Annotated in this window: 51 protein-coding genes and 1 pseudogene (1 of these 52 cut by a window edge); 22 read left to right on the top strand and 30 right to left on the bottom strand. The window is 60.0% G+C overall.

All coding sequences use genetic code 11. The features are described from left to right. From ACLH0I_RS00260 to tagQ, 4 genes are all read left to right on the top strand, one after another. On the top strand, window positions 1–683 hold the 3' portion of the coding sequence (locus tag ACLH0I_RS00260; protein WP_411387569.1) for an ABC transporter ATP-binding protein. It extends 34 nt beyond the left edge of the window; only the last 683 of its 717 coding nucleotides appear in the window; the start codon falls outside the window, past its left edge; it ends in the stop codon at window positions 681–683. Then, on the top strand, window positions 683–1,879 hold the full coding sequence (locus ACLH0I_RS00255; RefSeq protein WP_411385961.1) for an ABC transporter permease: 1,197 nt from the start codon (window positions 683–685) through the stop codon (window positions 1,877–1,879). The genes ACLH0I_RS00260 and ACLH0I_RS00255 overlap by 1 nt, the downstream gene beginning before the upstream one ends. After that, on the top strand, window positions 1,872–3,599 hold the full coding sequence (locus tag ACLH0I_RS00250; RefSeq protein ID WP_411385960.1) for a formylglycine-generating enzyme family protein: 1,728 nt from the start codon (window positions 1,872–1,874) through the stop codon (window positions 3,597–3,599). The genes ACLH0I_RS00255 and ACLH0I_RS00250 overlap by 8 nt, the downstream gene beginning before the upstream one ends. An 85-nt stretch (window positions 3,600–3,684) precedes the next feature. Further along, entirely contained in the window at window positions 3,685–4,626 is a 942-nt protein-coding gene (gene tagQ, locus ACLH0I_RS00245) for a type VI secretion system-associated lipoprotein TagQ (protein WP_250962955.1), read from the top strand. Between the two features lie 376 nt (window positions 4,627–5,002). On the opposite strand, the gene ACLH0I_RS00240 is transcribed toward tagQ, so the two are convergent. Further along, window positions 5,003–5,386: a DUF6124 family protein gene (locus ACLH0I_RS00240; RefSeq protein WP_411385959.1), complete on the bottom strand. Its 384-nt coding sequence runs from the start codon at window positions 5,384–5,386 to the stop codon at window positions 5,003–5,005. A 534-nt stretch (window positions 5,387–5,920) separates the two neighbouring features. Between ACLH0I_RS00240 and ACLH0I_RS00235 the strand changes: the two genes are divergently transcribed. After that, a complete protein-coding gene (locus ACLH0I_RS00235; RefSeq protein ID WP_250964568.1) occupies window positions 5,921–6,301 on the top strand; it encodes a helicase in 381 nt (126 codons plus the stop codon). A gap of 166 nt (window positions 6,302–6,467) precedes the next feature. On the opposite strand, the gene ACLH0I_RS00230 is transcribed toward ACLH0I_RS00235, so the two are convergent. From ACLH0I_RS00230 to exbB, 6 genes are all read right to left on the bottom strand, one after another. After that, window positions 6,468–7,865, bottom strand: a complete 1,398-nt coding sequence (locus tag ACLH0I_RS00230) for an aminoacyl-tRNA deacylase and HDOD domain-containing protein (protein WP_186706905.1) — start codon at window positions 7,863–7,865, stop codon at window positions 6,468–6,470. A 79-nt stretch (window positions 7,866–7,944) separates the two neighbouring features. Beyond that, window positions 7,945–10,020: an ATP-dependent DNA helicase RecG gene (recG, locus tag ACLH0I_RS00225; RefSeq protein ID WP_411385958.1), complete on the bottom strand. Its 2,076-nt coding sequence runs from the start codon at window positions 10,018–10,020 to the stop codon at window positions 7,945–7,947. Between the two features lie 9 nt (window positions 10,021–10,029). Beyond that, window positions 10,030–10,950, bottom strand: a complete 921-nt coding sequence (locus tag ACLH0I_RS00220) for a hydrogen peroxide-inducible genes activator (RefSeq protein WP_186706903.1) — start codon at window positions 10,948–10,950, stop codon at window positions 10,030–10,032. A 325-nt stretch (window positions 10,951–11,275) separates the two neighbouring features. Continuing rightward, window positions 11,276–12,031, bottom strand: coding sequence for an energy transducer TonB (locus ACLH0I_RS00215; protein WP_186730335.1), 756 nt, complete (start codon window positions 12,029–12,031; stop codon window positions 11,276–11,278). Next, on the bottom strand, window positions 12,028–12,456 hold the full coding sequence (gene exbD / locus ACLH0I_RS00210; protein WP_053126573.1) for a TonB system transport protein ExbD: 429 nt from the start codon (window positions 12,454–12,456) through the stop codon (window positions 12,028–12,030). Before exbD ends, ACLH0I_RS00215 begins: the two co-directional genes overlap by 4 nt. A 6-nt stretch (window positions 12,457–12,462) precedes the next feature. Beyond that, window positions 12,463–13,446 carry a tonB-system energizer ExbB gene (gene exbB / locus ACLH0I_RS00205; RefSeq protein WP_411385957.1) on the bottom strand — a complete coding sequence of 328 codons (984 nt, stop codon included), beginning with the start codon at window positions 13,444–13,446 and terminating at the stop codon, window positions 12,463–12,465. A 187-nt stretch (window positions 13,447–13,633) separates the two neighbouring features. Between exbB and ACLH0I_RS00200 the strand changes: the two genes are divergently transcribed. Next, window positions 13,634–14,491: an SDR family oxidoreductase gene (locus ACLH0I_RS00200; protein ID WP_250964564.1), complete on the top strand. Its 858-nt coding sequence runs from the start codon at window positions 13,634–13,636 to the stop codon at window positions 14,489–14,491. 142 nt (window positions 14,492–14,633) lie between these two features. On the opposite strand, the gene ACLH0I_RS00195 is transcribed toward ACLH0I_RS00200, so the two are convergent. The 6 genes from ACLH0I_RS00195 to ACLH0I_RS00170 form a co-directional block, all read right to left on the bottom strand. After that, window positions 14,634–15,374 (bottom strand): hypothetical protein, encoded by a 741-nt coding sequence (locus ACLH0I_RS00195; protein ID WP_411385956.1) that lies wholly within the window; start codon window positions 15,372–15,374, stop codon window positions 14,634–14,636. A gap of 55 nt (window positions 15,375–15,429) precedes the next feature. Continuing rightward, window positions 15,430–15,810, bottom strand: a complete 381-nt coding sequence (locus ACLH0I_RS00190; RefSeq protein WP_186706898.1) for a RidA family protein — start codon at window positions 15,808–15,810, stop codon at window positions 15,430–15,432. Window positions 15,811–15,845: 35 nt separating this feature from the next. Continuing rightward, the gene (spoT, locus tag ACLH0I_RS00185; protein WP_053126562.1) at window positions 15,846–17,951 is read right to left on the bottom strand and encodes a bifunctional GTP diphosphokinase/guanosine-3',5'-bis pyrophosphate 3'-pyrophosphohydrolase; all 2,106 of its coding nucleotides are present in this window, start codon (window positions 17,949–17,951) and stop codon (window positions 15,846–15,848) included. 60 nt (window positions 17,952–18,011) lie between these two features. Further along, window positions 18,012–18,275: a DNA-directed RNA polymerase subunit omega gene (gene rpoZ, locus ACLH0I_RS00180; protein WP_003177259.1), complete on the bottom strand. Its 264-nt coding sequence runs from the start codon at window positions 18,273–18,275 to the stop codon at window positions 18,012–18,014. A 167-nt stretch (window positions 18,276–18,442) separates the two neighbouring features. Further along, complete coding sequence (gmk, locus tag ACLH0I_RS00175) at window positions 18,443–19,063, bottom strand: guanylate kinase (RefSeq protein ID WP_053126561.1); 621 nt, start codon at window positions 19,061–19,063, stop codon at window positions 18,443–18,445. Window positions 19,064–19,075: 12 nt separating this feature from the next. Then, window positions 19,076–19,939 (bottom strand): YicC/YloC family endoribonuclease, encoded by an 864-nt coding sequence (locus ACLH0I_RS00170; protein WP_411385955.1) that lies wholly within the window; start codon window positions 19,937–19,939, stop codon window positions 19,076–19,078. Between the two features lie 265 nt (window positions 19,940–20,204). Between ACLH0I_RS00170 and rph the strand changes: the two genes are divergently transcribed. Beyond that, the gene (gene rph, locus ACLH0I_RS00165) at window positions 20,205–20,927 is read left to right on the top strand and encodes a ribonuclease PH (RefSeq protein WP_003177262.1); all 723 of its coding nucleotides are present in this window, start codon (window positions 20,205–20,207) and stop codon (window positions 20,925–20,927) included. Window positions 20,928–20,957: 30 nt separating this feature from the next. Then, a complete protein-coding gene (locus ACLH0I_RS00160; protein WP_186706896.1) occupies window positions 20,958–21,326 on the top strand; it encodes a DUF4870 domain-containing protein in 369 nt (122 codons plus the stop codon). 177 nt (window positions 21,327–21,503) lie between these two features. Here ACLH0I_RS00160 and ACLH0I_RS00155 read toward each other — a convergent pair whose 3' ends face one another. Next, window positions 21,504–22,283 carry an exodeoxyribonuclease III gene (locus tag ACLH0I_RS00155; protein ID WP_013694557.1) on the bottom strand — a complete coding sequence of 260 codons (780 nt, stop codon included), beginning with the start codon at window positions 22,281–22,283 and terminating at the stop codon, window positions 21,504–21,506. Window positions 22,284–22,365: 82 nt separating this feature from the next. Here ACLH0I_RS00155 and pyrE point away from each other — a divergent pair, with 82 nt between their 5' ends. Then, on the top strand, window positions 22,366–23,010 hold the full coding sequence (gene pyrE / locus ACLH0I_RS00150) for an orotate phosphoribosyltransferase (protein WP_411385954.1): 645 nt from the start codon (window positions 22,366–22,368) through the stop codon (window positions 23,008–23,010). Window positions 23,011–23,184: 174 nt separating this feature from the next. On the opposite strand, the gene argB is transcribed toward pyrE, so the two are convergent. From argB to coaBC, 4 genes and pseudogenes are all read right to left on the bottom strand, one after another. Continuing rightward, window positions 23,185–24,090, bottom strand: a complete 906-nt coding sequence (gene argB / locus ACLH0I_RS00145) for an acetylglutamate kinase (RefSeq protein WP_003206871.1) — start codon at window positions 24,088–24,090, stop codon at window positions 23,185–23,187. A gap of 27 nt (window positions 24,091–24,117) precedes the next feature. After that, a pseudogene (locus ACLH0I_RS00140) lies at window positions 24,118–25,521 on the bottom strand (phosphomannomutase/phosphoglucomutase); the annotation flags it as partial. A gap of 252 nt (window positions 25,522–25,773) precedes the next feature. After that, the gene (gene dut, locus ACLH0I_RS00135; protein ID WP_186706889.1) at window positions 25,774–26,229 is read right to left on the bottom strand and encodes a dUTP diphosphatase; all 456 of its coding nucleotides are present in this window, start codon (window positions 26,227–26,229) and stop codon (window positions 25,774–25,776) included. Between the two features lie 4 nt (window positions 26,230–26,233). After that, window positions 26,234–27,442, bottom strand: a complete 1,209-nt coding sequence (gene coaBC / locus ACLH0I_RS00130; protein WP_411385953.1) for a bifunctional phosphopantothenoylcysteine decarboxylase/phosphopantothenate--cysteine ligase CoaBC — start codon at window positions 27,440–27,442, stop codon at window positions 26,234–26,236. Window positions 27,443–27,587: 145 nt separating this feature from the next. On the opposite strand from coaBC, the gene radC reads away from it, so the two are divergent. Beyond that, window positions 27,588–28,262 carry a RadC family protein gene (gene radC / locus ACLH0I_RS00125; protein WP_250964558.1) on the top strand — a complete coding sequence of 225 codons (675 nt, stop codon included), beginning with the start codon at window positions 27,588–27,590 and terminating at the stop codon, window positions 28,260–28,262. A 151-nt stretch (window positions 28,263–28,413) separates the two neighbouring features. Here the strand turns inward: radC and ACLH0I_RS00120 are convergent, their stop codons facing one another. Then, window positions 28,414–30,000 (bottom strand): ABC transporter substrate-binding protein, encoded by a 1,587-nt coding sequence (locus ACLH0I_RS00120; RefSeq protein WP_411385952.1) that lies wholly within the window; start codon window positions 29,998–30,000, stop codon window positions 28,414–28,416. A 436-nt stretch (window positions 30,001–30,436) separates the two neighbouring features. Here ACLH0I_RS00120 and rpmB point away from each other — a divergent pair, with 436 nt between their 5' ends. Both rpmB and rpmG read left to right on the top strand, forming a co-directional pair. Then, on the top strand, window positions 30,437–30,670 hold the full coding sequence (rpmB, locus tag ACLH0I_RS00115; protein ID WP_003177273.1) for a 50S ribosomal protein L28: 234 nt from the start codon (window positions 30,437–30,439) through the stop codon (window positions 30,668–30,670). An 11-nt stretch (window positions 30,671–30,681) separates the two neighbouring features. Continuing rightward, on the top strand, window positions 30,682–30,837 hold the full coding sequence (rpmG, locus tag ACLH0I_RS00110) for a 50S ribosomal protein L33 (protein ID WP_003177274.1): 156 nt from the start codon (window positions 30,682–30,684) through the stop codon (window positions 30,835–30,837). A 174-nt stretch (window positions 30,838–31,011) separates the two neighbouring features. Here rpmG and ACLH0I_RS00105 read toward each other — a convergent pair whose 3' ends face one another. Then, on the bottom strand, window positions 31,012–31,374 hold the full coding sequence (locus ACLH0I_RS00105) for a cupin domain-containing protein (RefSeq protein WP_250964555.1): 363 nt from the start codon (window positions 31,372–31,374) through the stop codon (window positions 31,012–31,014). Between the two features lie 245 nt (window positions 31,375–31,619). Between ACLH0I_RS00105 and ACLH0I_RS00100 the strand changes: the two genes are divergently transcribed. Together ACLH0I_RS00100 and ACLH0I_RS00095 are read left to right on the top strand one after the other, a co-directional pair. After that, window positions 31,620–33,113: an aldehyde dehydrogenase gene (locus ACLH0I_RS00100; RefSeq protein WP_003206859.1), complete on the top strand. Its 1,494-nt coding sequence runs from the start codon at window positions 31,620–31,622 to the stop codon at window positions 33,111–33,113. Between the two features lie 325 nt (window positions 33,114–33,438). Beyond that, window positions 33,439–34,581 (top strand): MFS transporter, encoded by a 1,143-nt coding sequence (locus ACLH0I_RS00095; RefSeq protein WP_411385951.1) that lies wholly within the window; start codon window positions 33,439–33,441, stop codon window positions 34,579–34,581. Between the two features lie 141 nt (window positions 34,582–34,722). Here the strand turns inward: ACLH0I_RS00095 and ACLH0I_RS00090 are convergent, their stop codons facing one another. Beyond that, window positions 34,723–36,288 (bottom strand): phospholipase D family protein, encoded by a 1,566-nt coding sequence (locus tag ACLH0I_RS00090; RefSeq protein WP_250964552.1) that lies wholly within the window; start codon window positions 36,286–36,288, stop codon window positions 34,723–34,725. A 61-nt stretch (window positions 36,289–36,349) separates the two neighbouring features. Next, a complete protein-coding gene (locus ACLH0I_RS00085; RefSeq protein WP_411385950.1) occupies window positions 36,350–37,783 on the bottom strand; it encodes a PLP-dependent aminotransferase family protein in 1,434 nt (477 codons plus the stop codon). Window positions 37,784–37,962: 179 nt separating this feature from the next. On the opposite strand from ACLH0I_RS00085, the gene ACLH0I_RS00080 reads away from it, so the two are divergent. Continuing rightward, window positions 37,963–38,208, top strand: coding sequence for a DUF1127 domain-containing protein (locus ACLH0I_RS00080; protein ID WP_411385949.1), 246 nt, complete (start codon window positions 37,963–37,965; stop codon window positions 38,206–38,208). A 116-nt stretch (window positions 38,209–38,324) separates the two neighbouring features. On the opposite strand, the gene ACLH0I_RS00075 is transcribed toward ACLH0I_RS00080, so the two are convergent. After that, window positions 38,325–39,638, bottom strand: a complete 1,314-nt coding sequence (locus ACLH0I_RS00075; protein ID WP_411385948.1) for an NAD(P)/FAD-dependent oxidoreductase — start codon at window positions 39,636–39,638, stop codon at window positions 38,325–38,327. Between the two features lie 145 nt (window positions 39,639–39,783). Between ACLH0I_RS00075 and ACLH0I_RS00070 the strand changes: the two genes are divergently transcribed. Then, on the top strand, window positions 39,784–40,137 hold the full coding sequence (locus ACLH0I_RS00070; RefSeq protein ID WP_003206850.1) for a YkgJ family cysteine cluster protein: 354 nt from the start codon (window positions 39,784–39,786) through the stop codon (window positions 40,135–40,137). A 152-nt stretch (window positions 40,138–40,289) separates the two neighbouring features. Here ACLH0I_RS00070 and ACLH0I_RS00065 read toward each other — a convergent pair whose 3' ends face one another. Next, window positions 40,290–40,778 (bottom strand): Lrp/AsnC ligand binding domain-containing protein, encoded by a 489-nt coding sequence (locus ACLH0I_RS00065; RefSeq protein WP_003206849.1) that lies wholly within the window; start codon window positions 40,776–40,778, stop codon window positions 40,290–40,292. Between the two features lie 155 nt (window positions 40,779–40,933). On the opposite strand from ACLH0I_RS00065, the gene dadA reads away from it, so the two are divergent. The 5 genes from dadA to ACLH0I_RS00040 all read left to right on the top strand — a co-directional run bounded on the left by dadA (window position 40,934) and on the right by ACLH0I_RS00040 (window position 45,005). Continuing rightward, window positions 40,934–42,238 carry a D-amino acid dehydrogenase gene (gene dadA, locus ACLH0I_RS00060; RefSeq protein ID WP_411385947.1) on the top strand — a complete coding sequence of 435 codons (1,305 nt, stop codon included), beginning with the start codon at window positions 40,934–40,936 and terminating at the stop codon, window positions 42,236–42,238. After that, window positions 42,210–42,563 carry a RidA family protein gene (locus ACLH0I_RS00055; protein ID WP_250964547.1) on the top strand — a complete coding sequence of 118 codons (354 nt, stop codon included), beginning with the start codon at window positions 42,210–42,212 and terminating at the stop codon, window positions 42,561–42,563. The genes dadA and ACLH0I_RS00055 overlap by 29 nt, the downstream gene beginning before the upstream one ends. A gap of 97 nt (window positions 42,564–42,660) precedes the next feature. Beyond that, window positions 42,661–43,734, top strand: coding sequence for an alanine racemase (gene alr, locus ACLH0I_RS00050; protein ID WP_411385946.1), 1,074 nt, complete (start codon window positions 42,661–42,663; stop codon window positions 43,732–43,734). A 128-nt stretch (window positions 43,735–43,862) separates the two neighbouring features. Then, the gene (locus ACLH0I_RS00045; protein WP_003206841.1) at window positions 43,863–44,411 is read left to right on the top strand and encodes a cupin domain-containing protein; all 549 of its coding nucleotides are present in this window, start codon (window positions 43,863–43,865) and stop codon (window positions 44,409–44,411) included. Window positions 44,412–44,594: 183 nt separating this feature from the next. Next, window positions 44,595–45,005 carry a c-type cytochrome gene (locus ACLH0I_RS00040; protein WP_186706911.1) on the top strand — a complete coding sequence of 137 codons (411 nt, stop codon included), beginning with the start codon at window positions 44,595–44,597 and terminating at the stop codon, window positions 45,003–45,005. A 71-nt stretch (window positions 45,006–45,076) separates the two neighbouring features. Here the strand turns inward: ACLH0I_RS00040 and ACLH0I_RS00035 are convergent, their stop codons facing one another. Genes ACLH0I_RS00035 through lanM form a run of 4 tightly spaced genes read right to left on the bottom strand, consistent with a single transcriptional unit; the run spans window position 45,077 to window position 50,486 of the window. Beyond that, entirely contained in the window at window positions 45,077–45,811 is a 735-nt protein-coding gene (locus ACLH0I_RS00035) for an AAA family ATPase (RefSeq protein ID WP_250964544.1), read from the bottom strand. Beyond that, window positions 45,804–46,682 carry a hypothetical protein gene (locus tag ACLH0I_RS00030; protein WP_411385945.1) on the bottom strand — a complete coding sequence of 293 codons (879 nt, stop codon included), beginning with the start codon at window positions 46,680–46,682 and terminating at the stop codon, window positions 45,804–45,806. Before ACLH0I_RS00030 ends, ACLH0I_RS00035 begins: the two co-directional genes overlap by 8 nt. Next, window positions 46,675–47,556 carry a hypothetical protein gene (locus ACLH0I_RS00025; protein WP_411385944.1) on the bottom strand — a complete coding sequence of 294 codons (882 nt, stop codon included), beginning with the start codon at window positions 47,554–47,556 and terminating at the stop codon, window positions 46,675–46,677. The genes ACLH0I_RS00030 and ACLH0I_RS00025 overlap by 8 nt, the downstream gene beginning before the upstream one ends. Continuing rightward, window positions 47,553–50,486 carry a type 2 lanthipeptide synthetase LanM gene (gene lanM / locus ACLH0I_RS00020; protein ID WP_411385943.1) on the bottom strand — a complete coding sequence of 978 codons (2,934 nt, stop codon included), beginning with the start codon at window positions 50,484–50,486 and terminating at the stop codon, window positions 47,553–47,555. Before lanM ends, ACLH0I_RS00025 begins: the two co-directional genes overlap by 4 nt. A gap of 706 nt (window positions 50,487–51,192) precedes the next feature. On the opposite strand from lanM, the gene ACLH0I_RS00015 reads away from it, so the two are divergent. Continuing rightward, window positions 51,193–53,127, top strand: coding sequence for an acetyl-CoA hydrolase/transferase C-terminal domain-containing protein (locus ACLH0I_RS00015; RefSeq protein WP_411385942.1), 1,935 nt, complete (start codon window positions 51,193–51,195; stop codon window positions 53,125–53,127). 132 nt (window positions 53,128–53,259) lie between these two features. Here the strand turns inward: ACLH0I_RS00015 and ACLH0I_RS00010 are convergent, their stop codons facing one another. Together ACLH0I_RS00010 and rep are read right to left on the bottom strand one after the other, a co-directional pair. Next, on the bottom strand, window positions 53,260–53,832 hold the full coding sequence (locus ACLH0I_RS00010; RefSeq protein ID WP_411385941.1) for a xanthine phosphoribosyltransferase: 573 nt from the start codon (window positions 53,830–53,832) through the stop codon (window positions 53,260–53,262). A 55-nt stretch (window positions 53,833–53,887) separates the two neighbouring features. Next, window positions 53,888–55,897: a DNA helicase Rep gene (rep, locus tag ACLH0I_RS00005; RefSeq protein ID WP_186706875.1), complete on the bottom strand. Its 2,010-nt coding sequence runs from the start codon at window positions 55,895–55,897 to the stop codon at window positions 53,888–53,890.

Here is a 55,897-nt window from a genome sequence, read left to right as displayed (position 1 = left end):
GCGCCGGCAGCCAGCGCTACAGCCTGGTGATTCCACGGCTGTATTTGCGCGGCGGTGAACAACTGGCGGTGGTCGGCCCCAGCGGCTGTGGCAAGAGCACCTTGTTGGATATGTTGGCGCTGGTGTTGGCGCCGGATCAGGCCGGGCAGTTCGATTTCACGCCCGCCGACTCGCCGCTGGACATCGCCAAATTGTGGCGTGCGTCGCAACAGGGCACCTTGGCCGAGCTGCGCAGCCGTTACCTGGGTTATGTTCTGCAAACCGGCGGCCTGCTGGGTTTTCTGGATGTGCGTGGCAACATCGCGTTGTCGCGCAAATTGCTGGGCTTGAAGGATGACGCTAGCGTGACGCGCCTGGCTGGGCAGTTGGACATTGCCGATCAACTGGACAAGAAACCGGCGGACTTATCCGTGGGCCAACGCCAGCGGGTCAGTTGTGCCCGGGCGTTGGCCCACGGCCCACGCCTGTTGCTGGCCGATGAGCCGACCGCCGCCCTCGACCCGCTGAACGCCGAGCGCGTCATGCAGTTGCTGGTGGCCCAGGCCCGCGAACACGGCGTCTGCTGCGTAGTTGCCACCCACGACGAAGCGCTGGCCCGGGCCAGCGGTTTGCAGGTACGGCGCATCAGTTGCCGTCGCGATGCCGACGGCGGTGTCACCGCCACGCTCGGGGAGGCTTGCTGATGCGCGGCGCGCTGGTGGCTTCCCTGGCCTGGCAGGATTACCGCAACGATGCCTGGCTGTCGGCCTGCTCGGTGCTGGCTTTGGTGGCCGTGGTGGCGCCGTTGCTGGTGCTGTTCGGCCTGAAGTTCGGCCTGGTCAGCAGCCTGACCGAGCGCTTGCAGAACGACCCGGCCACCCGGGAAATCATCCCCTTGGGCGGCGGTCGCTTCAGTGCCGAATTCGTCGAGCAATTGAGCCAGCGCGGTGATGTGGCCTTTGCCTTGCCGCGCACCCGGCAGATCGCCGCCACGGCGGATTTGAGCAGCGAGGCGTCGGCTGTCACGGTCGAGATGATTCCCACCGCGGCCAACGATCCGTTGTTCGATCACTTGCCGGTGCCCCAAGGCTTGGATCAAGTGGTGCTCAGCCAGACCGCCGCTGAAAAACTCGGGGCCAAGGCGGGGGATTGGCTGCAGGCCAGTTTCGGCCGGCAGGTGGCCGGTCGCAGCGAGGCCCAGCGCACCCGCGTGCAGGTGCTGCAGGTGCTGCCACTGGAAGCCTTCGCCCGGGACGGCCTGTTCGCGCCGCTGGCGTTGCTGGAGGCGGCGGAGGATTACCGCGACGGCCGCGCCGTGCCTGCGTTCGGCTGGCCGGGCGATGCGGTGGGCGAGGCCGGGCAGCGCGTGTATCCGGCGTTTCGCTTGTATGCTCGCAGCCTCGGCGATGTCGAGCCGCTGCGGCAGTATTTCGCCGGGCAGAACCTGTTGGTATCGACCCAGGCCCAGACCATCGCACAAGTGCAATCGTTGAGCCGCAACCTGTCGATCGTGTTCTGGATCATCGCCGGGTTGGCCTTGGCCGGCGCGTTCGCGGCGATCTTTGCCGGTGCCTTGGCGGCGGTCGAGCGTAAGCGTCGGGAATTGTCGGTGTTGCGCCTGTTGGGGGTTTCCACCGCGGCGCTGTTGCTGTTCGTGGTGTTGCAGGCGCTCTACAGCGCCACGTTTGCGGCCCTGCTGAGTGCCGGCCTGTATGGCCTGGCGCAGTCGGGCCTGAATTATTTATTTGCACAGATGCCCGGCGAATACGCCAGTCATCTGTTGGTGCGTCACTACACCTTGGCCCTGGTGGCCGTGCTCGGCGTCAGCGCCGTCGCGGCGGCTTGCGGCGGCTGGCGAGTGGCGCGCATCCAGGCGTGTGAAGGAATTCGCGATGTATAAGTTATTAGGCGCCGCCGTGGCGCTGAGCCTCGCCAGCCTGACATGGGCTGATGAGGCCACGGACAAGCTGAACAACCCCAAGCCATTGCCCGACGACGTCAGCCTGCCGCTGCCGTGCGAAGGCCAGATGGTGTTCCGCTACGTCTACATCCTCGCCCAGGGCACCCTGGACGACCGCGAGATCAGCCTCGGCTACCCGTTCAGCGAAGGCGAGGCGGGCTATCAGCAGTCGTTCATTTCCGGCTACCGGCGCGACTTCATCAACGGTCAGTTCACCCTCAAGGATCTGCCCAAGGACTGGAACACGACCATCACGCCGTTGATGCCCAAGACCGACGCCAAGACGCCGCTCAAGCCGATGCTGTACTTCATTGGCAAGTACGAGGTCACGGCCCGGCAATACGCCCAGGTCATGGCCCAGGCCCAATCGCTTGCCAGCGGCGAAGCGGCGCCAGCCTGCGAAACCTTGCAAGCCGAGTTGCCCCAAGGCGTGGCCGGGCGTTTGCCCAAGGTGAAACTGTCGAAATTCGAGGCCGAGCGCTTCTCGGCGGTGTACAGCGCCTGGCTGATGAAATACCACAAGGACCTGCTGCCGGTCAGCGGTCGCGGCACCTCCGCCGAAGACGGCGGGCTGGGTTTCGTGCGCTTGCCAACGGAAGTCGAGTGGGAATTCGCTGCCCGTGGCGGCCAGGCTGTGAGTCGTCAGGACCTGGAGGGGCGTCTGTTCCCTCGGCGCCTGGAAGGCAGTGAAAGCGACGGCCCCCTGGCCGATTGGGCGGTGTTCAACCAGGTCGCCGGCGGCACTGGCCAGGCGGCCCGGCTGATGCCCATCGGCACCAAGCTGCCGAACCCCATCGGCTTGTTCGATGTGGTGGGCAACGCGGCCGAGATGGTCCAGGAATCCTTCCAGTTGGTGCATGCCGGTCGCCGCCAGGGCGCCTATGGCGGCTTCGTGGTCAAGGGCGGCAACTACCTGGAAGGCGAGGGCACGCTGTTCACCGGCATGCGCCGCGAGTACCCGTTATTCACGGCCGATGGCACCGAGCAAAGCAACGAGACCACCGGTTTTCGCGTGGCCGTCGGCGCGTTGTCGGCGCCGCGTTCGCGCTACAAGGAATTGTTCGCCCAATGGCAGAAAGAGGGGCGGCTCGCGTCGCTGACCGACGCCATCGACGATGCCGACGACCCGACCAAGCGCCTGGACAGCATCATCGCCGCCAGCGTCGATCCGCGCCTGCAAGCCGAACTGGGCCTGGTCAACGAAGAGCTCAAGCGCAACGTCTCGCTCATCGCCCAGCAGCGCGAGGAAGCGGCGGGCAACCTGATCCAGTCCTCGGCCCTGGTGGCCGAGACCGTCAACAACTACAACATTCGCCTGACCAATCTGCAGAACAGTCGCCAAGCCGCCTTGGACGCCAAGGACGAGGCCAGCGCCACGCTGTTCGCCACGGCCATCGACAACGGCCGCAGCGCGCTGGATGGCGCGGTGGCGATCTACATCGACAACCTGGCCACCGGCACGCGCTACACCGATGCCGTGATCCAGGCGCAGTTTCAGCGCATCAAGGAAGAATTGGAGCGCAAACCGGTGCTGGGCAAGAGCCTGGTGGCGCGTGCAACGTTATTCGTTCGTCATGTCGGGGATTATCGTCAGCAAAAACGAGCCGACCCGGCGGCGATATTGAAGGAATTGCTCGCATCGAACGCTCAGCGGTCTTGAGTGTTCGTTGTCAGCGAGCTTGGAAGGGACTCAGGCGGCGATAGCGCCGTGCTGAGCTGGTCAACACTTAAAAGAGAACACAACTATGCTTTTCTCCCGTAAACCTTTGGCTTCGGTTTCCAAGCGTCACTTGCTGATGGTCGCTGTCGGCTTCAGCACCGTACTGACCGGCTGCGCCACGTCGCCGACGTCCAAGGTCGCGTCGAGCACCAAGGTCGAGTACTACCCGAACTGCTACGAGCCGGTGCAGCACTTGCGCGCCACCGAAGGCAACATGACCAAGTCGGTTGTCACCGGTGCGGCCGTTGGCGCGGTCGGCGGGGCGCTGCTGGGCGCCCTGACCGCTGACAAGGAAGATCGTGGTCGCAACGCCGCCATCGGTGCCGCGGGCGGCGCCTTGGCCGGTGGTGCCGCCGGTTATTACACCGAGCGCCAGAAGCAGATCGCCGATGACAACATGCGCATCGCCTCTTACGCTGCCGACGTTAGCAAAAGCGCTTCGGACATCGACCGCAGCACCGCCTACGCCAAGACCTCGCAGCAGTGCTACCAGAACGCGTTCAGCAAACTGGTTGCCGACCGCAAGGCCAAGACCATCAACGATACCGAAGGCCGCAAGCGCCTGGCAGAAATCGTCGCGGGCCTGAAAGAGTCGAACGACCTGATCGTCGCGGTCAACGGCAAAGCCTCCGAAGACCTGAACAACTACACCCAGGCCTACGAGAAAGACCTGCAGCAAGTGGGTGTGCAGCGTACTGACGTGGTGACCGTGGCCACTGCCGATACCACGCAGGTTGTGGCGGCTCAGACCAGCACCAAGACCAAGAAGAAAGTGACGCCGGCGAAGAAGAAAGAGCTGCCAGTCGTGCCGAAAGAAGCGGTCGCCACTGAGAAGACCTTGCAGGACGCCAAGGCCAAGCAAGATCAAAGCAAGCAGGTTGCCAGCGCGGGTACTACTCAGGTGAACAGCATGTGCAAAAACCCGGACCTGGGCGACTGGGCACCGGTTCCTTGCCCGAATGTTTGATTGAGTGAGGGTGGCTGATCATCCCCTTGGGGAGTGATCACTGTGTGAAACCTGTGGGAGCGGGCTTGCTCGCGAAGGCGTCGGTTCAGTTGGCATCAATGTCGACTGACCCACCGCCATCGCGAGCAAGCTCGCTCCCACAGTTGTTTTTGGGGTGATCGAAATGTCCGCAACACCCCCAATCCCCTGTGGGAGCGGGCTTGCTCGCGAAGGCGTCTGTTCAGTCGGTATCAATGTCGCCTGATACTCCGCTTTCGCGAGCAAGCCCGCTCCCATAATGGGTTGGTGTTGAACTTGAGATTCGGTTCGACACGGAACCCTGTGGGAGCGAGCTTGCTCGCGATGGCGCCGGCCCAGCTTGCATCAAAGCAAGGCGCTACCCCTTGGCACCAGGCGCCGCCATCTCCTTGGTTTCCAAATGATCCAACGCCCGCTCGACCAACAACTGCACCCCATCGGCCATACGACTGATCGCCAGGGCGACGCAGCGGCGGGAGTCATCCACATCGTCAGCCAGGTCGGCGGCGATTGTGCTGATGGAGAGCAGGTCTTCGGAGGCGTTGGCCAGCAGGGTTTCGGTGTCGATGTGGGGGGATACGACGAAGAGTTGGTTTTTGTCGGGTTTGGGCGGTGAGGCGGGCTTGGGGTTGAGGTAGTAGTCGAGGGCGCGGGTGGCGGCGTCTTCGAGCTTTTTTTCTTCCTGCGCTTCGACTCGGGATTTGTGGCCGCTTTGTGGCGGATTGGGAGTGACCTTGAACATAAATGTATTTCCGATATGTATTGAATGAAGGCTGGCACCTTTCGTTGCACCGAAAGGGGTGGCAGCTGTGCGCGGGTGTGCAAGACCGGGCATATCGGACCCCGGCAGACCTCGAGAGTCTCCCGCGCGCAGCCGCCATAAACACACCAATACGAGCGTGAGCCGTTTGGCGTAGCAGTTGCGCGCCGATATGTACCGGACTTGCACGTCCGTGTCACCGTTTTTTGCGATGACGAACCCAGGTTAGCCGCGCAAAACCAGGGTGCCTAGTTCATGAACAGCCCGCCGTGTTGAAGGAAATGTCCCAGGGTTTGGCAGGGGAAAAGGATCAAAGGATCGCAGCCTTCGGCAGCTCCTACGGAAATCGATGTAGGAGCTGCCGAAGGCTGCGATCTTTTGATTTTTGGATTCGTGACTTAGCAGTCATCTTTCGCGAAAACCAGCTGATCTTCCGCTAAAGCGATCCGATGATGGCGTTGCGCCGAAGAATCGCTAAACTGCCAGCCATTGATCTTTTCTCACGAGGCTGTGCCCATGAAATTTCGTTTTCTGTTGTGGATGCTGGGGTTGTTGATGGGCAAGGCCAGCCGGACCAACCCGGCGTTCCAACAGCAGTTGGGCGACAAGGAATTGGTGTTCCAGCTGCAAACCCTGGATGGCAAGGTCGCCCGGCATTTCACCGTGAAGAACCAGCGCATCACCAGCCAGTCCGGGGTTTACCCGACCCCGGCCTTCGCCATCGCCTTCAAGGACGCCGCCTATGGCTTCGCGACGATGCAGGCCAAGAACAAGCAGTTGGCATTCATGACGGGGATTCAGGACAAGTCGATCCAGATCAAGGGCAACCCGGCGCTGGTGATCTGGTTCCAGGGGCTGACCAAGTATTTGAAGCCGAGGAAGGCCAAGAAGGTCTAGTCGGGAAGCCTGTGGCGAGGGAGCTTGCTCCCGCTGGGCTGCGAAGCGGCCCCAAATGGATTGACGCGGTCCTCCAGGCGGATCGCGTCGGCAGGTTTTGCGTCTGCTGCGCAGCCGAGCGGGAGCAAGCTCCCTCGCCACAAAAGCTCAGTTGCCTGCAATGCGGTCAGTGACCGAACTGCGAAGCCAATTCCCGCAGCAGCACTTCGGCTTCAAGCACTTTGCTGACCACATCGTTGGCCTTTTCCCGGGTCAGGCCCACACGTTCGAGCAACGCATCCGGGATGTCTTCATCCGGGCCGGAGCCAATGCTGCGCGAGCGCAGCAGGCGCACGGCCAGGCACACCAAGTTCGGGTAGGCGGCGTATTCGCCGTCGTAGTGCGGGTCGTGCTGGAAGCGCAGGGCGGTGGCCAGTTCGTCGGGCATGTCCCAGTAGCGCATCAGCCAGGCGCCGATCTGCTCGCGGCTGATGCCCAGCAAGTGTTGCTCCACGTAGCTGTGGCACAGGTGCGGGTTGACCTCCAGGTGTCGGCAGATCAGCGAGAAGTGCGGCGGGAACACATGGGCCAGCAGCAGATAACCAAAGTTGTGCAGCAGGCCGGACAGGTAGGTCAGGCCGCCTTCGGGGCGCTGGGCCCGCGGCATGGCGCGGGTCAGGCCTTCGATGACGGCGGCGGTGTAGATCGACTGGTGCCAGTACGGCGTGGTGTGTTGCGGGTGGTCCTTGGGCAGGCTCAGGGTCTTGCCCAGGGCCAGACCCAGTGCGAGGTTGATCACCAGGTCGAAGCCCAGCACCCGGACGATGGCGTCTTCCACCGAGCGAATCTTGCCGGGCGAGGCGTAGTAGGGCGAGGCGGCCCAGCTCACCACTTGCGCGGCCAGGGCCGGATCGGTTTCCACCACGCCGGTGATGTCGTCGATGGTGGCGTCGGGGTCGACCCGCAGCTTGATGATTTTTTGCGCGGTTTCAGCCAGCGGCGGGATTTCGATGGTTTCTTCCAGCCGTTGTTGGATACGCCGGGCGGTAAACGCTTGCACAGCCTGGGTGATTTCCGCGCGGTCGTCGTGCGGGCGGTCCAGGTTGGGGGTGATATTGCTCACGGCTTCGCCAAATGTCGCGGCGCTGGCCTTGGTGAGCATGGTCTTGAACGCTTCGCTGGTCACTTCCAGCAGCAGCCCCGGCTCGCCGGAGTTGATCAGCAATTTGGGTTCGCGCAGCAGGCTTTCTTCGTACAGGCACGGTGAGCTGGTTAGCGCGGGCAGGCCGGGCAGCAGGCTCAGGCTGTGTTTGCCGAGCATGCGCTCCAGGCGTTCGGTCGGCACCGCCGTGAGCTTGCGACCGGTGAGTTCGGCCAGGCGATTGAGGTCCAGCAGCTGGCTTTGTGGAAACAGCACCATGAGCGCGCCAACGGCATCGTGCAGCAACACAGCCTGCACCTTGCGGGCTGGGTTCAGGCCGGGTCGTTCGAGTACTTCGTCATAGCCGATGCCCAATTTCTCGAGCAACAGCCGAATAACAGACGGAGCGTGCGGGGCTTCGGGGACGAGGGCAGCTTCTGTCATGGTCTGTATCCGTTTTCCTACAAGTTGGTCAGTATAACCAGCTTGTCCGGCACGCGGGTCTTGAAAACTGAGCGCGTGCTCACACTTGGCCGTATTGCTGCCCATGACGCAGCCAGCGATCCAGCAGCGGGCTGACGTGGTCGGGCCAGCGTTCCAACAGGGCCTGGGCGGCGTCGCGCACGGCAGGGAGCAGATCGGCGTCGCGCATCAAGTCGGCTACCTTGAATTGAAGCAGACCGGTCTGGCGCGTGCCGAGCATTTCACCGGGGCCGCGCAATTCGAGGTCTTTTTCGGCGATGACGAAACCGTCGTTGGTTTCGCGCATGATCCCCAGCCGCTGGCGCCCGATCTGCGACAGTGGCGGGTGATAGAGCAAGACGCAATGGCTGGCGGCGCTGCCCCGGCCCACCCGGCCGCGCAGCTGGTGCAACTGCGCCAGGCCCAGGCGCTCGGGGTTTTCGATGATCATCAGGCTGGCGTTTGGCACGTCGACGCCGACCTCGATCACCGTTGTGGCGACCAGCAGTTGCAGGGCGCCGGCCTTGAATTCAGCCATGACCGCGGCTTTTTCGACGGGTTTCATGCGGCCGTGGATCAGCCCGACCTTCAACTCTCCGAGGGCGGCGGTGAGGTCCTCGAAGGTGGTTTCGGCCGCCTGGCAGGTCAGCTCTTCCGACTCTTCGATCAATGTGCACACCCAATAGGCCTGCCGCCCTTCGGCACAGGCGCTGCGCACGCGCTCGATCACTTCCACTCGTCGGGTATCGGTGACCAGCACGGTGTTGACCGGTGTGCGGCCGGGGGGCAGTTCGTCGAGGATCGAGGTGTCGAGGTCGGCGTAGGCGCTCATCGCCAGGGTCCGTGGGATCGGCGTGGCGGTCATGATCAGTTGATGAGGGCACATCCGGCCACCCACGCCTTTCTGCCGCAAAGCCAGGCGTTGTTGCACGCCGAAGCGGTGCTGTTCGTCGATGATCACCAGCGCCAGGTTCTTGAACTGCACTTCATCCTGGAACAGCGCATGGGTGCCGACCACCATCGGCGCGCCCTCGGCGATCTGCGCCAGGGCGGCGGCGCGGTTCTTGCCCTTGAGCTTGCCGGCCAGCCAGGCGACTTCAATGCCCAGTGGTTCGAGCCAGCGCTGGAAGGTGATGAAATGTTGCTCGGCCAGGATCTCGGTGGGCGCCATCAACGCCACTTGATAACCGGCCTCCAAGGCCTGCAGCGCGGCGAGGGCGGCAACCACGGTCTTGCCGGCGCCGACATCGCCCTGGATCAGCCGCAGCATCGGCTCGGGCTGGCTCAGGTCGTAGGCGATTTCGTTGCCCACCCGTTGCTGGGCGCCCGTTGGGGTGAAGCCGAGGTTGGCCAGGTAGCGGGCCGGCAGGTCCTTGGCCTTGGGCATGGCCGGGGCGCGCAGGGAACGCAGGCTTTCGCGCAGGCGTTGCTGGGACAGTTGATGGGTCAGCAGTTCTTCGAACGCGAGGCGATGCTGGGCCCAGTGATGGCCGAGGGCGAGTTCGTCGACGTCGGCATCGGCGGGCGGATGGTGCAGGTAGCGGATCGCATCGGCCAGCGGCGCCAACTGGTAATCCCGCGCCAGTTCCGTGGGCAGCCAGTCGGGCAGGCTGCTGGGGCCCAGTAGCGTCAGGGTTTGCTGGCAGAGCTGGCGCAAACGTTGTTGGGTCAGGCCTTCGGTGAGCGGATAGACCGGGGTCAGGGTTTCATCCACGGGCGGCGGTTCGTCACCGGTAATGCTGCGGTATTCCGGGTGATAGATCTCCAGCCCCGACGCCCCGGGCCGTGCTTCGCCGTAGCAACGCACGCGGGTGCCGCGCTTGAGACCTTCCTTTTGCGCATTGCTGAAGTGATAGAAGCGCAGGCTGAGCCCACCGGTGCCATCCTGCAGGCGCACCACCAGGCTGCGACGACGGCCCATGACTACATCGGCGCCGCTGACGGTGCCTTCAATCACCGCGTCCTGCCCCGGGCGCAGATGGCCGATGGGCACCACGCGGGTGCGGTCCTGATAGCGCAACGGCAGGTGAAACAGCAGGTCCTGGAGGTTTTCCAGGCCGACCTTGGCCAGTTTCTCGGCCATGGCTTCACCGACACCCTTGAGTGTCGTGACCGGCACTTTCGACAGCTCAGTCATGGCAGCGGCTTACTTGGCAGCGGGCGGCTTGGCCACGGAGCACAGGCGGATCGAGTCGGCGAGGATTTCGATGGCCTTGGGCCGCGGGAAGCTGGCGCGCCAGGCGATGGCAACGGTGCGGAACGGCACGGGTGGCGTCAGCGGGCGGACTTCGATCACGCCAGGGGAGTAATGATGGCTGTCCACCGCCGACAGCGGCAGGATCGAGATACCCAGGCCGGAAGCGACCATGTGGCGAATGGTTTCCAGGGAGCTGGATTCCACCGTGGTGTGCTTGGCGCCTTCGCTGCCCTTGGTCAGGGTCGGGCAGGCTTCGAGCACCTGGTCGCGGAAGCAGTGGCCCTCGCCGAGCAGCAGCAGGCTCTTGTCGTTGAGCAGGGCGGCGTCGATGGTTTTTTTCTGGGTCCAGGGGTGCTCTGCCGGCATCAGGACGTAGAACGGTTCGTCATAGAGCGGCAGGGTCAGGACGTCGGCTTCGTTGAACGGCAGGGCGATGATGATCGCGTCCAGCTCGCCGTTGCGCAGCTTGTCGCGCAGCACGTGGGTGAAATTTTCTTCGATGTACAACGGCATCTGCGGGGCGACCCGGTGCAGTTGCGGAATCAGGTGCGGAAACAGGTACGGGCCGACGGTGTAGATCGCGCCGACTTTCAGCGGGGCGGTCAGTTGGTTCTTGCCGGCCTGGGCCAGTTCGCGAATGCCTTGGGCCTGTTCAAGGACCTTCTGTGCCTGGGCGACGATGCCTTCGCCCACCGGGGTCAGGCGCACGGCGCTTTTGCTGCGCTCGAAAATCAGCACACCGAGTTCGTCTTCAAGTTTTTTCACACCCACCGACAGCGTCGGCTGGCTGACGTGGCAGCGCTCGGCCGCATGGCCGAAATGCTGCTCTTGGGCGAGGGTCACGATGTAGCGTAATTCTGTGAGGGTCATGGCGAGCGTCCGTGAAGTTGCGAGCCAAGCATACCGGCTGCAATCGATAGACGCACGTTATCAGACTGGGGGTGCGGTGGGACACTGGCGAATGTCTGTGGGGCGTTGCTGGATATGAAAAAGGCATCTTTCGATGCCTTTAGGTCGGTTGTGCTCATTGTGGCGAGGGAGCTTGCTCCCGCTGGCCTGCGCAGCAGGCCTCTGGTGCGGCGAACGCGGTCTGCCTGATGCAGCACATTCGCTGGTTTTGGGGCCGCTTCGCGGCCCAGCGGGAGCAAGCTCCCTCGCCACAGGATTCAACCTGCAATCGGGTTGCCAGATTGGGTCAACGCCGGCGCTTGTCGATGGAGTACACAAACGGTGCCGTCAGTTCGATAGTGCCGTTGGTCAGCAACTCCGCCGGTGGCTTGGGCAACGGCTGGGCGCGGCGGATCATTTCCAGGGTGGCCCGGTCCAGCAACTCGGTGCCGGAACTGCCCACCAGTTCGAATGACAACACGTTGCCGTCGGCATCCACCACGAAACGCAGGCGGTTGGTGCCTTCCTTGTTCATTTGCTGGGCCCTGGGCGGGTACTTCTTGTACTTGCCCAGGTGCGCCAGCAGCGTGCCCTGCCAGTTGGCCTTGGCGGCTGATTGCGCGGGCGACGGGCCAGGCGCCGGTTGCGCGGACTTCTCGGCCACTGACTGGGTTGGCGGCGTGTCGCTGGGTTTCTGCTCCGACGGCTGTTCCTTCGGCGGCTCGGGTTTTTTCTCCACCGGTTTGGGCTTGGGCGGTTGAGGCTTGGGCTTGGGCTTGACCGGCTTGGGCACGGCGATTTCAGGCTTCGGTGCTTCGGCGAGTTTAGGCAGCGGCAGCTCTTCCACCGGCTCGGGCGGTTGCGGCGGTGTGACGACTTTTGGCGGTGCCGGTGGCGGCGGGGCTGGGACCGGCGCCAGCTCGACCATCATCGCCTGGGGCGGCAACTCGATGGGCGCTCGCGTGGTCCAGTTCAGCGCCAGGGCGATGGCGAGCGCATGCACGCCCAGCACCACTGCCAGGCTACCGCTGTAACGCGTCAGCTTTTGGCGCGTCGTGATCATTTTTTAGGCGCCGTCTCGAGTCCGACCAGGCCGACCTTCAGGTAGCCGGCGCTTCGCAGTGCGTCCATCACGCTCATCAGGTCGCCGTAGTCCACGCCTTTATCGGCCTGGAAGAAGATCGTCGTGTCTTTCTTGCCCTGGGTCTTGGCGTCGAGGGTCGCGCCGAGGGTGTCGGCCTTGACCTCTTCCTCACCGAGGAACAGGCGCTGATCGGCCTTGACGCTGAGGAACACCGGTTTCTCTGGCCGCGGCGAAGGCTTGGCCGTCGACGCCGGCAGGTCGACCTTGATGTCCACGGTGGCCAGCGGGGCCGCCACCATGAAGATGATCAACAGCACCAGCATCACGTCGATGAACGGCGTGACGTTGATTTCGTGGTTCTCGGCCAGATCGTCGTCTGCGCCTTCTTTCAAATGCAGGCCCATGGCCGATTACCCCACTTTCACCATGTGCGGTTGCGAGCCACGCTCGGGCGGCAAGTGGTCGAGGTCACGGCTGACCAGCAGCAGGACTTCAGCCGAAGCGTCGGAAACCTGGGCCTTGTAGCCGGCAATGGAGCGGGCGAAGACGTTGTAGATCACCACCGCCGGGATTGCCGCGACCAGGCCCAGTGCCGTTGCCAGCAGGGCTTCGGCAATACCCGGAGCGACGACGGCGAGGTTGGTGGTCTGGGTCTTGGCGATGCCGATGAAGCTGTTCATGATGCCCCACACGGTGCCGAACAGGCCGACGAACGGCGCGGTGGAACCAATGGTGGCGAGCACACCGGTGCCGCTGCTCATGTTGCGACCGCAGGCGGCGACCAGGCGCTCGAGGCGGAAGCTCACGCGCTCCTTGATGCCTTCCTTCTCGCGGCTGTTGGCCGACAGGCGCATCTCTTCGAGGGCGTCATGCACCAGCAGGTTGGCGAGGGTGCCTTCCTTCGCCGCGGTGGCGCTGGCTTCCTTGAGGGTGGCGGCTTTTTTCAGGGCGGCGATTTCACCGCGCAAGCGACGCTTGGCACCCAGCAGCTCGAAGCCTTTGGCGATCCAGATGGTCCAGGTGATGATCGAGGCGATGGCCAGACCGATCATCACGATCTTCACGATGATGTCGGCGTTCTGGTACATGCCCCATGGCGACAGGTCGTGGGCCATGCCCAGGGTATTGTCGGCTTCGAGCACTTCAGGTGCCGGGGCCTCGACGGCTTGGGCCGGGTCGGTGGCGACCGGCGTCGCAACAGGAGCGGCCGGATCGGCAGGCGCCTGGGCGGCAGCAGGTGCGGCGGCCGGAGTCGTCGCTGGGGTCGTGGCGGGCGCCTGTGCATCGGCGAAGGCCGCGGCAGGTGCCAGCAACAGGCTGAACAACAAGGCGGCTACCGTGCTCCAGGCACGAGGTCGATTGGTTGGCGAAGCGGGGGATAGAGAGCGTTTCATGCTGGCCGGACCTGAGAAAAAAAGAAGATGGATGTTCTTCCAGGCCTCGTGGGCCGAGAACAAAAGTGGCGAGCATTATTGCAAGTAATTCTTGTTAACAAAAGTAATACAGTAACTTTTTTTCTCACATGGCTAGCCGCTCATCCCCCGCGGAGGCTAGTCTGCGGCTTTGCCAGAGGAGTTCTTGATGTCCGCGCCTTCTGTTTTGATCGCCGGCTGCGGTGATATCGGCGGCCGCCTGGCCAGCCGGTTAGTGGCCGAACATTGGCAAGTCCATGGCCTGCGGCGCACGGTTTCGAACTTGCCCGCGGGCGTCATCGGGGTGGCAGGGGATTTGTTCAGCGAGCAATGCCCCGCCGACTGGCCCACCGGGTCGCTGGATTACCTGGTGTACAGCGCGGCGGCCACCGACCATGACGAGGCGGGCTATCGCACCGCTTACGTCGAAGGGTTGCAGCATGTGCTGGGCTGGCTGAAGCAGCATGGCCAACGGCCCAAGCGCCTGTTGTTTGTGTCCAGCAGCAGTGTGTATGGGCAGCAGCAGGGCGAATGGGTGGATGAAACTTCGCCCACCGTGGCCGGCGGGTATTCCGGTCGACTGATGCTCGAAGCCGAGCAAGTCGCCCTGGACAGCGGCATTCCGGCCAGTCGCGTGCGCCTGACCGGCATTTATGGTCCAGGTCGGGAGTGGTTGCTGAGCCAGGTGCGCCAGGGTTATCGCGTGGTGATCGACCCGCCGCTGTACGCCAATCGTATCCACGCTGACGACGCGGCCGGCTTGCTGGCGTTTCTGCTGGAGGCTGATCGCCAAGGCAAGGTTCTGGACGACTGCTACATCGGCGTCGACGATGCCCCTGCGCCGTTGGCCGAAGTCGTGGGCTGGCTGCGGGAATTCATGGGTGTTACCGAGTGGGCCGAAGATGCCAGCGTGCGGCGCGCCGGCAGCAAGCGCTGCAGCAATGCCCGGGCGAAGGCCTTGGGCTGGACGCCGCGTTATCCGAGTTTTCGCGAGGGGTATGCGGCGATTCTGGAAGGGCGCTGCTGATTCCCCTGGCAGCCCAAAAACAAACTGTGGGAGCGAACTTGCTCGCGATGAGGCCCTGACAGTCAATATCGAAGTTGACTGTTACACCGCTATCGCGAGCAAGTTCGCTCCCACAGGGAGTTTTGTTGTCACCTGAATCGCGTTACTGCTTTTCAAGCACCCACTGCCGGTTGCCCGGCGTGAACGACGGCATTTCGTCCGCCAATGCCGCATTCACGGTCTGGAAAATTTCCAATTTCTTGCCGTCGCGGGCAAAGATCCATGTATTGCCCTGGCCGTTCTGCTGCAGCCAGATGTTGTCGTTGCCGCCGCTCATGGAGGCGCAATCGCCGGCCAGGCACAAGGCGTAGCGATCGGCACCCGGCAGGCCGCTGACCTGGCCGTCGGGCTGGAATTGCACGGTGGCGCCCTGGCCGGGGCCGCTGGTGATGTTCCAAGTGCCACCGAGGTAAGCGGCATACAGCGCGCGCTCGAAACTGGCACCGATGGGTGCGCCTTCCGGTACCTGGACTTGCGCGCGGTCGAACACCTGTTGCGGTTCGTTTTCGGTGGCGGCCTGGCTCAACTGGTCGCCGTCGCGCTTGAGTTCGCTGGCGGAGCTGCCGTAGAAGTCGACTTTCCAGGCGCCGTCTTCTTCGCCCAGCAACTTGCCTTCGACGTTTTCAAAACCGTTGGTGTAGCGCGCCTGGCCGGCCCGGGTGTTGACGTCCCATTCCAGGTTCGGGCCATAGCCTTGCAGCGCTTCGCGCAGCGGGCCGCCCTTGGCGGCAGCGTCGATGGCCGCCTGGTTGATCCAGGTGCCGCTGATGTCACGGTCGGCAGGGTCGCTGGCGCAGCCGCCCAGAAGCAGGGCTGCCAGCGAGAGAGCAAGCGCTTTGCGCATGGTGGAATCCTTTCAAGACGAAAACGGCGCAGCGGGGGAAGCTGCGCCGACCTTATTACTCGAGGACCAGGATGGCATCCATCTCGACCTGCGAACCCTTCGGCAGGGCCGCTACGCCGATGGCGGCGCGGGCAGGGTAGGGCTGGTCGAAGTATTTGCCCATGATCTCGTTGACCTTGGCAAAGTGGCTCAGGTCGGTGAGGAAGATATTCAGCTTGACGATGTCCTTGAACGAACCACCGGCAGCCTCGGCCACGGCCTTGAGGTTTTCGAACACCTGCACGGTCTGGGCTTCGAAGCCTTCCACCAGTTCCATGGTTTTCGGGTCCAGTGGGATCTGGCCCGACATGTACACCGTGTTGCCGGCCTTGATCGCCTGGGAATAGGTGCCGATGGCGGCTGGGGCCTTGTCGCTGGTGATTACGGTCTTGGTCATCGATGACTCCTTGTAAGGAATAGGCTATTGAGGCGTTATGCGCGCATCCGGGTGATGCGGATAACGCCGGTCAGGGCGCGCAGCTTCTTGATCACGCGGGCCAGGTGCACACGGTCGTGCACGCTGACCACCAATTGGACGACACTGATGCGACCATCGCGCTCGTCCATGCTGATTTTTTCGATATTGCCGTCGGCGGCGTTGACGCTGCTGGCCAGCAGGGCGATCAGGCCGCGCTGGTGTTCCAGCTCGACTCGCAGCTCGACATTGAATTCGCCGGTGACATCCTTGGCCCAGGAGAGCTGGATGCATTTTTCCGGGTTGTGGCGGATTTCGCTGATGTTGCGGCAGTTGTCCAGGTGCACCACCATTCCCTTGCCGGCGGACAGGTGGCCGACAATCGGATCGCCCGGGATCGGCGTGCAACACTTGGCATAGCTGAGCACCAGGCCTTCGGTGCCGCGAATCGCCAGCGGGCCTTCGGGGCTTGGCAGCTGTTCGCCTTCGCCGAGCAGGCGACGGGCGACGACATAGGCCATGCGATTGCCCAGGCCGATGTCTTCGAGCAGGTCTTCGATCAATTCGAGACGGTATTCGTGGAGCATCACCTGCACCCGCTCACCCGGGATCTTGTCCAGGGAGCTGTCGAAGCCGTTCAGGACCTTGTTCAGCAGGCGTTCGCCGAGGCTGATGGATTCGGAGCGACGTTGCAGCTTCAGCGCGTGACGGATGTGCGTGCGGGCCTTGCCGGTGACCACGAAGTTGAGCCATGCCGGGTTGGGGCGCGCGCCGGGGGCGCTGACGATCTCCACCGTGGAGCCACTTTGCAGCGGTTCGGACAACGGTGCCAGGCGGCGGTTGATGCGACAGGCAATGCAGCTGTTGCCGACGTCGGTGTGCACCGCATAGGCAAAGTCCACGGCCGTGGAGCCCTTGGGCAGCTCCATGATCCGGCCCTTGGGCGTGAAGACGTAGACCTCGTCCGGGAACAGGTCGATCTTCACGCTCTCGATGAATTCCAGGGAGTTGCCGGCGCGCTGCTGCATTTCCAGCACGCCCTTGACCCACTGCCGGGCGCGGGCGTGGGTGCTCTTGGGCTGTTCGTCACCGCTGGATTTGTAGAGCCAGTGGGCGGCGATGCCGTTGTTGGCCATCTCTTCCATTTCACGGGTGCGGATCTGGATTTCGATCGGCACGCCGTGCATGCCGAAGAGCGTGGTGTGCAGCGACTGGTAGCCGTTGGCCTTGGGGATCGCGATGTAGTCCTTGAAGCGCCCCGGCAACGGTTTGTACAAATTATGCACAGCACCCAGCACGCGGTAGCAGGTGTCGACCTTGTCGACGATGATCCGGAACGCGTAGACGTCCATGATCTCGTTGAAGGCCCGGCGCTTGCCGCGCATTTTCTTGTAGATGCCGTAGAGATGTTTCTGGCGCCCGCTGACTTCGCCTTCGATGCCGTCGATGGCCAGGCAGTGGCTCAGGGACTCTTCGATCTTGTTGACGATTTCCTTGCGGTTGCCCCGGGCGCGCTTGACGGCCTGGTTGATCCGCGCCGAACGCATCGGGTGCATCGCCTTGAAGCCCAGGTCTTCAAACTCGATGCGGATGGCATGCATGCCCAGGCGATTGGCGATGGGGGCGTAGATTTCCAGGGTTTCCTTGGCGATGCGCCGGCGTTTTTCGCCGGACAGCACTTCCAGGGTGCGCATGTTGTGCAGGCGGTCGGCGAGCTTGACCAGGATCACGCGGATGTCGCGCGCCATGGCCATGGCCATTTTCTGGAAGTTTTCGGCCTGGGCCTCGGCCTTGGTCTCGAAGTTCATCTGGGTCAGCTTGCTGACCCCGTCGACCAGTTCGGCCACGGTTTCGCCGAACTGCGCTTGCAGCGCTTCCTTGGCAATGCCGGTGTCTTCGATCACGTCATGCAGCATCGCCGCCATCAGGCTCTGATGGTCCATGTGCATGTCGGCAAGAATGTTCGCCACCGCAAGCGGGTGCGTGACGTACGCCTCGCCGCTGCGTCGGCGTTGGCCGTCGTGGGCTTGTTCGGCGTAGAAATAGGCTCGGCGGACCAGGTTGACCTGGTCCGTGCCGAGGTAGGCCGATAAGCGATCGGCGAGGGCGTCTATGCTCGGCATGATGGTGACTCCTGCCGTTTGCTGTGACCCCGCGCCGTGCTACGTCGACCAGGCATAGGCTTAGACCGCCTCGTTGGACTCGTCCTCGAACGCTGCGAACAGCGGTTCGTCTTCGACGATCTCAGCGTTGGCGATGAACTCGTAGCTCATCAGGCCTTCGGCGATTTCACGCAGCGCTACCACGGTAGGCTTGTCGTTTTCCCACTGGACCAATGGCTCTTTGCCGCCGGTGGCCAGTTGACGGGCACGCTTGGTAGAGAGCATGACCAGCTCAAAGCGGTTTTCCACGTGTTCTAGGCAGTCTTCAACGGTTACGCGGGCCATGGTATTCCTCGGAGCGAATGCAATATGCGCGCTGCCCGGTTGGGCGAGCGGACTCGACAGTTTAAAAAAACACCAGCGTTTAGGGAAGCGCTGATTTTTTAACCAAACCCCTCGGCGCGCTGCGAGTACCAATGTAAAGCCGTCGCAGCGGTTTTGGGAAGGGCTGTTCAGCCCAGTAGTTCGGCCAATAATTTACCGAAACGTTGCTGCTGGCGTTTCTGTTGCAGCTGGCTGGCGCGGAAAATCGCCTTCAGGTCGTCCAGCGCGTGGGCGAAATCGTCGTTGATGATCAGGTAATCGTAGTCGACGTAGTGGCTCATTTCGCTGACCGCTTCACGCATCCGGCCCTCGATGATCTCGTCGCTGTCCTGGCCGCGGTTGGTCAGGCGCTGGCGCAAGGCCTGCTGGCTCGGTGGCAGGATGAAGATCGAGCGGGCCTGGGGCATCAGCTTGCGCACCTGCTCGGCGCCTTGCCAGTCGATTTCCAGGATCAGGTCGTGGCCTTCGTCGAGGGTCTGCTGCAGATAGCTTTGCGACGTGCCGTAGAGGTTGCCGAAGACTTCGGCGCGCTCCAGGAAGTCGCCGTGCTCGGCCATCTTCACGAACTCTTCGCGGTCGACGAAGTGATAGTTCACGCCGTTGACTTCGCCCGGGCGCATGGCACGGGTGGTGTGCGAGACCGAGACGCGGATCTGCGGCTCGGCGTCGATCAGCGCCTTGACCAGGCTGGTCTTGCCGGCGCCCGAGGGCGCGGAAATGATGTAGAGAGTGCCGGTGCTGTGGGTCATGTCGGGTTAGCCTTACTCAATGTTCTGCACTTGTTCGCGCATTTGCTCGATCAACACCTTGAGGTTGACCGCTGCCTGGGTGCTGCGCGGGTCGAAGGCTTTGGAGCCCAGTGTATTGGCTTCGCGGTTGAGCTCTTGCATCAGGAAGTCGAGGCGGCGACCGGCCGCGCCGCCGGACTTGAGCACCCGGCGGACTTCGATGATATGGGTGCTCAGGCGATCCAGTTCTTCGGCCACGTCGCTCTTTTGCGCGAGCATGACCATTTCCTGTTCCAGGCGTTGCGGGTCCAGCTCGGCCTTCATGTCGGCGAAACGATCGAGGACCTTCTGGCGCTGGGTGGCGAGCATCTGCGGGACCAGCTCGCGCAGGGTGCTGACGTCTTCTTCGATGGAGGTCAGGCGTTCGTTGATCAGCCGGGCCAGCTCCGCGCCTTCACGCTCGCGGCCGGCCTTGAGCTCTTTCAAGCCTTGGTTGAACAGTGCCAGCGCTTCGGCGTTCAGCGCCTGGGGGTCGCTCGCGTCACCCACCAGCACGCCGGGCCAGGCCAGGACTTCCAATGGATTCAGGGCCGCGGGGTTTTTGATCAGGCTGGCGATGGTTTCGGCGGCGGCGACCAACTGCGCGGCGCGCTCGCGGTCTACTTGCAGGGGTTTGCCGGTGCTTTCTTCGGTGAAACGCAGGGTGCATTCCAGCTTGCCTCGGGACAGGCCCTGGCGCAGCGCTTCGCGCACGTTGCCTTCCAGGTCGCGGAAGGACTCGGGCAGGCGCAGGTGCGGTTCCAGGTAACGGCTGTTGACCGAGCGCAGCTCCCAGCTCAGCGTGCCTTGGGCCCCGGCTTTCTCGACGCGGGCGAAGGCGGTCATGCTGTGCACCATGGGGGTTCCTCGCAATGCAGGCCGGCCACAATCAATGGTCGCGGGGCCTGGGATCTGTGGATAAATGCTGAAGGACAGCAAAGGCGCGGGATTGTAGCGCAGTGGGACCCAAGCGCCCAAACAGCTCCGGCAACAAACCGCTGCAGCCCGTCGGCCGGGGCTTTGGGCGCGTTCATCGGTCGCGTCAGCTTTTTTAAACTGCCCTCTGGCGGCCCACGGCTCTATAATGTCCGGCAGTTTTCCGTCCTCTGTACAGGTGTTCCCTATGAAACGTCCAAGTGGTCGCGCTGCCGATCAGCTTCGCTCGATCCGCATTACCCGCAACTACACCAAACACGCCGAGGGATCTGTACTGGTCGAATTCGGTGATACCAAGGTCATCTGCACCGTCAGCGTCGAAAACGGCGTACCACGGTTTCTCAAGGGCCAAGGCCAGGGCTGGTTGACCGCCGAATACGGCATGCTGCCGCGCGCCACCGGCGAGCGGAACCAGCGTGAGGCCAGCCGTGGCAAGCAGGGCGGCCGCACCCTGGAAATCCAGCGTCTGATCGGTCGTTCGCTGCGCGCTGCGCTGGACATGTCCAAGCTGGGCGACGTGACGCTGTATGTCGATTGCGATGTGATCCAGGCCGACGGCGGCACGCGTACGGCTTCCATTACCGGGGCCATGGTTGCGCTGGTCGATGCCTTGAAAGTGATCAAGAAGCGCGGCGGCCTCAAGGGCGGTGACCCGCTCAAGCAAATGATCGCCGCCGTGTCCGTGGGCATGTACCAGGGCGAGCCGGTGCTGGACCTGGATTACCTGGAAGATTCCGCCGCCGAGACCGACCTGAACGTGGTCATGACCAGCGCCGGTGGTTTCATCGAAGTCCAGGGCACCGCCGAGGGCGCGCCGTTCCAGCCGGAAGAATTGAACGCTATGCTGGAACTGGCGAAGAAAGGCATGAACGAGATCTTCGAACTGCAAAAGGCCGCCTTGGCCGACTGATCGTTGTGCGCTTCAGACAAGGAGAATGTCATGAGTGATGAGCAAGTCCTGTTGCCCCAGCCGAGCAAAGAAGTGCGGCAATGGGCGATGTTTTGTCACCTGTCTGCACTAGTGGGAATTTTCATTCCGTTCGGTTCGCTGATCGGGCCACTGGTCATCTGGCAGATCAAGCGTGAATCCGACCCGTTCATCGATGCCCAGGGCAAGGAAGCGCTGAACTTCCAGATCACCGTGGCGATCGCCGCGGCGATCAGCCTGCTGCTGATGATCGTGGTGATCGGCTTCTTCCTGTTCGGCCTGGTGGCCATCGGTGCGCTGGTACTGACCATCATTGGCGGCGTGAAGGCCAATGAAGGGCAACCGTATCGGTATCCGTTTACCTGGCGGTTGGTTAAATAACGATCAGTGGCGCATTGCTTTTTTGGGAGCGAGCTTGCTCGCGATAGCGGTGCAACATTCGACATGAATGTTGACTGATACATGGCTATCGCGAGCAAGCTCGCTCTCGCAATTGATTTCCAGCGCCTACAAAAAAACCGACATCGCTGTCGGTTTTTTTGTAGGTACGAATGGTGCTTAGATGGTCAGCGTCCAATCGTAATCCACGATCAGCGGCGCATGCTGCGAGAACCGTGGCTGGCGCGGCAGGCGGGCGCTGCGTACGAAGCGGCGCAACCCGGGCGTCAGCAACTGGTAGTCGAAACGCCAGCCGAGGTTGAGCATCTCGGCCTGCTCGTTGTCTGGCCACCAGCTGTATTGGTCGCCTTCGCGGCTGACTTCACGCAGGGCGTCGACATAACCCATGTTGCCAATGATCTCGTCCATCCAGGCCCGTTCCGGCGCCAGGAAACCAGGAGATTGCTGGCTGTCGCGCCAGTTCTTGATATCCAGCTTCTGTTGCGCCACGTACAGCGAGCCACAATAAATGTACTCGCGACGTTTGCGTCGCTGTTTATCAAGGTAACGGGCGAAGTCGTCCATCAACTTGAATTTCTGATTCAAATCTTCATCGCCGTTCTGCCCCGAAGGGAGCAGCAAGGTCGCGATGCTGACCTTGTCGAAATCGGCTTGCAGGTAGCGCCCGTAGCGGTCCGCCGTCTCGAAACCGAGACCGTTGATGACAGCCTTCGGTTGCAGCCGCGAGTACAAAGCCACGCCACCCTGGGCGGGGACTTCGGCATCGCAGGCATAAAGGAAGTAACCATCCAGTTGGAAGGCTGCATCGTCCAGTTCAAAGGCGGAGGCGCGGGTGTCCTGCAGGCAGATGACGTCGGCATTCTGTGCTTGCAGCCAACTGAGCAAACCACGCTCGACTGCAGCCTGAATACCATTGACGTTCACACTGATGATCCGCATAAATGGCCCCAAAAATCACGTGCGTGTATGATACACGCCGTGTACCTATTTAGCTAAATCCGCGGTATTTGAGGCTTTTTTCATGCAGGCGTATCAGCGCGATTTCATTCGCTTTGCCATCGATCGCGGCGTTTTGCGCTTCGGTGAATTCACCCTCAAGTCCGGGCGCACCAGCCCGTACTTCTTCAATGCGGGCCTGTTCAACAGCGGAACCGCCCTGGCGCAGTTGGGCCGGTTCTATGCCGCAGCCATCGTCGAGAGCGGCATCCCGTTCGACGTATTGTTTGGCCCGGCCTACAAAGGCATCCCGCTGGCTGCCACCACCGCTGTGGCCTTGGCCGAACACCACGACCGCGACCTGCCCTGGTGCTTCAACCGCAAGGAAGCCAAGGCCCACGGCGAAGGCGGCAGCCTTGTCGGCGCGCCGCTGGCCGGCGAAGTATTGATCATCGACGACGTGATCACCGCGGGCACCGCCATTCGCGAAGTGATGCAGATCATCGGTTCCCAGGAAGGCGCCAAGGCCGCTGGTGTGCTGATCGCCCTGAACCGCCAGGAGCGCGGCAATGGAGAGCTGTCGGCGATCCAGGAAGTGGAGCGCGACTTTGGTATTCCGGTGATCAGCATCGTGTCGCTGAACCAGGTGCTGGAATTTTTGGCCGATGATCCGCAGCTCAAGCAGCATTTGCCAGCAGTTGAGGCTTATCGGGCGCAGTTCGGCGTCTAAAAGACCTGCGCGATCCCCCTGTGGGAGCGAGCTTGCTCGCGATAGCGGTGTGTCAGCCAGCATTGATGCTGAATAATGAATTGCCATCGCGAGCAAGCTCGCTCCCACAGGGAGCAAAGCAAAAAAAGACCCCGCTCAACCAGGTTGAGCGGGGTCTTTTTTTGCAGGTATCGCTTAAGGACGCTTGCGATTGCTGATCAACGTACCCACGCCGGTGTCGGTGAAGATCTCCAGCAGGATCGCATTGGGCACCCGGCCGTCGATGATCAGCGAGCTGCCGACGCCGCCCTGTACCGCTTCCAGCGCGCAACGAATCTTTGGCAGCATGCCGCCGTAGATGGTGCCGTCGGCGATGAGGTCATCGACCTGCTGGGTCGACAGTCCGGTCAGGACCTTGCCCGACTTGTCCATCAGGCCGGCGATGTTGGTCAGCAGCATCAGCTTTTCAGCTTTCAGTGCCTCGGCAACCTTGCCTGCCACCAAATCGGCGTTGATGTTGTACGACTCACCGTTGGCACCCACGCCGATGGGTGCGATGACCGGGATGAAGTCGCCCTTGACCAGCAGGTTCAGCAGGTCGGTGTTGATGCCGACTACTTCGCCCACGTGACCGATGTCGATGATTTCCGGCTGGGTCATCTCCGGGGTCTGGCGGGTGACGGTGAGTTTCTTCGCCCGGATCAGCTCGGCGTCCTTGCCCGTCAGACCGATGGCGCTGCCGCCATGGCGGTTGATCAGGTTGACGATGTCCTTGTTGACCTGGCCGCCAAGGACCATCTCCACCACATCCATGGTCTGTGCATCGGTCACGCGCATGCCGTCGATGAAGTGACTCTCGATCGACAGGCGCTTGAGCAGGTCGCCGATCTGCGGGCCACCACCGTGGACCACCACCGGGTTGATGCCCACGGCCTTCATCAGCACGATGTCGCGGGCGAAGCCGGTCTTGAGCTCCTCGCTTTCCATCGCGTTGCCGCCGTATTTGATCACCAGGGTCTTGCCGACGTAGCGTCGGATATAAGGCAACGCTTCGGACAGGACCTTGGCGGTGTTGGCGGCGGCTTCGCGTTCGAGGGTCATTCAGGGCTCCGGTAGTGCTTCAAAAAATCAAAACGGTAGTTGGAGATCAGGTGCAACACGTTTGAGTTGGGCGTGGAATACGTCCTTGATGCGCTGCAGTTCCGCCTCGTTGTCGGCTTCGAAACGCAGCACCAGCACCGGCGTGGTGTTGGAGGCGCGGACCAGGCCCCAGCCTTGTGGGTAGTCGACCCGCACACCGTCGATGGTGGTCAGTTCGGCGCCTTCGCCCCACTGGGCGTCGTGCAGTGCATCAATGATGCTGAATTTGCTCTCTTCGGTCACATGGATATTGATTTCTGGCGTAGAAATATCGTTCGGGAAGGTCGCGAACAGTTCTTCGGCCGTGGATTTTTCCTTGCTGAGGATCTCCAGCAGGCGCGCGGCGCTGTAGATGCCATCGTCGAAACCGAACCAGCGTTCCTTGAAGAAGATGTGGCCGCTCATTTCGCCGGCCAGCAGGGCGCCGCTCTGCTTCATTTTCTTCTTGATCAACGAGTGACCGGTTTTCCACATGAGCGGGCGACCGCCATATTCCTTGATCAGCGGCACCAGGCGACGGGTGCATTTCACGTCGAAAATGATCTCGGCATCGGGGTTGCGCGCCACCACGTCCTTGGCAAACAGCATCAGCAGGCGGTCCGGGAACACCACGCTGCCGGTATTGGTCACCACGCCCACGCGGTCGCCATCGCCGTCGAAGGCCAGGCCCAGGTCGGCGTTGGTTTCCTTGACCTTGGCGATCAGGTCTTGCAGGTTTTCCAGCTTGCCCGGGTCCGGGTGGTGATTAGGGAAATTGCCGTCGACTTCGCAGAACAGCGGGATAACTTCGCAGTTCAGGGCTTCGATCAGTTGCGGGGCGATCACGCCGGCCGCGCCGTTGCCGCAATCGACCACCACTTTCAGGCGGCGGGCGAGCTTCACGTCCTTGACGATCTCGTCGTTGTAGCGCGGGAGAATGTCGACCTTGGTCACGCTGCCCTGGCCGCTGCTCAGGTCATTGGTCTTGAGGCGGGTGTGCAGGGCCTGGATCTGCTCGTTGGCGAGGGTGTCGCCGGCGATAACGATCTTGAAACCGTTGTAGTTCGACGGGTTGTGGCTACCGGTGAGCATCACCCCGGATTTACCGGCCAGCACGTTGGCGGCGTAATACAGCGCGGGCGTCGGCACCAGGCCCACGTCGCTGACGTGGCAGCCGCTGTCGGCAACGCCTTTGATCAATTGCTCAACCAGCTCGGGGCCCGACAAGCGGCCGTCACGGCCGACGCACACGTTCGGTTCGCCCTGGGCCAGGCTCTGGGAGCCAATGGCGCGGCCGATCCAGTAGGCGGTTTCGGCGGTGAGGGTTTCCGGTACCACGCCACGGATGTCGTAGGCGCGGAAAATGCTTTCAGGGAAGATCGGGGCGATTGCGGCTGGGGTGTTCATGGGCGGGGCGCTCTATCAGGAAAGTGACTGGACAGGCCGACACTGGGTGTCGGCAGGCTCAAGCTGAAGGGTATGACGGCGTTTTTGACAGAGAGTTCGTGGTGGGAAAGTGCCATGAGACAGCGGTACCCCGGCCTCGCTCGCCTAATACATTGATTCCGGATGGGAAACCTAGCAGAAAGCCATTGCGCATTTTTTGTCCTGAAACAGAAGCTTCATGAACGGGCCGGGCAGGACGCCGGGCCCGCAATCGAGCGGTCAATGGCTGCCGGAATGTCCGAAACCACCGGCGCCGCGCTGGCTCTCGTCGAATTCGTCGACCAGTTCGAAGTGGGCCTGGACCACCGGCACCAGTACCAACTGCGCGATGCGCTCGCCCACGGCAATATTGAAGGCCGTTTGGCCGCGGTTCCAGCACGACACCATCAGTTCGCCCTGGTAGTCGGAATCGATCAGGCCCACCAGGTTGCCCAGCACGATGCCGTGTTTGTGGCCCAGGCCCGAGCGCGGCAGGATCAGTGCGGCCAGGCCCGGGTCGCCGATGTACACCGACAGGCCGGTAGGAATCAGCAGGGTCTGGCCTGGCTCCAGGATCGTGTCTTGCTTGAGCATCGCCCGCAGATCGAGGCCGGCGGAGCCTGGTGTGGCGTATTGCGGCAGCGGGAATTCGCTGCCGATGCGTGGGTCGAGGATCTTGGCTTGTAGAGCGTGCATGACATTAAACCTGGTTCAGACGTTCGGCGATGAAAGTGATCAGCTGGCGGGCAATCTTGCTCTTGCTGGTCTGGGCGAAAAGTGTGGCGTGCAACTGGCGGTCGATCACGCTGCAGGCGTTTTCTTCGCTGTTGAAGCCGATGCTCGGGTTGGCCACATCGTTGGCGACGATCAAGTCGAGGTTCTTGTCCTTGAGCTTGCGGGCGGCGTAATCGAGCAGGTGTTCGGTCTCGGCGGCGAAGCCGACACTGAAGGGGCGGTCGGGGCGGGTGGCGATGCTGGCCAGGATGTCCGGGTTGCGCACCATTTGCAGGAGCAGGCCGTCGCCGCTTGTAGGGTCTTTCTTCAATTTTTGCGGGGCAACGACTTCGGGGCGGTAGTCCGCTACCGCAGCCGAGGCGATGAACAGGTCGCACGGGATGGCCGCTTCGCAGGCCGCGAGCATGTCTCGGGCGCTGACCACGTCGATGCGCGTGACCCGGTCCGGGGTCGGCAGGTGCACGGGACCTGTGATCAGCGTCACCCGGGCGCCGGCTTCGACGGCGGCTTCGGCCAGGGCGAAGCCCATTTTTCCGGAGCTGTGGTTGGTGATGTAGCGCACCGGGTCGATGTTTTCCTGGGTCGGCCCGGCGGTGATCAGCACATGCTTGCCGGTCAGGGCCTGGCGCTGGAAGCAATCGGCGGCGCACTGGGCCAGGTCGGTAGCCTCGAGCATGCGCCCCATGCCGACGTCGCCGCAGGCCTGGCTGCCGGAGGCTGGGCCGAAGACTTTCAGGGCGCGGCTTTCCAGCAGTTGCAGGTTGGCCTGGGTGGCCGGGTCGCGCCACATGGCCTGGTTCATGGCGGGGGCGACGGCGACCACGGCGTCGGTGGCGAGCACCAGGGTGGTCAGCAGGTCGTCGGCGATGCCTTGGGCCAAACGGGCGATCAGGTCGGCCGTGGCCGGGGCGATCAGCACCAGGTCGGCCCACTTGGCCAGTTCGATATGGCCCATGGCGGCTTCGGCCGCCGGGTCGAGCAAATCCAGGTGGACCGGGTGCCCGGACAGGGCTTGCAGGGTCAGCGGGGTGATGAACTCGCTGCCGCCACGGGTCATGACGACCCGTACTTCCGCGCCCTGGTCGATGAGTCGGCGAACCAGCTCGGCGCTCTTGTAGGCGGCAATGCCGCCGCCGACGCCCAGAACGATGCGTTTCCGATACAGCCGCTGCATAGGCCTGCCTTTCGATTTCAGTGGTCAGTGCAGGGCGAACCCCTTGGCAGCAGCCTGCCAGGGTGCAAATCGCCTGCAAAAAAGATGGGCTACGATATCACAGCGACCGCTACGGAACAGCGGCGCCCACAATCAGGGAGATGCCATGAGTATTCGCGATTGGCCCGCGGCCGAGCGACCGCGGGAGAGGTTATTGGCGCTGGGGGCGGGAAGTCTTTCGGACGCCGAGCTGCTGGCGATTTTTTTACGCACCGGCGTGTCCGGCAAAAGCGCGGTGGATCTGGCGCGACAACTGTTGATTCAATTTGGCAGCCTGCGCGCGCTGCTTGAAGCCGATCAGATTACATTCAGCAATCATATGGGGCTCGGGCCGGCGAAGTTTGCCCAGTTGCAGGCGGCCCAGGAAATGAGTCGGCGGCATTTGGCTGAGCGGGCACGGGAAAAGACTTCACTGGAAAGCCCATTCGCGGTGCGTGAATACCTCAAGTCCATGCTGCGCCACGAGCCCCACGAGGTGTTCGGTTGCCTGTTTCTCAATTCCAAGCACCAGGTGCTGACCTTCGAGGCGCTGTTTCGCGGTTCTATCGACAGCGCCAGTGTCCATCCCCGGCAGGTGGTCAAGCGCGCCCTGGCCCATAACGCCGCTGCGTTGATCCTGTGCCACAACCACCCCTCCGGCAACGCCGAGCCCAGCCAGGCCGACCGTGTGCTCACTGAGCGTCTCCAGGAGGCCCTGGAGTTGATCGATGTGCGGGTGCTCGACCATTTCATCGTTGGCGATGGCGAGCCGTTGTCGATGGCGGAGTGGGGGTGGATGTAGGCCGGGTCTGACGAAGCGAGGCCCTTTGTGGGAGCGAGCTTGCTCGCGATAGCGGTCGGTCAGCCAGCATTGATGTGTCTGATGCGCCGCTATCGCGAGCAAGCTCGCTCCCACAGGGACCATTGCAACTTCAAATGTCCGTGGGCTGGGGTTACTTGAGGCTGACCTTGGAGTAGTCCTGCCGCCCAAACGGGCTCACCGCATAACCCTGCACATCCTTGCGGGTAAGCGCGAAGGCAGTGGGATGGGCCAGGGGCAGCCACAGGGCCTGCTGCTGGATCTGGGCCTGGGCCTGTTCGTAGAGCTTGGCGCGCACGCCTTGTTCGCCGGTGGTCTTGCCGGCGCTGATCAGTTTGTCCAGATCCGGGTTGCAGTAGCGGGCGAAGTTGGTCCCGGACTTCACCGCCGCGCAGGAAAACTGCGGCGTGAGGAAGTTGTCCGGGTCGCCGTTGTCGCCGGCCCAGCCCATGAACAGCAGGTCATGCTCGCCGGCCTTGGCGCGGCGGATCAGTTCGCCCCATTCGATCACGCGGATTTCCGCCTGGATGCCGATTTCCGCCAGGTCCGATTGCAGCAACTGTGCGCCAAGGCTCGGGTTGGGATTGAGCAGGCTGCCGGAAGGGCGGGTCCAGATGGTGGTCTTGAAGCCTTCCTTCAAGCCGGCCTTGGCCAGCAAGTCGCGGGCCTTGGCCGGGTCGTGGGCGTAGCCAGGCAAGTGCTTGGCATAGCTCCAGGTGTTCGGTGGGTAAGGGCCATTGGCGGCTTCGGCGGTGCCTTCGAAGACGGTCTTGAGGTAGCTGGCCTTGTCGAAGGCCAGGTTGATGGCTTGCCGTACCTCAGGCTTGTCCAGGGGCGGATGCTGGCTGTTGATCGCCAGGAACGCGGTCATGAAGGCCTCGGTCTGGGCCACGCTCAGGGTCGATTCCTGCCGGGCGGCCTGCACATCCAGCGGCTTGGGCGACAGGGCGATCTGGCATTCGTTGCGGCGCAGTTTCTGCAGGCGCACGTTGGCGTCCGGCGTGATGGCGAAAATCAACGGATCCACCTGGGGCTTGCCGCCGAAATAGGCGTCGTTGGCCTTATAGCGAATCGAGGCGTCCTTCTGGAATCGGCTGAAAATGAACGGGCCGGTGCCGACCGGCTGGTTGTTGAGTTTTTCCGGCATGCCGGCCTGCATCAACTGGTCGGCGTATTCGGCCGAATAGATGGAGGCAAAACCCATGCTCAACGTCGCCAGGAAGGTCGAGTCGGCGTGATCGAGGGTAAAGCGCACGGTCAGCGGATCCAGGGCGTCGATTTTCTTGATCAGCGCCGGCAACTGCATGGACTGGGCGTGGGGGAAGCCGCTTTGCGCGACCTTGTGCCACGGGTTCGCCGGATCGAGCATGCGTTCGAAGCTGAACTTCACGTCCTCGGCAGTCAGGTCGCGGCGCGGGGTGAAGTAATCGGTGCGGTGGAACTTGACCTGCGGCCGCAGCTTGAACACGTAGGTCAGGCCATCGGTGGAGACTTCCCAGCGCTCGGCCAGGCTGGGGACTACTTTGCCGCTGGCGGTGTCGAAATCCACCAGGCGGTTCATCAGCACGTCGGCGGAGGCATTGGTGGTGGTCAGGGAGTTGTACTGGACGACATCGAACCCTTCCGGGCTGGCTTCGGTGCAGACGCTCAGGGCGGCGGCGAAGGCCTGCGGGGTGATCAGCAGAGGGGCGAGCAACAATGGTAGGGCAGCGAGGCGCATGGTCGGTTTCCTGTGCAAGTCGAAGGCCCATCTGCGAGTGCAGTCTGGAAAAGGCCTACCCTAGTGGGCTCGCTGCCAAATGACTATCCCCTTTTTGCATTTTCCGGCACCCTGCGACGACGTTTGAGTGGCCCGAACCTGTCGCAAGTGAAAAAAACCTGCGTGCAGCGACGAGCGGTAAGGGGCCGTGCCAGCCTCTGTCCCCGCCGTCCCGGGCGGTTGGCCGATGATTCTCCAGGAAGACAAATCACATCGGCTGTTGTTGCACTGTGGTCTTTCTGGTATAAAGCAGCGCTCTTTTCTAGGGGCCCGGTTCCTTCACTGTAGGTGTAGCCGGTAAGACCCTTAAAGAAACGCGGCGCCTGGCGCCAAATGACTGAGAGATTAAGCGGCCAACCCATGCCGGGTTGGGCATGTGGTTTTAGAGGGCTGAGGCATGTCGAGAGTCTGTCAAGTTACCGGTAAGGGTCCGGTGACTGGGAATAACATTTCCCACGCAAACAACAAAACCCGTCGTCGTTTCCTGCCGAACCTGCAGCATCACCGCTTCTGGGTTGAAGAAGAGAAACGTTTTGTGCGTCTGCGCGTATCTGCCAAGGGCATGCGCATCATCGACAAGCGTGGCATCAGTGTCGTGCTGGCCGAACTTCGTCGCGATGGCAAGGTTTAAGGGAGCTAATCATGCGTGAATTGATTCGTTTGATCTCGAGCGCCGGTACTGGTCACTTCTACACTACCGACAAGAACAAGCGTACTACCCCGGACAAAATCGAGATCAAGAAATATGATCCGGTTGTTCGCAAGCACGTGATCTACAAGGAAGGCAAAATCAAGTAATTGATTTTTCCCTCTTACAAAAAAGGCCCGTATCGCGAGATACGGGCCTTTTTTGTTGCCTTCGTCAGGACCTCATCGCGAGCAAGCTCGCTTCCACACTGGACCTTATGACGCCCCAGGTCCCTGTGGGAGCGAGCCTGCTCGCGATGAGGCCGGCCCGGGCCATACAAATCCTCAAACCTTCTGCTCGAACACCACATAAATCTTGCGGCACGGTTCCAGCACTTCCCAAGTACCCTTGAACCCCGCTGGAATCACGAAACGGTCGCCGGCTCGCAGGGTCTTGGCGTTGCCATCGTTGTCCCGCAGCACGGAAACGCCCTGGACGATCTCGCAGTATTCATGCTCGGTGTAGTTGACCGTCCATTGGCCAACGGCGCCTTCCCACACGCCAGCGTTCATTTGCCCACAGGGGCTGCTGTAGTGGTTGAATACGGCTTGTTCGGGATCGCCCTTGAACACCTTGGCCGGGTCCGGGCGATAACGTTCGGCGGTGGTATTGGCCTGGCTGAAGTCGACGATGTCCTGAATGCTCATGCGGGTGATCCCCAGTGATCGCTTGGAAAGGCCTCGAGTCTATGTTTATTAAAACGAACATCGCAAGGCCGTTTGCCACCGTTGTGTCAAATATATTGAAACATGACCAGCCGCTGGTTTAGGGTGGCGGGTGCCCCGTACCAATTGCAGCGCCGAACAGCGCCGAAAGCAGGCTGGCCGGGCGGAATTCTTTTGAGCGCTGCGCATTGCGCGGCGTTCGTACTCAATAAGAGGAGGACACACGCATGACCACCCTGACTCGTGCCGATTGGGAACAACGCGCCCGCGACCTGAAAATTGAAGGCCGCGCCTTCATCAACGGTGAGTACACCGATGCGGTGTCCGGCGAAACCTTCGATTGCCTCAGCCCGGTCGATGGCCGCCTGCTGGGCAAGATCGCCAGCTGCGACGTGGCCGACGCCCAGCGTGCCGTCGAGAATGCCCGCGCCACCTTCAACTCCGGCGTCTGGTCGCGCCTGGCACCAAGCAAGCGCAAAACCACCATGATTCGTTTCGCCGGCCTGCTCAAGCAGCATGCCGAAGAACTGGCCCTGCTTGAAACCCTCGACATGGGCAAGCCGATCAGCGACTCGCTGAACATCGACGTGCCCGGCGCGGCCCAAGCGTTGAGCTGGAGCGGTGAAGCCATCGACAAGCTCTACGATGAAGTGGCCGCCACGCCGCACGATCAACTGGGCCTGGTGACCCGTGAGCCGGTGGGTGTCGTGGGCGCGATCGTGCCTTGGAACTTCCCGCTGATGATGGCCTGCTGGAAGCTCGGCCCGGCGTTGTCCACCGGTAACTCGGTGGTGCTCAAGCCGTCGGAAAAATCCCCGCTGACCGCCATCCGCATCGCCGCGCTGGCGATTGAGGCCGGCATTCCGAAAGGCGTGCTGAACGTGCTGCCAGGCTACGGCCACACCGTCGGCAAGGCCCTGGCCCTGCATATGGACGTCGATACGCTGGTGTTCACTGGCTCGACCAAGATCGCCAAGCAATTGATGATCTATTCCGGTGAATCCAACATGAAGCGCATCTGGCTGGAGGCCGGCGGCAAGAGCCCGAACATCGTGTTCGCCGATGCTCCGGACCTGCAGGCCGCGGCCGAATCCGCTGCCAGCGCCATCGCCTTCAACCAGGGCGAAGTCTGTACCGCCGGCTCGCGGCTGTTGGTGGAGCGTTCCATCAAGGACACGTTCCTGCCGCTGGTGATCGAAGCCCTCAAGGGCTGGAAACCGGGCAACCCCCTGGACCCGGCGACCAACGTCGGCGCCCTGGTGGATACCCAGCAGATGAACACGGTGCTGTCCTACATCGAGGCCGGTCACAGCGACGGCGCCAAACTGGTGGCCGGTGGCAAGCGCATCCTTGAAGAAACCGGCGGCACTTATGTCGAACCGACGATTTTTGACGGCGTGAGCAATGCCATGAAGATCGCTCAGGAAGAGATTTTCGGCCCGGTGTTGTCGGTCATCGCCTTCGACACCGCCGAGCAGGCCATTGAAATCGCCAACGACACGCCGTATGGCCTGGCTGCAGCGGTATGGACCAAAGACATCTCCAAGGCTCACCTGACCGCCAAGGCCCTGCGCGCTGGCAGCGTATGGGTCAACCAGTACGACGGCGGCGACATGACCGCACCGTTCGGTGGCTTCAAGCAGTCGGGCAACGGTCGCGACAAGTCGCTGCATGCGTTCGACAAATACACCGAGCTGAAGTCGACCTGGATCAAGCTCTGACACGGGCGGCCCCGGATCCTGTCCGGGGCTCCATGCAGCGCTGATTCCTTTGTGGGAGCGGGCTTGCTCGCAAAAGCGGTTTAACATTCAACGGCTAAGTTGACTGGCTCTCCGCCTTCGCGAGCAAGCTCGCTCCCACACGGATGTTGCATCGGGCACAAGATGTGGTGCTCACATCAGATTTCCTGTGGGAGCGAGCTTGCTCGCGATAGCGGCCTGACAGTCGACGACGTTGTTGAATGTTAAACCGCCATCGCAAGCAAGCTCGCTCCCACAGTGTTTTGAGTGATGGCTGAATTCGATAACCCTCCACAGGAGCGTGGAAATGCGTTGGGCAACCTATTTCGCCGTGTTGGCGTCTGTCCTGAGCGTCGGCCTGGCCTTGGGCGTGAGCATGCCGCTGGTATCGCTGCGCCTGGAGGGTTGGGGTTATGGCTCGTTCGCCATTGGCGTGATGGCTGCGATGCCGGCCGTGGGGGTGTTGCTCGGGGCCAAGGTGTCGAGCCGTCTGGCGGCGCGGTTCGGCACGGCGGCGTTGATGCGCCTGTGCCTATGGGGCGGGGCAGTGTCCATCGGGCTCCTGGCGCTGCTGCCCAGTTATACAGTCTGGTTGCTGTTGCGCCTGATGATCGGCGTAGTCCTGACCTTGGTGTTCATCCTGGGTGAAAGCTGGATCAATCAATTGGTCATTGAAAAATGGCGTGGACGGCTGGTGGCGCTGTACGGCAGCAGCTACGCCCTGAGCCAGTTGTCCGGCCCGCTGCTGTTGGGCGCGCTGGGGACCGTTCATGACTACGGGTTCTGGGTGGGCGTCGGTCTGCTGTTGGTCGCACCTTTGTTGTTGCTGGGCCGCAGCGGTGCGCCCAGCAGTGAGGCCGGCAACGTCACGTTCAGTGATTTGTGGACGTTCTGCCGTGGCTTGCCAGCGATTGCCTGGGCGGTCTCGTTGTTCGCTGCGTTCGAGGCGATGATCCTCACCTTGCTGCCCGTGTATTGCCTGCGCCAGGGTTTCACGGCTGACATCGCGCTGGCGATGGTCAGCACCGTGGTGGTCGGTGACGCCTTGTTGCAATTGCCCATCGGCGCCTTGGCTGACCGCGTGTCTCGCCGGGCTCTGTTGACGGGGTGTGCGGTGGCATTGATGTTATCGAGCCTGGCGGTTCCGCTGCTGATCGATACCCTGCTGATCTGGCCGTTGTGGGTGCTGTTCGGCGCCAGCGCGGGCGGTTTGTTCACGTTGTCGCTGATCCTGATCGGCGAGCGTTACCGTGACGATGCGCTGGTGCGGGCCAACGCCCATGTCGCGCAACTGTGGGGGCTCGGTTGCCTGGTCGGCCCGCTGGTGGCGGGGGCGGGCAGCCAATGGATCAGCGGCCATGCGCTGCCTTTGTTCATGGCGGCGGGGGCGTTCGGGCTGGTGATCCTGCTGTTTCGCCAGGGGGCGTTTGGGACCACCCAACCCGCTTGAACACCCGAAACCCCTGTGGCGAGGGGGCTTTTGTGGCGAGGGAGCTTGCTCCCGCTCGGTTGCGCAGCAACCGCAAAGCCGGGACTGCTTCGCAGTCCAGCGGGAGCAAGCTCCCTCGCCACAAAAGCGACGTGTCCGCCTCTAAAGCATCCGCTCCAGTCCGATCGTCGTGCTGAACCAGGCATTGAACCGGCGCCACCAACTGCCCGGTTCGCGGGCCAGGTCGTGGGTCTGGCCGTTGTCTTCGGTGGTCCACACAAGCGTTCCATCTTCCAGCCTCGCCTGGTAGCTCAAGGCCGGCGCCATGCCTTGCAAGGCCAGCTCACGGACTTGTCCGGCGAGTTCAGGGCTGTCCACCAGCACGCCGACTTCGGTGTTCCACAGTACCGAGCGCGGGTCGAAATTGAACGAGCCGATGAACGATTTCTGCTGGTCGAAGATGATCGCCTTGCTGTGCAGGCTGGAGTCCGATTCGCCGTAGGACTTGCTGTAGAACAAGTGAGCGCTGCCGCCGGTGTCGCCCGGTTGCCGTCGCAACTCGAACAGGCGCACGCCATGTTGCAGCAGGGCCTTGCGGTACGGCGCGTAGCCGCCGTGCACGGCGGGCACGTCGGTGGCTTCCAGGGAATTGGTCAGCAGGCTCACCGACACACCGGCGTCGGCGCGACTGGTCAGGTACACCAGGCCAGGCTGGCCGGGGACGAAGTAGGCGGAAATCATGATCAGTTCTTTGCTGACGCCCGTCAGTTCGGGGGCCAGTTGGGTGGTCAGCAATAGCTGCGGGTCCGGTTCACCCTTGGCCAGCACTTTACTGGGCGCGTCCCACAGCGCCTGGTTCCAGGCCCAGATCAACTGGTCACGCCACGTATCCAGGCGCGGTTGGGTCTTGTAGGCAGTCAATTGCTGGTAAAGCGCGTGGTTTTCCTTGTGGGTCTGCTCCAGCGACTCTTGCAGGCGCAGCCGACTGTTGGCCAGGTCCTTGGGCGTGGGGCGGTGGGACAGGAACTGTTCGATAGGTTTGCTCAGGGCGCTGTTCCAGTACTGGTCGAAACTGTGCCCCAATTGTTCGGCCACCGGACCGACGCCGAGCAGGTCGATGTCGGTGAAGTTCAGGTTGGGTTCGGCGTCGAAATACTCATCGCCCAGGTTGCGGCCGCCAACGATGGCCATGCTGTTGTCGGCCAGCCACAGCTTGTTGTGCATCCGCCGGTGTTGCAGCGACAGGTTGAACAGGCGCCCGAGACCGCGGGTCACGCCGGTAGCGCGTCCGAGGTGCAGCGGATTGAACAGGCGGATCTGGATCTGTGGGTGAGCGGCAAGGGTCGCGATGATCTGGTCGAGGCCATCGCTGGTGGTGTCGTCCAGCAGGATCCGCACGCGCACGCCCCGGTCGGCGGCCTTGAGCAATTCATCCACCAGCATGCGCGTACTGATGCCGTCGTGGACGATGTAGTACTGCAAATCCAGGCTGCCTTGGGCGTTGCGAATCAGCTCGGCCCGGGCGGTAAAGGCCTCGGTGCTGTCCGATAGCAGCCGAAAGCCTGAGCGTCCTTCGTGGGGCGCGGCCTGGGCCTGGACCGAGCGGCCGAACGAGGATTCGGCGGCGGGCAAGGCCTGGGAGGGCTCACGGGTGACATCAAGACCGGCGCAGCCGCTCAGCAGTGAGGCGACTAACAGCAACGCAGGCAGGATCGGTCTGGATCTCACGTAGGATCGTTCCGCTTGTTGGTAGTGATCGGCTGTTGGGTGCTGCTTCCCTGGTTAACGTTCAGACGACATCGCGCTGGGTTTCGTTCAACAGCGCGATGGCGGCCGCTCCGACCTTGCGCACAGCCTCTTCGATCTGGGCTGTTGGCTTGGCAGCGTAGTTCATCCGCAGGCAGTTGCGGTACTTGCCCGATGCCGAAAAAATGCTGCCGACGGCGACCTGCACGCCTTGGTCCAGCAGGACCCGATTGAGCTTCAGCGTATCGAAGCCGTCGGGCAGTTCCACCCACAGCATGAAGCTGCCCCGCGGGCGGCTGGCACGGGTACCCGCTGGAAAATAGCGGCTGACCCAGTCAATCATCACGTCGCGATTGCGCTGGTATTGCGTGCGCATCCGCCGTAAATGGGGTTCGAAATGCCCGCCCTTGAGAAACTCGGCAATGGCGATCTGCGGCTGTGGCGCGGTAGAGCCGGTGCTGATGTATTTCATGTGCAGCACCCGCTCCAGATACCGGCCTGGCGCGACCCAACCAATGCGCAGGCCAGGCGCCAGGGTCTTGGAAAACGAACTGCAGAGCAAGACGCGGCCGTCTTCATCGAACGACTTGATGGTGCGTGGGCGAGGGTAGGTGTAGGCCAATTCCCCATACACATCATCTTCAATAATCGCCACGTCGAAGCGTTGCGCCAGGTTCAGCAGCGCGCGTTTATTGGCGTCGGGCATGATGTAGCCCAGGGGGTTGTTGCAGCTGGGCGTCAACTGTATGGCCTTGATGGGCCATTGCTCCAGCGCCAGTTCCAGCGCATCCAGGCTGATGCCGGTAAGCGGGTCGGTGGGGATTTCCAGGGCTTTCATGCCCAGGCCCTTGAGGGTTTGCATGGCCCCGTGAAAGCTGGGTGAGTCCACCGCGACGATATCGCCTTGTTCGCAGGTGGCGCGGATACTGACCGACAGGGCTTCGTGACAGCCGGTGGTGACGATCAGGTCATTGGGGCCCAATTGGCAGCCGGCGTCCAGCGACAGCCGGGCGATCTGCTCGCGCAATGCAAGGTTGCCGTAGATGTTGTCGTAATACAGGCCCGGCATGTCTTGTCGGCGGCTGATCTGCGCCAGGCTGCGTAGCAGCGGTTTCATGGTCGGCGAATGGATATCCGGCATGCCTCGGCCCAGTTGCACCACGTCCGGGCGCGGTACGGCGCGTATCAGTTCCAGCACCTGGTCCCACTGTGAAATGTCCACGGGACGCTGGGCCGGGCGGCCAATCACCGGCAGGTCCGGCAGTTCGCGGCTCACGGGCACGAAATAACCTGACTTGGGTCTCGGCATCGCCAGCCCGCTGTCCTCCAGCACGCGATAGGCCTGCTGCACCGTACTCAAGCTGACCCCATGCTCCGTGCTCAATGCCCGTACAGAAGGCAGCCGGTCGCCAGGACGGTAGAAGCCCTGTTCGATGCGGGTGCCGAGCAGTTCGGCGAGGTTCACATAGAGGGTCATGGTGCGCTCCCGATGAGATGAACAACTGCAACCGATACAGTTGGGTTGGAAAATGACGATTCAGTGCCGGAAATACCAAATCTGTATGCTTATAAAAGAATTGGGTTGAATCTGTATTGCTTTTAGCCGTCCGCGCATCATGAAACCTCTGGCTACCCAAGTAAACAGGAGCGATCAAAATGAACGGCTTGAGCGATGTGCGGCTGACGTTACACAGTCAGGAACTGGCGGCAGGGCAAGAGAAAGGGCTGCGCAGCGCAACATTGCGCAATGCACCGTCCGGCCTGGGTCGCTGGGGCCTGTTCTGGCATCGTCTGCATACACGCAAGGCCTTGTTGGAACTTACACCCGAACAGTTGCGTGACGTCGGGCTGAGCCGAGAGCAGGCGCGGGAGGAGGGGCTGAAGCCGTTCTGGCGGCTTTGAAGTGATCAAGAACCTGTGGCGAGGGAGCTTGCTCCCGTTCGGTTGCGCAGCGACCGCAAAATCGTAGGGTCGCTGCGCAACCCAGCGGGAGCAAGCTCCCTCGCCACGGTTTTGGGCTAGACCAACTCTTTCAACCGATGCCACAACATCCCCAACGCCAACAACGGTGAGCGCAAATGCTTGCCACCCGGGAAGGTCATGTGCGGGACCTGGGCGAACAGGTCGAAACCGCTGCTCTGCTGCCCGCTGATGGCTTCGGCCAACAATTTGCCAGCCAGGTGCGTGGCGTTCACGCCGTGGCCGGAATAGGCTTGGGCGTAATACACATTGGGTTGGTCCTTGAGCCGGCCGATCTGCGGCAAGCGGTTGGCACCGATGCCAATCATCCCGCCCCATTGATAGTCGATTTTCACGCCTGCCAACTGCGGGAACACCTTGAGCATCTTCGGACGCATGTAGGCGCCAATGTCCTGCGGGTCGCGGCCGGAATAGTGACAGGCCCCGCCGAACAACAAGCGACGATCGGCCGAAAGCCGGTAGTAATCCAATGCCACCCGTTGGTCGCAGACGGCCATGTTCTGCGGCAACAACGCCTGTGCCTGCGCCTGGCTCAAGGGTTCAGTGGCGATGATGTAGCTGCCGGCCGGCAACACTTTACCGCCGAGTTGCGGGTTGAGTCCGTTGAGGTAGGCGTTGCAGCCCAGGACCAGTGTCTTGGCGTGGACCGAGCCCTGTTGGGTATGCACCTTCACTTCAGGGCCGTAGTCGATACGCGTGACCGCCGATTGTTCGAACAGCCGGACCCCCAGTTGCTGCGCGGCGGCGGCTTCGCCCAAGGCCAGGTTAAGGGGATGCAGATGGCCCGAGCCCATGTCGATCAATCCGCCGACGTAGCGATCCGAGCCTACGACGCTGTGCATTTCGTCGGCTTGCAGCAGCCGGGTCGGGTGGCGATAACCGAGGCTGCGCAGTTCTTCGGCGTCTTCGGCGAAGCCTTCCAGATCGCCGGGTTTGTTGGCGAGGTCGCAGTAGCCCCAGGTGAGGTCGCAAGGGATCTGGAAGCGCTCGACCCGCTGCCGAACGATTTCCACCGCCTCAAGGCCCATGAGCTTCATCTGGCGCACACCGTCGGTGCCGATGATGGGCGCGAACTGGTCGAGGCCATGGCCGACGCCTCGGATCAATTGGCCGCCGTTGCGCCCGCTCGCGCCCCAGCCGATCCGGTGCGCCTCCAGCAGCGCCACGCTCATGCCGCGTTCAGCCAGTTCGATCGCCGTGTTCAACCCGGAGAACCCGCCGCCGACGACGCAGACGTCCACCCGCAACTCCCCCTGCAGCACCGGATGGTCCGGTTGTGGCAGGCTGCTGGCGGCGTAGTAAGAGGCGGCGTGCGCGTGGTTCGGGACAGGTTGCTGAACACGGGCGTTCATGTGCGTAATCCTGATTGTTCTGTTTGAGAAATTTTACGGAGCATAAGCCGGGGATTCCTCCTCGGGCAACACCGGTCGGTTGGCGCTGTCTGGTCCGCGGCTTTTAAGGCAGAATCCCGGACAGTCCTTCTCGGTAACCGTCTCGATGAGCTGCAACAGTCAAAAAATTCGCACGCTACGCCAGCAGATTCCCTCGTTCGAGTGCGTACCGGGCTGCCATGACTGCTGCGGTCCGGTCACCACCTCGCCCGAGGAAATGGCCCGCTTGCCCCGCAAGACCCGCGCCGAACAGGATGCGGCCATGGAAGCGCTCGACTGCGTGCACTTGGGGCCCAACGGTTGCACGGTCTATGACGAACGCCCGCTGATCTGTCGGCTGTTCGGCACCACGGCGACCTTGCCGTGTCCCAATGGCCGGCGGCCGGTGGAACTGATTCATCCGCGGGTGGAGAAGCAGATTCATGAGTACATGGCCAGTACTCGGCAGGTGTTGGTCTAGCGGTCTGGCATACCGAGTCGCGCCTTTCGCGAGCAGGCTCGCTCCCACAATGGAACTCCGTTGTCCACAAGAGGGTAATCACCACCGCACGATGTGGGAGCGAGCTTGCTCGCGAAAGCGGTCCTCCAGGCAACCATTGCCTTGAGCCAGGCTCAATCCGGAATCGGCAGGTTCAAGCTCTCCTTCACTTCTTCCATCACGATGTAGCTCTTGGATTCGCGCACGTGGGGCAACTTGAGCAGGATGTCCCCCAACAGTTTGCGGTACGAGGCCATCTCGGAAATCCGTGCTTTCACCAGGTAGTCGAAATCCCCTGACACCAGGTGACATTCCAGCACGTGAGGCAATTTCAGCACGGCGCGTCGGAATTCTTCAAAGGTGTCGCCGGATTTGTAGTCGAGGCTGATCTCGACAAACACCAGCAGGCTGCCCTTCAAGTGCTGCGGGTTGAGCCGGGCGTTGTAGCCCATGATGATCCCTTCGCGCTCCAGGCGCCGTACCCGCTCGGTACAGGGCGTGGTGGAGAGACCGACCTTTTCCCCCAGCTCGGTGAAGGAAATCCGTCCGTCCGCCTGGAGGATCCGCAGGATGTTGCGGTCGATCTTGTCCAACTCGCGTTTGGTCTGGGTGTTGGTACGCACAGGTGATGCGCCTCCATGAAAAGGGGTTTTGCCGAGAATTCTCGCCAAATATAGGTGTTTATATAGTGAAAAGCACTGGCTGATCTTTTTTACACTGCGCCCATCAAAGCTATGTACAACAAACGTCAGCGGTTATCCGCGATGAGGGCATCAACATGCGCGTTCTGGTCTTGGGTAGCGGCGTCATCGGTACCGTCAGTGCTTATTACCTGGCTCGTGCCGGGTTTGAAGTGGTGGTGGTCGACCGTCAGCCAGCACCTGCCATGGAAACCAGTTTCGCCAATGCCGGTCAGGTGTCGCCGGGTTATGCCTCGCCGTGGGCCGCGCCGGGCGTGCCGCTCAAGGCCATCAAATGGCTGCTGCAACGCCATGCGCCACTGGCGATCAAGGCCACTGCCGACATCGATCAATACCTGTGGATGGCGCAGATGCTGCGCAATTGCACCGCCAACCGCTACGCAATCAACAAGGAGCGCATGGTCCGCCTGTCCGAGTACAGCCGTGACTGCCTCGACGAACTGCGCGCCGAAACCGGCATCGCCTACGAAGGCCGTAGCCTCGGGACTACGCAGCTGTTCCGCACCCAGGCCCAGCTCGATGGCGCGGCGAAAGACATCGCCGTGTTGAAAGAGTCCGGCGTACCGTTCGAAGTACTCGACCGCGAAGGCATCGCCCGGGTCGAACCGGCCCTGGCCAACGTCACCGACATCCTGGCGGGTGCCTTGCGCTTGCCCAACGACCAGACTGGCGACTGCCAGATGTTTACCACGCGCCTGGCGGAAATGGCGGTGAAGCTGGGCGTGCAATTCCGCTTCGGCCAGGACATCCAACGCCTGGACTTCGCGGGTGATCGCATCAACGGCGTGTGGATCGACGGCAAGCTGGAAACCGCCGACCGTTATGTGCTCGCCCTGGGCAGCTATTCGCCGCAACTGCTCAAGCCCCTCGGGATCCGTGCACCGGTGTATCCGCTCAAGGGTTACTCCCTGACCGTGCCGATCACCAACGCGGCCATGGCACCGACCTCGACCATTCTCGACGAAACCTACAAGGTCGCGATCACCCGCTTCGACAACCGTATTCGCGTCGGTGGCATGGCTGAAATTGCCGGTTTTGATCTCTCGCTGAACCCACGTCGGCGCGAAACCCTGGAGATGATCGTCAACGACCTTTATCCTCAGGGCGGCGATTTGGCCCAGGCCAGTTTCTGGACCGGCTTGCGCCCGACCACCCCGGACGGCACGCCAATCGTAGGCGCCACGCCGTTCAAGAATCTGTTCCTGAACACCGGCCACGGTACCCTCGGGTGGACCATGGCTTGTGGTTCCGGTCGCCTGTTGGCCGACCTGATGGCAAAGAAAAAGCCTCAGATCAGCGCCGAAGGCCTCGATATTTCCCGTTACGGCAGCAAACCCCAGGAGTCTGCAAAACATGTCAATCCAGCGCCAGCTCACCAATGACCGCATGAGCCAGGTTGTCGTGCACAACGGCACCGTTTACCTGGCCGGGCAGGTCGGCGACGACATGAACGCCGGTATTGAGCAGCAGACCCGCGAATGCCTGGCCAATATCGAACGCTTGCTGGACCTGTCCGGGACTGACAAGACGCGGCTGTTATCGGTGACGATCTACCTGAAGGACATCGAGGCCCATTTCGCAGGCATGAATGCCGTCTGGGACCAATGGTTGCCCAAAGGCGCCGCCCCGGCCCGTGCCACGGTTGAGGCCAAGCTGTGTGAACCGGAGATTCTGGTGGAGCTGTCCGTCGTGGCCGCGCTGCCTTAATCCCCGGCCGAAACGATCCCTCTTCCGGCGCTGCGGGCGGTTCATGCCGTCAGCCCGCGCCGGTTTTTTATTGATGACCGCCTAGAAGCCTGCCGCCATGCGTCCTGCCCGTGCCCTGATCGATCTCCAAGCCCTGCGTCACAACTACCAATTGGCTCGCGAAGTCACGGGGGCCAAAGCCCTTGCGGTGATCAAGGCCGATGCCTACGGGCACGGCGCGGTGCGTTGCGCCGAGGCGCTGCAGGACATGGCGGACGGGTTTGCCGTGGCCTGCATCGAAGAGGCCCTGGAATTGCGGGCCGGCGGGATTCGTGGGCCGATCCTGCTGTTGGAAGGGTTCTTCGAAGCCGATGAGTTGCCACTGATCGTCGAGCACGATTTCTGGTGCGTGGTGCATTCGTTGTGGCAGCTTGAAGCGATTGAAAAAGCCCCTCTGAGCCAGCCAATCACCGTCTGGCTCAAGCTCGATTCCGGCATGCACCGGGTCGGCCTGCATCCGGCGGATTACCAGGCGGCCTACCGCCGCCTGCTCGCCAGCGGCAAAGTGGGGAAGATTGTGTTGATGAGCCACTTCGCCCGTGCCGATGAACTGCACGATCCCAGCAGTACCGAGCAGTTGGCGATCTTCGACAAAGCCCGCCAGGGCCTGGTGGCGCCGATCAGCCTGCGCAATTCACCGGCGGTGCTAGGCTGGCCGCAGATACCCAGCGACTGGGTGCGCCCGGGCATCATGCTCTATGGGGCCACGCCTTTTGATGAGCCCAACGCTGTCGCCTCGCGCTTGCAACCGGTGATGACCCTGGAGTCGAAGATCATCAGCGTGCGCGAATTGCCTGCCGGCGAGCCGGTGGGCTATGGCGCTCGCTTCGTGACCACGCAACCGACCCGGGTGGGCGTGGTCGCCATGGGTTATGCCGACGGCTACCCACGCCAGGCCCCCACCGGTACGCCGGTGCTGGTGGAGGGGCAGCGCAGCCAGTTGGTGGGCCGGGTGTCGATGGACATGCTGGCTGTCGACTTGACCCATGTCCCCCAGGCCGGGCTCGGCTCGACCGTGGAGTTGTGGGGCAAGCACATCCTCGCCAGCGATGTCGCCAAGGCCGCCGACACGATTCCTTATCAGATTTTCTGCAATCTGCGGCGGGTGCCACGGCTCTATTCCGGGGCCTGACACGAAGCGCCGCCTACCGAAAGTCGCTTCACCGCACGGGATTCGGGTCAAAGTGTTGTAAATACTGAACGCTGTCGCCATGATAACGCTCACTTTCCACACAACCTGATTCCCTGGAGGCTCCAGCATTGGACGTCGGTGAACGACTGCAATCCATTCGTAAACTCAAAGGCCTTTCCCAGCGTGAACTCGCCAAGCGCGCGGGCGTCACCAACAGCACTATTTCGATGATCGAGAAGAACAGCGTCAGCCCCTCGATCAGCTCGCTGCGTAAGGTCCTTGGCGGGATTCCCATGTCCATGGTCGAATTTTTCTCCGAAGAGATCCTCCAGGAGAAACCGACCCAGATCGTCTACAAAGCCAACGAACTGATCGACATCTCCGACGGCGCCGTGACCATGAAGCTGGTGGGCAGGGCACACCCGAGCCGGGCGATTGCCTTCCTCAATGAAATCTATCCACCGGGTGCCGATACCGGTGAAGAGATGCTCACCCATGAGGGCGAGGAAACCGGGATCCTGGTGGAAGGGCGGCTGGAATTGGTGGTTGGCGTCGAAACCTTCGTGCTCGAAGCCGGCGACAGCTATTATTTCGAAAGCACCAAGCCGCACCGTTTCCGTAATCCGTTCGACGTGCCGGCGCGACTGATCAGCGCAGCCACACCGGCCAATTTCTAGACCAAGAGGCGCCAGGCCCGCGTGGCCAAGGCGCCCGCTTGTTGGGCTGTCATGACAAACAAGACCCTTGCGACTTTGGGGTTGTTTCAGAGTGACAGGCTTACCGCTATACTTGCGCCCGCCTGCAAACCGTGGCCGCAGGCGTGACTAGCCACCATTGAGGGTGTACGCGTGAACCTAATTATGAAAATGCTGGCTGCACCAGCAACCGTATTGGCCCTATGGGCTGCGACCGCTCAAGCGGCGCCGAACGACGAAATCGCCAAGCGCCTTGAACCCGTCGGCCAGGTCTGCGTCCAGGGCAAGGAATGCAAGGGTATGGAAGTCGTGGCTTCGGCTGGCGGCGGGGCTGCCAAGACGCCGAAAGACGTGATCGCAAAACACTGCAACGCTTGCCACGGCACTGGCCTGCTGGGCGCGCCGAAAATCGGCGACAAGGCTGCCTGGAAAGAGCGCGCCGACCACCAGGGTGGTCTCGATGGCATCCTGGCCAAGGCAATTACTGGCGTGAACGCCATGCCGCCTAAAGGCACCTGCGCCGACTGCTCCGATGACGACCTCAAGGGCGCCATCAAAGAGATGTCTGGCCTGTAATCAAATAGATGGTTGAGGTGAGTCGTAAGGCTACCTCAACCATTGATTTCGAGGTGATGGTTGATCAGCACTTAGACATGATGCTTATCAAAAACCAGCTTTTTCAAATACTCACCTGAAGAGTTCAAAACGGCCTTGTAGATACTATAGGCCTCTGTTTCTTCGGGCTCAATTTTCTCGAAAGTCCCATCGCTAATCTGAAGTAATTCGCACCCTGGCATGGACATTATTATCGGGGAGTGCGTCGCAATTATAAATTGAGCACCTTCAGTGGCAAGTTCAAAAATTCGTAAAATGAATGCTAATTGCCGCTGTGGCGATAAAGAAGCTTCAGGCTCATCAAGAATATAAAGTCCTTTATTATTCAATCTAAACTGAAATAGTTTCTCCATGGCTTCTCCATGGGAAATACTATGTAAGTCACGGCCACCATAATAGGTCTTTATCTCTGGTGACAAGCTGTTTTCTTCATCGAGGCGTCGAATTTCCGTATTTAGGTTATAGAAGGTTTCTGCTCTATAAAAAAATAGATCTTTTTCCTTGATATGTCCTTTTGATAGTATCAGTTCCTGATGAAGGTCAGAGTGCGTTTCTTCTGTCTTAAATATAAAATTCTTCCCCCCGCCTTCAGGGTTGCAACCGAGCTTGACCGCAATACCTTCAAGTAAAGTCGATTTGCCACATCCATTTTCCCCGATGATGATGGTGATAGGTTGAGTGAAGTTGATTGGAAACAGATTGCGCAAACAAGAGCGAATACTCGCCGCTGGCTTTAATCGGACTTCTCGCAAATATAAATTATTCATGTTGAGTGCCTTCAAATATCCTTTTTACTGATTCATTGATTCCGACCAGCGAGAGCGCGGTCTCAAGTGATTGGCGACTTGCCATTGCGAATAGGCCGACGTATCCCAGTAAATAGATGTACTTTGATCCCAGTAGTTCTGGAGTTGTCGAGGCAATAAAAATCACGATGAATACAGTAGCGATCGCAATTAGTACCTCTGGCATGGAGCAAAGTAGCAAACTGATTTTCTGATGCTTATGGCGAGCGCCCGCCGCCTTGTTGAGCCGCTGATAATGTTTTCTATAATTGCAGCGATGCCGAGCGATGTTGGCTGATTTAATAAGTGTCAAGAAAGAAGCTTTGTATTTTTCCTCTTTCAATATTTCAGCTTGATAAAGTTTGGTGATGATGGGAGAAGATTTCTTTAACTGCAGAGCGGTCAGCAACCAAATGAAGAGTAAAGGTATTAGGAAGTAAGGTGTTTCTACTATAAGTAAGCAGGATGTTGTTACAACCAATAAGCCGGAGCCGAACAGATAAAGTGCGCTTGAAATTGCTGTTGCTATGCGAGCCGTATCTTCCGTGATTCGGGTAATAAATGCGCCATGTGCCGTAAAACTACGGTGGATATAAATATATTCTATAAGACTCACCCGTAGACTCGTCTCGGCATAGGCGTTTAAACTATCAGCAATACCTTGCAAAATAGTTCTTGCGATAAAGACAGTGGCCAGTTTTCTTAGTGATTCCACAACATAAACTGTATCAGTGATTTTTATTACTCCCTGAGAAATAATATATGGGATGAGCAACTGACAGCCGGCTGACAACACAAGGCATAGGCTGACCAATATTAGAATTAAAGAGTTCGTCTTTAGCACGTTACCCATCGGTTGCTCCTGAAAGGCACCGATCAATTCTCATTCGGCGATAGCGTGCTTCACCGGTCGCGTAATATATACTTACGAGTGCCGCTGTCGGTACGAGCACTCGTTCGAGGTATATGGCAGCGGAGACAAAGTCACCGATAGATAATGTATCGTTCGCGATGGAGTTGGAGCCAATATAGAATAATAAAATTATACCTATCAAGTAAGAAAGGTTGGAGGCGAGTTCGAGTAAGGCTATTTTTGCTCTGGAGATTAATGATAGAAGCTTGATCTGGCGGTTGCTTTTTTTAAAATGCTCAAGGTTTGATGGTGAAGATGAGTTCATGGAGTTGCTAATATTAGAAATTAGTTGAGTGTTTGACTCAACATATTTTTTATATGAGCTTAAGTAGATTTTTCGTGTAAGTACTTTGAGTGTGGCGATGTACAGGATCGCCGATAATGGTGCGATAATTAATGAGGGGTTGTAATGAAGCACTATGAATAGAGCGAGAAGGAGGGCGCTAAGGCTTGATGCGACGTCTAAATAAATGTTGTGATATAGATAAATGCTTCCTTCTACGTCGCCATCTATTAAGTCGATTGCTTCGCCATGGTTTTCAGAGGTTGTTTTGGGGATGATTTTTTCGGTTAGTCTGGATTTTAAGCTTTTTCGGGTGACTGTAGAAAGCTTTTGGACATATAGGTGTGAAGCTAGTCTCCCGCAGGGGGTGGCGATAATTAGTACGCAAGCGGCAGAAATGATCAACATATCTATCTCCCCATGCTTGGTATAAAGGTTAATTGCTTGGCCTATGAGATAAGGAGGCGCGATGCCAATTAAGGCACCGGCTACCCCAATTAAAATGACTCGTAAATTCAAAAACATTGTCATATGAGTTTCATTTCGTGGGCGAGAAATGGGAATTTAAAGTTCTGGTTAAGCAGTCCTATTGATCCTAGCAGCGAGCCAACCTTTCCTACCCACAAACCTAGCGGATCCGCCGACCTTGTCCTCAGCTCTCGTGTGTCATATTCGGCCAGATTTAGCACGTTGGCCCAGATATATGTTCGATAGTCCGATAAGGCTTCAGGGTTTAGTTCCTTAATCAAATTTAGCAATCCGTACGCACCGTGGCAAAGCGAGTCGTTTACGGGGCGCTTTCTCGCCAATAAGCTATCAAAAGAAAATAGCTTGTTTGGTGGGTTTTTTTCTAGAAATGTGATTGCCTCATGAATACCTTTGGATGCAAAGTAACGAAGTGCCAGATAGTTTCCAGGTAAACCATGGCTCCATGAAAACTCTCCTGGTGATGAATCGGTAGATCTTCTTCTATAGTCCTTCCAATTGTCGATGTCGGAATCAAACTCAGATAGTTCCCAGTCCAAAAAGCCCGAAAATACTGAACCAATCGATTCGCTTTGCATGATAGTGTTGTTGAAATAGAAGATGGCATACGCGCAGCCCATAACGCCGTGAGAAATACCGCTGAGTAAGCCATCGTCACGAGTGGTTATCGACTTTCCAAAAGTCACCATGTTTCGTCCGTCTACAATGCCTAATTCGGATTCGATTTTTCCATAAAGTGCTTTTCCTAAAAACGAAAACTCCGAATCATTTGTCAGTTCATAAAGCCGGGTAACAACTGTTAGTGTTCCAAATGATCCAGAGAGCAGGTCATTTCCCCAGAAATATTTCTGCCACCAACTGTCAGTAATGACGTCATTCAAATAGCTTTTGTACATGGATAACAAAACATCGCTTCTTTTATCTTTATAAAATTTCAGGCTAATGTATAAGGGGAGGATGGTGGACGATAAACCGAAATGAAGACCGCCCAAGTGACTGCCTGGATTAGTTAGTTTTGTGTGGACTCTCGCATACACATGATTTAATAAGTCATGGGTAGCCTCCTTTGAAACGGCCACCCACTGACCAGCCAATATGCATCCATAAAGGATTCCCGATAAGCCATAGTAATAATCGTCGCCTAATTCGGAGTATTCTACATAACCGCCAGGAGACGCATGGAACCCTAGCCATAAACCATTTGTCGACAACTCATCGGTTATTTGAGTGTTAATAAACTCGACGTTTCGATTTTGTGCTATTCGGACAGCGTGTAGTATCGAGTCTAAGCTTCGGTTAGCTGTAGTATCCAGGCAATCATGCTGTCGAAATTCATGGTCGGTCAAACGCTTATCGTGCTCATACATATTTTGCATTGCGATCAATGTATTTTTTATTAAGCTTGTTTCGAAAGCTGTTCGGCACGTTGACAGATTTTTCAAGTAATCAATGCTATTGGTTAATCCGTCAACGTATTCGAGAGAATTCAAATGCCCTTTTCCTGGATAGCAAGGTTCGTAAAATTCAAGTTGCCCAACCTGGCTTTTAGCATACGGAATATCTAAGTTCATACATGCTTGGATCTCTGCCTCCAAAAATCCAATAGCGGGCGCGGTTTCGTTATCAAGGATTTTTTTTAGAAAACCTCTTCGGTTTTCGCTGGAGCTCATCAGGGAAGCGTGAAGTGAGCATTGAATGGCATAATGATAAGTGGCTGTTGCTCTGGGTACGTATCTGCAAGGCAGACCGGAGAGCAAACTGATAAAGCTAATAAGTGATTCTTTTTGCTTCTCAATCAGCTGAAAGAAGCAATGGAATCCTTCGGTTATTTCCTTATAGTATTCCCAAGGCTTTACGGCTTGCTCATTAAAGTACAGAACGTTTTTTCCGGGTAGAATTTTCACTCCGTCCATGTCAAAGCTATCGTTGCCATGTTTATCCTCTATATGTTGGTATAGGTTTAAACTGACATATTGTTCGTTTAATCCACCTAGCGCACTTAAGTCCACCCCTATCCCGTCGGTACCTTTCCAGGTCCAGTTCGGTAATATACTGGTCTGAGTAGCATTCCAGCGTATCTCCTTGGGAATACTATCGATGTTAAGAACATTATAAAAAATTGTCTCCAGGTCGATAGGAATCGGACTGCTTGCATGGGCGATGAGATTGTCGGATGTAATATCTGAAGCTGTGAAGGCGGTACAGAATCCGAGTAAGAAGCCTGAGCGTTTATAGAATTGTGCTACCTGCAGCTGAGATTGGGCGGGGAGCTGTGGTACAAATTGCGTCCATCCATGATCTGAGCCGACAATGTAATTAGGAATTGTCCATTCGCTATAATCATCACCCGCATTGTCCGATAGATTCCGTAGCAACGTTGACGCTATAGATTCAAGCTCTAAGTTTCTTGGTTTATAGACGATTCGTTCACCGTTACAGAACGTCAATATACACACCGTCGCGGAGCCGTTATGAGTTTCGCCTTCCGAGACTTCACATTTTTTCAGAGAATTAGAGCTATTAATATTGGCTCTTTTGCTCAAGGCTTTTTTGTCACGTATGAGATTTTTTGCCAGGCGCAAGCTTTGCTCGAAAAAATTATGGGAGATTGTTTCTAGTAGTCTGTCCAGTTCCGGATATGCGGTTAATATGTCGTGCAGGTAACTTGTGGTGTTTCTGAGGATTTTATAATGTTCCTTGGCAGTGATTCTTGCAGTGGGAGCGGTTTTCTCCAAAATGCTTCGTTCGGCGAAAAGGACATTATTAGCTGTCGCCATAACTCTGGCGGTCAAATTGTGAAGAAAACCATTAATGATGACTGATTGGTCATTGTCTGATAACTCGCCTAAATCATGGAGTGCTTGTTTGCTTTTATGTGTGTAGTAAGAGAGATACGGCCATACGGGGCAGTCGGTGCTGATGTCTACTGATTTGGCTAATGCGGAATTGGTTAGGAAATCTAAAGGTATGATCATGATGCGTCCCGTAGATATAGGTGGCCGATAAGAGATCGGCCACCATCTTCAATTAACTGTGAGTAGCCCAGCAGCATTGGTGCCAACATTGGGAGCAGCAGCTTGTGCAAGGCCGTGTCCCACTTGAGGCGGCAGTTAGGTTGCTATAAGCCTGAATAGCTAGTGATAAAATCGGGGTGCTATCGGTGAGCAATGTTTTTCTCGCGCTCTGTATGGCTTTTAAATCAATTTGCATATAGATACCTCTAAAGTAATTAGCTGAGTCATGTGCAGTGGGCGACTTTTCTGGTTGTGAGAAGTTGCATGTTAGGAAGAATTCATGTTTGTGTTCCTTTTGTATTAATTGAAGGTGATAAGAGTCATCGTTTTTTACGGCTGAAGTTTTTCTGATATTTGCAGTAATAAATATTAATCCTCCTCCAGTGAATATCAATCGGAGGCTGCCGATAACATTGAGTGAATTTTGAAGAGTTTAAGTAGTGCGTGTTCAATCTGTGGGTGGGAGTATTCTTTGCTTCTTGGATATTTGTAGGATGTTGCGTAGGAAATTTTTGAATTCTGAAGATATTCAATTGGTTTGGACTTGAGATGCACCCTCCCAAGTAGCTGATTACAGATAGAATTTCCCCTCATGGGGCTGTTCATCGCAACCAAGACCCGGCAAGCTCGGTCCAACCCACATTCATGGAATGTCCTGGAGGGTCCGATGGTGCAGTTGTGTTCAATCGAACAGGCGGTGGATGACGTGCTTGAGCGCCTGCCGGCGCATATTCACCTGGGCATGCCCCTGGGGCTGGGCAAGCCCAACCTGTTCGCCAACGCGCTGTACCGGCGCATCGCAGAACTGCCCGAGCGACAGCTGACCCTCTACACCGCCCTGAGCCTGGGCCGGCCGAACCTGGGCGACGGTTTGCAGAAGCGCTTCCTCGAACCCTTTATCGAACGGGTCTTCGGTGATTACCCCGAACTGGATTTCTTGGCGGACCTGCAGCGGGACAGCCTGCCGGCCAACATCCGCGTCCAGCAGTTCTTCATGCAGCCCGGCAGCCTGCTGCATAGCACGTCGGCCCAGCAGGACTACGTCAGCAGCAACTACAGCCATGCGGCCCGGGACATCAATGCCGCCGGCTTGAACCTGGTGGCGCAACTGGTGGCGAGCGATCCGGAGCACCCGGATCGCCTGAGCCTGAGCTGCAACCCGGACATCACCCTCGACCTGCTGCCGATGATCGCCAAGCGGCGCGAGGCCGGGGAGACCATTCTTATGGTGGGCCAGGTCCACAGCGACTTGCCCTACATGCCCGGCGACGCGGAAGTCGGCATCGACGCTTTCGACCTGTTGATCGACGAAAAGGACAGCCACACGTTGTTCTCCACGCCGAACATGCCGGTGGGTTTCCAGGACCATTTGATCGGCCTGCACGCCAGTACCCTGGTGCGCGATGGCGGTACGTTGCAGATCGGTATCGGCTCGATGGGCGACGCATTGACCGCGGCACTGCTGGCGCGCCAGGCTGATAACGCCGGCTACCAGGCGTTGCTGGCGGACCTGAACCTTAGCCAGTGGGCGCAATTGATCGAGCGTGAGGGCGGGGTCGAGCCGTTTGCCAAAGGGTTGTACGGTTGCAGTGAAATGTTCGTCAACGGTTTGCTGGCGCTGGCGGAGGCCGGGATCATCCGGCGCCAGGTCTATCCCGACGAGGCGACCCAGGAGCGGGCCAATGCCGGGACGCTCGACGAGGCGGCGCAACCCGACGGCATCTGCATACACGGCGGATTCTTCCTCGGCCCGCGCAGCTTTTACGAGCGCCTGCGCGAGCTGCCGCAAAGCCGTCTGCGCGAATTCAACATGACGCGCATCAGTTATATCAACGAGCTGTACGGCCAGGAACAGCTCAAGCGCCTGCAACGCCTTGATGCCCGTTTCATCAACACGGTTTTCACCATGACCCTGATGGGCGCCGGAGTCGCCGATCAGTTGGAAGATGGCCGGGTGCTCAGCGGTGTGGGCGGGCAGTACAACTTCGTTGCCCAGGGCCATGCGCTGGAGGGCGGGCGCTCGATCCTGCTGCTGCGCAGTTGGCGTGAGGCCGGGGGCGAGATCAGCTCGAACATCGTCTGGGAGTATGGCCATTGCACGATTCCCCGGCACCTGCGGGACATCGTGGTCACCGAATACGGCATCGCCGACCTGCGCGGAAAGACCGACGCGGCGGTGATCGAGGCGTTACTGAACATCAGCGACTCACGCTTCCAGCCCGGCTTGATCGAGCAGGCGCAAAAGGCCGGCAAGCTGCCGAAGGATTTCCGTCTCGATCCGCGGTTCGCCGACAACACCTCGGAGCGCTTGCAGGCGATCCAGGCACGCCATCCGAACCTGTTTCCCGAGTACCCGCTGGGCTGTGATTTCGATGGGCTGGAGCGGGATCTGCTGCGGGCGCTGAACTGGCTCAAGAGCAAGTTCAAGCTCACTGAGATCCTGGAGCTGGGCAAAGCCGCGCTGGATGCACCGGAGCCCTGGGAATATGCCGGGCATCTGGAGCGGATGCAGTTGACCAGTCCCGAGGGGTTGAAGGAGGAATTGGCCCAGCGGTTGTTGCTGGCGGGGCTCAAGGCGACTGTGCAACAACAATCAACCTGAAACCCCTGTGGGAGCGAGCTTGCTCGCGATGGCGGTGTATCTGTTACCTAAAGGGTCGCTGACAGACTGCTATCGCGAGCAAGCTCGCTCCCACAGGGGCACAGGGGCACAGGGGCACAGGGGCAATAGTGATCAGTCGATAAAAGTCACAACCCCACCCGCCAGCGACTTCACCCGGGCCAACGACTCGACGCGATAGCCCTGGGCATCCAATTCCGCGCGGCCGCCCTGGAATGACTTCTCGATCACGATCCCCAGACCTGCCACGGTGGCGCCGGCCTGCTTGATGATGGAAATCAGCGCCTGGGAGGCTTTGCCGTTGGCCAGGAAGTCATCGATGATCAGCACTCGATCACTGCTGGACAGGTGACGCGGGCTGATGGCGACGGTGCTTTCGGTCTTCTTGGTGAACGAATACACGGTGGCCGACAGCAGGTTCTCCGTCAGGGTCAGGGACTGTTGCTTGCGGGCGAAGATCACCGGCACGCCAAGGTTCAGCCCGGTCATGATCGCCGGGGCAATGCCCGAGGCTTCGATGGTGACGATCTTGGTGATGCCCGAATCCTTGAACAGCGCGGCGAATTCGTCGCCAATCAGCTTCATCAATTGCGGGTCGATCTGGTGGTTGAGAAACGCATCGACCTTCAGGACCTGGTCGGACAGCACGATGCCTAGCTCGCGGATTTTCTGGTGCAGGGCTTCCATGAAGCCTCCTCTGATGGCGCGTGAGCGCCTGAAGTCGATGAAAAAGTAAGTGATTCTAGCGCTTCAGCATCGCGCGTATATCCGCCAGGGCACTGTTGCCGCGAACGACTTTGACTTCCGTTGGCGTGTCGTCATTGCCTTCCCAGGCCAGGTCGTCCGGCGGCAGTTCATCGAGAAAGCGGCTCGGTGCGCAGTCGATCACTTCGCCGTATTGCTTGCGCTTGGCGGCGAAGGTGAAGGCCAGCGTCTGGCGTGCCCGGGTAATGCCGACATAGGCCAGGCGCCGTTCTTCCTCAATGGTGTCGGCCTCGATGCTGGAACGGTGCGGCAGGATTTCCTCTTCCATGCCCATGATGAACACGTAGGGAAACTCCAGGCCCTTGGAAGCATGCAGCGTCATCATCTGCACGCCTTCGGCGCCTTCTTCCTCTTCCTGCTGGCGCTCGAGCATGTCCCGCAGCACGAGTTTGCCGATGGCGTCCTCGACCGTCATGTCGCCGTCTTCGTCTTTTTCCAGGGTGTTCTTCAACGCCTCGATCAGGAACCAGACGTTGCTCATGCGGTAGTCGGCAGCCTTGTCGCTGGAGCTGTTGGTGCGCAGCCAGTTCTCATAGTCGATGTCCATGACCATGCTGCGCAGCGCTGAGATCGGATCTTCCCCGGCGCACTGCTCGCGGACCTTGTCCATGAAGCGCTTGAAGCGCGCCAGGCGATCGGTGAAGCGGCTGTCCAAGTGTTCGCCCAGGCCGATTTCATCGGTGGCGGCGTACATCGAGATCTTGCGCTCGGTGGCGTAGTTGCCGAGCTTTTCCAGGGTGGTCGAACCGATTTCCCGGCGTGGCACGTTGATCACCCGCAGGAAGGCGTTGTCGTCGTCCGGGTTCACGATCAGGCGGAAGTAGGCCATCAGGTCCTTCACTTCCTGGCGTCCGAAGAAGCTGTTGCCCCCCGACAGGCGATAAGGCACCTGGTGATGCTGCAATTTCAGCTCGATCAGCTTGGCCTGGTAGTTGCCGCGGTACAGGATCGCAAAATCGCTGTACGGCCGGTCGGTGCGCAGGTGCAGGCTGAGGATTTCCATGGCCACGCGCTCGGCTTCGGCGTCTTCGTTGCGGCAACGGATCACGCGGATCTCGTCGCCGTGGCCCATCTCGCTCCACAGCTGCTTTTCGAACTCGTGGGGATTGTTGGAAATCAGCACGTTGGCGCAGCGCAGGATGCGGCTGGTGGAGCGGTAGTTCTGCTCCAGCATCACCACTTTAAGCGACGGGTAGTCTTCCTTGAGCAACATCAGGTTTTCCGGACGCGCGCCGCGCCAGGCATAGATCGACTGGTCATCGTCGCCCACCACGGTGAACTGGTTGCGCTTGCCGATCAGTAGCTTCACCAGCAAATACTGGCTGGCGTTGGTGTCCTGGTATTCGTCCACCAGCAGGTAGCGGACCTTGTTCTGCCATTTTTCGAGAATGTCGGCGTGGTCCTGGAACAGCTTGACCGGCAACAGGATCAGGTCGTCGAAGTCCACCGCGTTGAACGCCTTGAGCGTGCGCTGGTAGTGGGTGTAGACGATGGCGGCGGTCTGTTCCTTGGGGTTGCGGGCGTTTTCCAGGGCCTCGGGCGGCAGGATCAGGTCGTTTTTCCAGGCGCCGATCATGTTCTTGATCTCATCCACGCCGTCGTCGCCCGAATATTCCTTCTGCATGATGTCGGTCATCAGGGCCTTGACGTCGGTCTCGTCGAAAATCGAGAAGCCCGGTTTGTAGCCCAGCCGCGCGTGTTCCTTGCGGATGATGTTCAGGCCCAGGTTGTGGAAGGTACAGACCGTCAGGCCGCGACCTTCGCCGGCGCGCAGCAGGCCGCCGACCCGCTCCTTCATTTCCCGGGCGGCCTTGTTGGTGAAGGTCATGGCGACGATGTACTGGGCGCGGATGCCACAATTCTGGATCAGGTGCGCGATCTTGCGGGTGATCACGCTGGTCTTGCCGGAGCCTGCACCGGCGAGCACCAAAAGAGGGCCGCCGACATAGTTCACGGCTTCTTGCTGCCGGGGATTGAGTCGGGACAT

It is taken from the genome of Pseudomonas sp. MPB03 (assembly GCF_046605385.1).
Classification (GTDB): domain Bacteria; phylum Pseudomonadota; class Gammaproteobacteria; order Pseudomonadales; family Pseudomonadaceae; genus Aquipseudomonas; species Aquipseudomonas zanjanensis.
This window is presented reverse-complemented; position numbering and strand designations above follow the sequence as displayed.

Coding starts and splice junctions, on each gene's coding strand:
- ACLH0I_RS00255 (WP_411385961.1), top strand. CDS start 683: ATGCGCGGCGCGCTGGTGGCTTCCCTGGCCTGGCAGGATTACCGCAAC.
- ACLH0I_RS00250 (WP_411385960.1), top strand. CDS start 1,872: ATGTATAAGTTATTAGGCGCCGCCGTGGCGCTGAGCCTCGCCAGCCTG.
- tagQ (WP_250962955.1), top strand. CDS start 3,685: ATGCTTTTCTCCCGTAAACCTTTGGCTTCGGTTTCCAAGCGTCACTTG.
- ACLH0I_RS00240 (WP_411385959.1), bottom strand. CDS start 5,386: ATGTTCAAGGTCACTCCCAATCCGCCACAAAGCGGCCACAAATCCCGA.
- ACLH0I_RS00235 (WP_250964568.1), top strand. CDS start 5,921: ATGAAATTTCGTTTTCTGTTGTGGATGCTGGGGTTGTTGATGGGCAAG.
- ACLH0I_RS00230 (WP_186706905.1), bottom strand. CDS start 7,865: ATGACAGAAGCTGCCCTCGTCCCCGAAGCCCCGCACGCTCCGTCTGTT.
- recG (WP_411385958.1), bottom strand. CDS start 10,020: ATGACTGAGCTGTCGAAAGTGCCGGTCACGACACTCAAGGGTGTCGGT.
- ACLH0I_RS00220 (WP_186706903.1), bottom strand. CDS start 10,950: ATGACCCTCACAGAATTACGCTACATCGTGACCCTCGCCCAAGAGCAG.
- ACLH0I_RS00215 (WP_186730335.1), bottom strand. CDS start 12,031: ATGATCACGACGCGCCAAAAGCTGACGCGTTACAGCGGTAGCCTGGCA.
- exbD (WP_053126573.1), bottom strand. CDS start 12,456: ATGGGCCTGCATTTGAAAGAAGGCGCAGACGACGATCTGGCCGAGAAC.
- exbB (WP_411385957.1), bottom strand. CDS start 13,446: ATGAAACGCTCTCTATCCCCCGCTTCGCCAACCAATCGACCTCGTGCC.
- ACLH0I_RS00200 (WP_250964564.1), top strand. CDS start 13,634: ATGTCCGCGCCTTCTGTTTTGATCGCCGGCTGCGGTGATATCGGCGGC.
- ACLH0I_RS00195 (WP_411385956.1), bottom strand. CDS start 15,374: ATGCGCAAAGCGCTTGCTCTCTCGCTGGCAGCCCTGCTTCTGGGCGGC.
- ACLH0I_RS00190 (WP_186706898.1), bottom strand. CDS start 15,810: ATGACCAAGACCGTAATCACCAGCGACAAGGCCCCAGCCGCCATCGGC.
- spoT (WP_053126562.1), bottom strand. CDS start 17,951: ATGCCGAGCATAGACGCCCTCGCCGATCGCTTATCGGCCTACCTCGGC.
- rpoZ (WP_003177259.1), bottom strand. CDS start 18,275: ATGGCCCGCGTAACCGTTGAAGACTGCCTAGAACACGTGGAAAACCGC.
- gmk (WP_053126561.1), bottom strand. CDS start 19,063: ATGACCCACAGCACCGGCACTCTCTACATCATTTCCGCGCCCTCGGGC.
- ACLH0I_RS00170 (WP_411385955.1), bottom strand. CDS start 19,939: ATGGTGCACAGCATGACCGCCTTCGCCCGCGTCGAGAAAGCCGGGGCC.
- rph (WP_003177262.1), top strand. CDS start 20,205: ATGAAACGTCCAAGTGGTCGCGCTGCCGATCAGCTTCGCTCGATCCGC.
- ACLH0I_RS00160 (WP_186706896.1), top strand. CDS start 20,958: ATGAGTGATGAGCAAGTCCTGTTGCCCCAGCCGAGCAAAGAAGTGCGG.
- ACLH0I_RS00155 (WP_013694557.1), bottom strand. CDS start 22,283: ATGCGGATCATCAGTGTGAACGTCAATGGTATTCAGGCTGCAGTCGAG.
- pyrE (WP_411385954.1), top strand. CDS start 22,366: ATGCAGGCGTATCAGCGCGATTTCATTCGCTTTGCCATCGATCGCGGC.
- argB (WP_003206871.1), bottom strand. CDS start 24,090: ATGACCCTCGAACGCGAAGCCGCCGCCAACACCGCCAAGGTCCTGTCC.
- dut (WP_186706889.1), bottom strand. CDS start 26,229: ATGCACGCTCTACAAGCCAAGATCCTCGACCCACGCATCGGCAGCGAA.
- coaBC (WP_411385953.1), bottom strand. CDS start 27,442: ATGCAGCGGCTGTATCGGAAACGCATCGTTCTGGGCGTCGGCGGCGGC.
- radC (WP_250964558.1), top strand. CDS start 27,588: ATGAGTATTCGCGATTGGCCCGCGGCCGAGCGACCGCGGGAGAGGTTA.
- ACLH0I_RS00120 (WP_411385952.1), bottom strand. CDS start 30,000: ATGCGCCTCGCTGCCCTACCATTGTTGCTCGCCCCTCTGCTGATCACC.
- rpmB (WP_003177273.1), top strand. CDS start 30,437: ATGTCGAGAGTCTGTCAAGTTACCGGTAAGGGTCCGGTGACTGGGAAT.
- rpmG (WP_003177274.1), top strand. CDS start 30,682: ATGCGTGAATTGATTCGTTTGATCTCGAGCGCCGGTACTGGTCACTTC.
- ACLH0I_RS00105 (WP_250964555.1), bottom strand. CDS start 31,374: ATGAGCATTCAGGACATCGTCGACTTCAGCCAGGCCAATACCACCGCC.
- ACLH0I_RS00100 (WP_003206859.1), top strand. CDS start 31,620: ATGACCACCCTGACTCGTGCCGATTGGGAACAACGCGCCCGCGACCTG.
- ACLH0I_RS00095 (WP_411385951.1), top strand. CDS start 33,439: ATGCGTTGGGCAACCTATTTCGCCGTGTTGGCGTCTGTCCTGAGCGTC.
- ACLH0I_RS00085 (WP_411385950.1), bottom strand. CDS start 37,783: ATGACCCTCTATGTGAACCTCGCCGAACTGCTCGGCACCCGCATCGAA.
- ACLH0I_RS00080 (WP_411385949.1), top strand. CDS start 37,963: ATGAACGGCTTGAGCGATGTGCGGCTGACGTTACACAGTCAGGAACTG.
- ACLH0I_RS00075 (WP_411385948.1), bottom strand. CDS start 39,638: ATGAACGCCCGTGTTCAGCAACCTGTCCCGAACCACGCGCACGCCGCC.
- ACLH0I_RS00070 (WP_003206850.1), top strand. CDS start 39,784: ATGAGCTGCAACAGTCAAAAAATTCGCACGCTACGCCAGCAGATTCCC.
- dadA (WP_411385947.1), top strand. CDS start 40,934: ATGCGCGTTCTGGTCTTGGGTAGCGGCGTCATCGGTACCGTCAGTGCT.
- ACLH0I_RS00055 (WP_250964547.1), top strand. CDS start 42,210: ATGTCAATCCAGCGCCAGCTCACCAATGACCGCATGAGCCAGGTTGTC.
- alr (WP_411385946.1), top strand. CDS start 42,661: ATGCGTCCTGCCCGTGCCCTGATCGATCTCCAAGCCCTGCGTCACAAC.
- ACLH0I_RS00040 (WP_186706911.1), top strand. CDS start 44,595: ATGAAAATGCTGGCTGCACCAGCAACCGTATTGGCCCTATGGGCTGCG.
- ACLH0I_RS00035 (WP_250964544.1), bottom strand. CDS start 45,811: ATGAATAATTTATATTTGCGAGAAGTCCGATTAAAGCCAGCGGCGAGT.
- ACLH0I_RS00030 (WP_411385945.1), bottom strand. CDS start 46,682: ATGGGTAACGTGCTAAAGACGAACTCTTTAATTCTAATATTGGTCAGC.
- ACLH0I_RS00025 (WP_411385944.1), bottom strand. CDS start 47,556: ATGACAATGTTTTTGAATTTACGAGTCATTTTAATTGGGGTAGCCGGT.
- lanM (WP_411385943.1), bottom strand. CDS start 50,486: ATGATCATACCTTTAGATTTCCTAACCAATTCCGCATTAGCCAAATCA.
- ACLH0I_RS00015 (WP_411385942.1), top strand. CDS start 51,193: ATGGTGCAGTTGTGTTCAATCGAACAGGCGGTGGATGACGTGCTTGAG.
- ACLH0I_RS00010 (WP_411385941.1), bottom strand. CDS start 53,832: ATGGAAGCCCTGCACCAGAAAATCCGCGAGCTAGGCATCGTGCTGTCC.
- rep (WP_186706875.1), bottom strand. CDS start 55,897: ATGTCCCGACTCAATCCCCGGCAGCAAGAAGCCGTGAACTATGTCGGC.